The sequence below is a fragment of the Kineococcus haloalkalitolerans genome, from assembly GCF_050871905.1.
In the GTDB taxonomy this organism is placed as follows: domain Bacteria; phylum Actinomycetota; class Actinomycetes; order Actinomycetales; family Kineococcaceae; genus Kineococcus.
Window position 1 is genome coordinate 1 of the sequence record NZ_JBJLSH010000011.1, and the last position, 55,469, is coordinate 55,469.

Here is a 55,469-nt window from a genome sequence, read left to right on the forward strand (position 1 = left end):
CCCCCCCCCCCCCCCCCCCCCCCCCCCCCCCCCCCCCCCCCCCCCCCCCCCCCCCCCCCCCCCCCCCCCCCCCCCCCCCCCCCCCCCCCCCCGCCCCCCGCCCCCCCCCCCCCCCCCCCCCCCCCCCCCCCCCCGGCGCGTCCGGACACGCCGGCGCACCGGTTCGGTGATCTTCACCCGGACGGAGCAGCGGGGGTCTACGGTGTCGCTCGCGCGGTCACCGGGGGGTGCGCGCACCGACGAGTCCGGGGGGACGAGATGAAGGTGACGAAGGCTGCCGCGCTCGCGGCGGCGACGGTCCTGACGAGCACGGTGGTCGCGGCGGCGCCCGGCAGCGCGGCCGCCCCGCAGCCGAACCTCGTGGTGACGGGCGTGACGTGGGCGCCGACGGCGCCCGTGGCCGGTCAGCAGGTGCGGTTCACGGCCACGATCGAGAACCGCGGGAACGCGGCGACGCCCGCGGGTGTGGTCCACGGCGTGGGTTTCCAGGTGGACGGTGTCCTGCGCACCTGGTCCGACGACTTCCGCGGAACCCTGCAACCCGGCCAGCGCGTCACGCTGTCGGCCGTCGGCGGGCCCGCCGGCGCGACCTGGCCGGCCGTGGCCGGGCAGCGCACCGTGCGCGCGCACGTCGACGACGCGAAGCGCATCGCCGAGTCGAACGAGGGCGACAACGTGCTGGACCGCCGGCTCGACGTCGCGCCCGGCCTGTCGCTGCGGATGCGCGGCGGGGACGTGATGACCACCGTGGCGCCCAACAGCCGCACCACCGTGACGGCCACGTCGATGACCGGCAGCGTGTACGGCGGCTGCTTCACCGCCGACGGGACGCTCGTCGACGGCAGCGAGCGGTACCTGCAGGATTTCACCGTCGGCAACGACCGCTTCGCCCCGGGCGCCGGGTCCTTCAGCTACGACGGCCTGGCCGAGGTGCCGGTCTCGCGGACCGCCACCCCGGTGCGCACGCACCTCGGGTTCGGGTCGCTGCTGCGCAGCTACCAGGGCCGCTTCCCGTTCACCTGCGCCGCGGGCAGCGCGCCGGACTTCAGCCGCTTCCAGGCCCACAGCGTGCGCACCACGCAGTGGTACGGGTCGATGGGCGGCGGTGCCGGTGCCCAGGTGGCCACCGCCACCGCGCCCGTCGACGTGGACCTCGACGTCGCGGTCTGACGGCCGCGTCCCGTCCGCCGGGGAACCGGCGGACGGGACGCGCCAGGGGCTTCCGACCCGTCGCCCCGCGGGCTGCGCGGGACTACCCTCGGGAGCACCAGCGGCACCGCACGTCCGGCTCGAGGAGGAGTCGATGAGCGAGTTCGTCACCACGTCCCGCGGGGACACGGTCGCCCACGAGCGGCACGGCCACGGACCGGCCGTCGCGTTCGTCGCCGGGGCCGACGCCCACCCGACGAAGGACCCCGTCACCACCGCCACCGCGCGGGGCCTGGCCCGGCGCGGGTGGACCACCGTCGTGCACGACCGGCTCGGCCGCGGCGCGAACCGGGTCGGCGGCCGCGTCGACCTGGACCGGGAGCTGGCCGCCGTGGACGCCCTGCTGCGCGTCACCGGCGGTGGCGTCCTCGCGGGTCTGGGCGCCGGCGGCGCGGTGGCCCTCGCCGCGGCCGCGCGGGGCCTGCCCGTCGACGGGCTCGTGCTGTGGGAGCCGCCGCTGGAACCGCCCTCGCACCACCACGACGTGCAGGAGTGGGCGGAGGGCGTGGACCGGTGCGTGCGGGCCGGCGACCTGCACAGCGCGGTGTGGCACTACCTGCGGCACATGCCACCGCGGTTGCGGCAGCAGACGCCCCCGGCGCACCGCGACGTGGACCTGACCAGCCGCGCCGGCGCGTACGTCGCCGACGCCGAGGCCGTCGCGTGGGCCTCCGGCGCACCGCTGCGCGAACTCCTGGCCGCCGTGGACGTGCCCGTGCTCGTCCTCGTCGGCGAGGACGCCTCCCGCGGCACCCAGGACGCCGCGGACCTCGTGGCGCGGTTGCCCCGCGCCCACGCCGAGGCGCTGCCCCGCGGCGAGGACGGCTGGGACGTGGAGGCGGCCGTCGAACGGGTCGACCGGTTCCTGGCGGGCACACCGCGCCGTCGCGCAGGCGCCGGGGCGTCGCCGGTGGCGGCTTCTTGACGCGCCGCGCACCGGGGGTCGGGGTCCGAGGAGGACAGCACCACCCCTGACGGCCAGGCGCGGTCCGGGCGCCGGGCCGGGTCAGCGCTCGACGCGGTACGGCAGGTCCCGCTCGTCCCCGGCCCGGCCGCGGACGCCCCAGTCGTGGCGCGGGGTCTCCACCACGGTGATCTCCAGGTCGACCGGCTCGATGCCCAGGCGCTCGGCGAAGTCGGCGCACAGGCGCCGGAAGAACGCCTTCTTCGTCGCCACGGTCCGGCCGCTGAACACGAGGACCTCGACGACCGTGTAGTCCTCGCTGCGCCCCTCGGGGGTGGGGAAGTCCTCCGCGCTCATCGGGAAGAAGCGGTGGAAGCGCTCGGCGGCGGACAGGCCGAGGACGTCGACAGCGGCGCCGTGGAGGACGTCGGACAGCTGCGCGCGCAGCGGTCGCAGGACGTGGTCACGGCCGTAGACCTTGAACTGGGCCATCGCGGGTCCCTCCTACGGGGTCAGGGCGGTGCCCAGCAGCGCGAGGGCCGCGGAGCGGTCTCCGGCGACGACCAGGCGGGGGTCGTCCGGGCCGGTGCGCCGCCACAGCAGCTGCGCCAGCGCACCGGCCGGGCCGTCGACGTGGGCGACGAGGCGCGCGGGGTCGCCGAGGACCCAGGTCGCGCCGGGGGCGCGCAGCACCACGCCGGTGCGGGCGGGCGGGACGCGCCCCAGCCGGACCTGGCGCGGGTGCAGCGTGTCGACGACCTCCGCGACGCAGTCGCGGGCGACCACCTCGTCAGCGGTGCGGGGCAGCCCCAGCGTGTCCTGCAGGTCCCAGCGGTGCACCAGGACCTCGTGCAGCTGCCGACGCCTCCACCACGCGACGGTCCCGGCGCCGTCCAGGGTCCGGCACGCCCGCGCGGGGTCCCCGCCCAGCGCTGCGCGCAGCTCGTGCGCGGCGGCGGCGTAGTCGGCCACCGGGTCCACCGCCGCGGGCGGTTCCTGCTCGGGCAGCTCGGACCCGTCGGGCCCGAGCCGGCTGGTGGCCGCGGCCCAGCGGTGCACCTCGGCCAGGTGCGCCGCCAGCTCGCGCACCCGCCACGGCGCGCAGTGCGGCACGGGCGCGTCCAGGTCGGCGTGGTCGAGCAGCGCGAGGACGGCGTCCTGCTCGTTCCCCAGCGCGGCGAGGTGGTCCAGCGGCGCGTCCTCGCCGCTCGCGTCGTGCACGGGGCCGACGGTAACCGCCGGACCCCGCGGGAGAACTCGGCTGCGCCGGACCGGCCCCGGCTGGCAGGGTCCGACGGGTGACGCAGCTGCCGCTGGAGGAGCGGACCCGCATCCGCCGCAAGTCCGACCGCCAGGTCCTCGACGTCGACGCGCTCCACGCGGTGCTCGACGACGCGCTGGTCGCCCACGTCGCGCTCGTGCGCGACGGCCTGCCCGTGGTGCTGCCGGTGGCGGTCGCCCGCGACGGGGACGACCTGCTGCTGCACGGGTCCACCGGCGCCGGGCTGTTCCGCGCCGCGGCCTCGCCCGAGGGACTGGCGGTCTCGGTGGCCGTCACGCACCTCGACGGACTGGTGCTCGCCCGGTCGGTCGCGGACACCTCGATGAACTACCGCAGCGCCGTCGTCCACGGCGTCGCGCACCTGGTGCCGGTGCCCGAGCGCGAGCGGGCGCTGCGGGTGCTGACCGAGCACCTGGCGCCCGGTCGCTGGGACGAGGTGCGCGCACCGACCCGCCAGGAACTGGCCGCCACGGCGGTGCTGCGCCTGCCGCTGGCGCTCGCCAGCGTGAAGGTGCGCGCCCACGGCCCCTCCGAGGACGCCGGCGAGGACGCGGACGTGTGGGCGGGGGTGCTGCCGCTGGCGCTGGCGGCCGGGACGCCGCGGGCGTCCGCGCTGACCCGGCCCGGCACCGCGGTGCCGGGCTCCGCGCGGCGGACCGCCGGACGTCTGCGGCCCGCGCCCTGAGGGGTCAGCCGGCCCGCCCGTCGAGCAGCTGCTCGCGCAGGACGTCGGCGTGCCCGCAGTGCTGGGCCAGCTCCCGCAGCACGTGCAGGTAGACCCAGCGCAGCGGCAGCGGACCGCGCCGGTTGCCCGGCAGCACGTCGTCCAGGCCCAGACCGGCGACCGCCCGTCGCGAGTCCTCGCACGCGCGCCGGTGCGCCTCGCGCACGCCCGCGATGGTGTCGTCCTCGTGCAGGACGAAGGACTCGTCGGGACCGGCTTCGATGCCCAGCTCCGCGCGGGAGCGCCCGGTGACCGCCTCGCCGAACCAGACGCGCTCGACGAAGGCGGCGTGCTTCACCAGCCCCAGCAGCGTGGTCCGCGAGGGCACCAGGCGCACGCGGACCTGCTCCTCGCTCAGGCCGTCCAGGCAGGCGGCCAGCGCCGCGCGGTGCTCGTCGAGGAACGCCTCGAACTGCACCTCGGCTGGCTGGTCGACGACGTCGTCGGGGCGGGGGGTTCCGGGACCGGGCACGCGGGGATGCTGCCAGGCCGTGAGGCAGGTGGTGCGGGCGCGGTCGTCGTCGAGCGCCGGGCGCCCCCGCCGGCACCGCGTCCGTCCACGAGGACGGGCGGCGTGGTCCTCGAGCACGCCGTCCTCGACGTCCGACCCGGCCAGACCGACGCCTTCGAGGCGGCGTTCTCGACGGCGGGGGCGATCATCTCCGCGGCACCGGGTTTCCAGCACCTCACGCTGTCGCGCTGCGTGGAACGTCGCGGCACCTACCTGCTGCTGGTGCAGTGGGACAGCCTGGAGGACCACACCGAGGGCTTCCGCGGGTCCGCGCAGTACCAGGAGTGGAAGCGGCTGCTGCACCGCTCCTACGACCCCTTCCCCACCGTGGAGCACTACCGCGAGGTCACCACCGCCTGAGCCGGCGCCGCTCGTGACGCAGCGCGGCCCCACCGCCCCAGCGGTGCGGTCCTCCCGGTACGGGAGCCACGACGAGCGGGCTCCCGCAGCTGACAGCCAGCCTGCGGGCACGGCCAGGCGTTCGGCGTGTCGTGCGGTGCCTGCAGGCCGGCTGTCAGGATCGCGCGATGGCCGTCCACCACCCCGCGACGATCGTGCCCACGAAGCTGGAACTGCTGCGGGCCTGGGTGCCGCACCAGCAGTGGGCCGCGGACGCCGACACCTCCGTCCTCACCGAGCTCGGGTCGTTCCGCTTCGACGACCCCGACGGGGAGGTCGGGATGGAGACCCACCTGCTCGGCACCGCCGACGGGCAGGTCCTGCAGGTGCCGCTGACCTACCGGGGCGCCCCCCGGGCGGGAGCCGACGACTCGCTCGTCACGACCATGACGCACACGACGCTCGGCGACCGCTGGGTCTACGACGGCTGCCACGACCCGGTCCTCGTGACCGTCCTGGTCACCACGGTCCTCACCGGCGGCCGCGAGGCCGACCTGTACGCCGCGACCGAGCGGGGGCTGGTGCTGGAACCGTCCACCACGCACGTCCGCGGGAGCGGGAACCTTCGGGTGGACGAGGTTCCGCCGCTGACGGGACCGGTCGTGCGCCACGACGGGACGACGACCGTGGTCGACGCCGGGGTCGCGATCTTCCTGCCGCGCGTCGTCACGTCGACGAGACCCGCGACGGGGTTCGCGCTGCGCGGCACCTGGCCCGGTCAGGAGGAACCCGTCGTGCTGGCGACGGTGGAGGAGCCGTCCTGATCACCGGCCCTCGGCAGGCCGCGTCGACCGGTGGAGCCGAGGTTCCCCGCTCGCCGGGAACGACGCACGACGAGCGGAGAACCGCGCAGCCGTCGCGAGGCGCCGCTCAGACGGGGACGACCTCGACGATCTCGTCCGCCCCCTTCAGGTCGGCCGCGTCGCGGGTGCAGAGCCGGGCGTCGTGGGCGTGGGCGGTGGCGGCGGTGAGCAGGTCCGTCGTGCGAGCGCGTGGTTGCCGGCCGACGGCGACGACCGCGGCGGCCAGTCGTCCGCAGCCGGCGGCGACGGCGTCGTCCAGGGGCAGCGCGTCGAACCGCCGCTGCAGGAGGGACAGTCGCCGCAACCGTTCAGCGCGCACCGCCGGGTCGGTCGTCACGAGGACGCCGAAGTGCAGTTCTGCCAGCGTCGCGGCGCTGATGGCCAGCTCTCCGGGCAGCGGGCCGATGTCGCGGGCGACGACGACGCTGGTGTCCACGACCGCCCTCACCGCGGCTCCCAGGGGTCGCGGACCTCGGTGTCGACGAGGTCGCGGTCCTGCTCCCACGCCGCGTCGGCGGGGCCGGCGAACAGTTCTTCGACGTCGCCCCACGTGCGCCAGGACCGCGCGTTGGCGGGGACGAGGCGGGCGCTGGCCCTGCCGGCCACGGTGATGGTCACCTCCTCACCGGCTTCGACACGGCGGACGAGGTCGGAGACTCGCTGACGCAGCTCGCGGAGCCCGACGACGGTCACAGGCCGACGGTAGTACTCGTGCTCCCCGAACGACGGCTCGTCGCTCAGCGGGTGCGCGGGGACCGTGGAACACCACGCGGAGCGGTCCGGCGGAGCGACTGCGTGGTCGCTGCGCGCCGTGCGCTCCGCCGCGAACGGGAGGTGCTGTTTCAGCGGACCCGCTCCCCCGCTGGCTCCGCAGCGCGTTCGACGTGAGCCGCCCGCCGCCGCAGCAGCTGGCGCGGGCAGGGAGCCAGCACGAGGCGGGCGACCACCTCACCGGGGAACCCGGCGGGGGCGGTGACGCTCATGCGGTCGGTCATGCGGGTGCGGTGGGCCGTCACGGCCTCGAAGAGGTGCTCGTGGTGCAGGGAGCGGAACGGGCCGCGGACCTGCTCGTCGACGTCCAGCTCGAGGTCGAGGACGACGGCGGCCGGGGCGTCGACGACGGTCACGACTTCGGTCAGGACGGGCACGCGCGCAGCCCGAGGAGCCGGCTGTGCTCCCACTCCGCTCTCGGGAGTGATGACGCCTCCAGCGACTGGCTGGTCGCCATCTCGCAAGCGCCTGACCGGCCGCTCATGAGACGCCGTGTGGACACGATTCTTGAGGCAGCGTGTCGCGGCACTGGCGCCGCTCCCCCGCGGTGTCTCAGAAGCGGTGGTTTCTGGAGTGTGGTCGAGACCCAGGAGTCCCAGCCTGCCACCGACCCCCTGGCAGGTCGTGACCCCGAGCGGGACTCCGTGCTCCGCTGCACGTGAGAGGACGGGCACGGCTCGACGGCGCGCACGGCGCTGCCGACCGCCCTCCCGCTCCCACCACGACCGCGCACGGCGCCGTCCGGGAGCAGTCGCCGTCCCGCAACCGGTCGCTCCTGGGATGACCGGGCCGAGTGGCGGCTTCGCGATCGAGTCGAGTCGAGTCGATCGCCGGTGGGGGACTGGTCGTGTCAGCGTCGGTCGCCGGAGGAGCCGGGGACGGCGAGCACGAGGGCCGGCACCGCGCAGCAGCACATCACCGCGCCCATGGCCACCGCGTCGTCACCGACCAGCCCCAGGACCGCGGCGGCCAGGCCGGCGATGAGGAACTGCGTCGCGCCCTGCAGCGAGGACGCTGCCCCGGCGGTCGCGCCGTGCTCGGCCAGTGCCAGCGAGGTGGCGTTGGTCAGCACTGGTCCGAGCATCGACACGGCCAGGAACAGGAACGCCAGCAGCAGCGGCAGCGGTGTGCCGGTGAGCGCGCTCACCAGCACACCGGCACTGCCCAGGACGGCCAAAGCCGACGCGAGGACGAGCAGGCCGGCTTCAGCGCCTGCCCGCCCGACCAGCCAGCCGTTGAGCTGGCTGCAGGCCACGACGCCCAGGCCGTTCACGGCGAAGACCAGGCTGAACTGCTGGGCGCCGAGCCCGTAGCCGTCCTGCAGGACGAAGGACGATCCGGAGATGTAGGTGAAGACGGCGGCGAACATCAACGCGGACGTCAGGACCAGGCGGACGAAGCGGCGGTCGGTGCCGAGGCGGGCGAAGGTGCGGGCCAGGGCCCGCGGGTGCGCCGGCTGCCGGAGCTGGAGGGGGACGGTCTCGGGCAGGGTCGAGGCCACCGCGAGCAGCAGGAGGACACCGATGGCGGTGAGCAGGGCGAACAGCGCCCGCCAGGTGGTGATCGCGAGCAGCTGACCGCCCACGACGGGCGCGAGGACCGGCGCCAGGCCGTTGACGAGCATGAGGGTGGACAGGAAGCGGGTCATGGCCACACCGCTGAACAGGTCCCGGGCGATGGCGCGCGCCAGCACCGTGCCGGCCGCCGCCCCCAGGGACTGCAGCACCCGGGCGGCGGTGAGCCAGCCGACGTCCGGGGCCAGGGCGCAGGCCAGGGAGGCGGCGGCGTACAGCGCCAGACCGGTCAGCAGGAGGCGGCGGCGTCCCCACGCGTCGGACAGCGGGCCGATCAGGACCTGCCCGGTGGCCAAGCCGAGGACGAAGACGGTCAGCGTGGCCTGCACCGAGGCGGTGCTGGTGCCCAGGTGGCTGGCCATGCCGGGCATCGCGGGCAGGTACAGGTCGATGGTCAAGGCGCCAAAGGCGCTGAGCGAGCCCAGCACCAGCACCAGCTGCCGGCGCCGCGAGGGGGACTGCAGCGCCGTGCCCGGTGACGGTGGGGGCATGTTAGTAATGTTCACATAACTATGGTGGCATAACCCGTGCGGTAGTGTGCTGCGGTGCCCCCTGCTCCTCTCGATCCCGCAGACGATCCGCTGGCCGACCTGGCCGATCTGCTGCTCAACGTCGGCCGGCTGGTGCGGGCACGCACGCCCACCGCTGCGGAGGTGGTGGCGCTGACCGAGACCGAGCGGACGGTGATGCGGGTGGTCGATCTGCGTCCCGGGTCCGCGCCCAGCGAGATCGCCCGGCGAACGCGGTTGCAGCGCACCAACGTCAGCACCGCCCTGCAGGCGCTGGAGAGCAAGGGCATGGTCCGCAGGCGGCCCGGGCCTGGGCGTGGAGTCAGCGTGGTGCCCACCGACCTCGCCGCCACCAACCTGCGGTTGCTGAGGGCGGCCTGGTCGCGGGAGCTGGCCGGCGTCGTCGACGACCTCGACGCCGTCCGGCGCTGCAACGAAGTCCTCACCGTGCTGGAGCAGCACCTGACCAGCGGTGGCAGCGACGAGGGCTGACCCCTGGTCGCACCCCCGGGGTCCCGCGAGGGGCTGTCACCGACCCCGAGGTCGCCGCACGTCCGTGCCGGACGACCGCACGGTGATGGCGCCGTCCGCGCACGATCGCCGCCTCAGGGACGGTCACTCCCGAGACGGCCCGAGCAGACGACGACTGCACGCTCATGGCGGAAGTCGCGAGGTGGCCGACCTGCTCGACGGGGCCGTCGTCCCGCAGGCCCCGAGGTCTGTCGCCAGCGCTCTCCAGCCCGACCAGGTGCCGAGGATGTTCCACGTCACCGACGCCGGGCCGCTACCGAGCACCGCTGGGCACCCCAACTGCTGCACGCCGGCCTCGACGTGCACGAACTCGCACCGACCGGCTTCACCGTGCTCGACGAGCAGGCCGGCCACTTGGCAGCCGACCACGAAGTCCCGGTTCTCGACGTCCGCCACGTCGAGGACTGCATCAGCGCCCTGGCCGAGCACGACGTCGAGCTTCGTCTGGTGCCATCGCTGTGGCCGTACATGGACGCCGTCACCGAGCACGCACCCGAGCACAGCGGCACCCGACTGCGCAACGCTGAACCGCGGCCATCCTGACCACAGCGCGGTCACGCCGCGGACCAGCAGGTCGTCGACCGCCTGCACATGCCCGCGAGGCGCGAGATCGCGACCTGCGTCACGGGGGGCGATCCGGCCCGGTCGAGCTCACGTCGACCGTTGCCCACCGAGGACCTCCGACACGACGGCGCTGAGGAGCGGAGGGGCCCGCGCTCGGGACCTCGTCAGTGTAGCCAGCACTGGCTACGCTGACGGGCGTGAAGACCATCACCGCCCGCGAACTGCGCAACGAGTACGCGCGCATCCTGCGAGAGCTGGAAGACGCGGGCGAGGGCTACACGATCACCAACCACGGACGGCCTGTCGCCCGCATCACACCCATCGCACCCGTCCCCGACCGCCTGCGCGCCTTCAGCGGCGTTCCCCTCAGCTCCGCCGCCAGCCTCAACTCCGCCGCAGGCCCGTTCGACCACTCCGAGTTCGACCGCCGAACGGCGCAGACGCTCGACCCGATCGCGCGTGATCCCTACGCAGGACGCAACGACGAGCCGGACACGGAGGCCGTCCAGCCGAGCCAGCCCGACGACCCGAGCTCCGCTGCGGACGCCCACGCCGTCCGCGAGTGGGCGACCACTCACGGCGTCCGGGCCGCCCCTCGCGGTCCACGACTGGGCGACCTCACCCAGCAGGTCGCCCAGGAGAGGCTCGAGCAGCAGTGACCGCTGGGTACCTCCTGGACACGAACGCCCTCATCGACATCCTGCGTGCTCCGGCCGGGTCGGCGTTCAGCATCGACCCCAACCAGCCCACCTACGTCTCGCAGATGACGTTCGCAGAACTCCGCTTCGGCATCGCCGTGGCCTCAGGACCGGCTCAACAGCAGCGCCTCACCGACTTCACCATCGCGCGGCGCCTGTGGCCGAGCGCCCTACCCGTGGACGACGCCGTCGTGGACGCCTACGGACAGGTGACCGCGACCATCCTCGCGGCCGGCGGGACGAAGAAGCAGCTCCGCATCCAGGTCGTCGACGCCTACCTCGCCGCGACCGCGCACGCCTTCGACCTCGAACTGGTGACCAACGACCTGAGCGACTTCCAGGACGTGTCCGGCCTCATCGCCGTCCACCCGATCACCGTCACCGCCCCGTAGGAGACTCAGCACCGGCGATCACGCGTTCACGGTGGACCGCACGGTCATCCCGCTGTCGTGGACGTCGACGACGTCGCGGTCACGTCCAAGACCGCGTGGACGCAGTACCGCCGCCCCGGGCGGAGGTCGATGACGGGACCACGTCGGCAGTCCCGTCATCGACGGGTCATCAGCCGCCTGAGGTCAAGACCTCCGCCTCATCGTCAGCCGCCACATCCACGTGCAGGTCCTCACCCAGGACGTTCAGATCCAGCCCCGTCGTCTCCTGGCTGTGAGCGATCCGTCTCAGCTCCCCAGCACGCTGCGCGGCCCGTCCCCGTGCTGCCGCGCGATCCGCACGCGAGACCCCAGGTGCTCCCGCGACGAGCTGCCAGCGTTCACCGTCATCCCCCTTCATCGTGACCCGGGACGAGGGTGACGAAGGCGTGGGGCAGCGGACATCAGGGAGGTCCCTGGCTTCCCCTGGTCGTGACGTCCCACGGGCGACGTCGCGACCATGGCGCGATGCGCGCGGTCATCGCTGAGCGGCCACGTCCGCAACGCGGCCGTTCAGTCGAGCGCTCAGTCCAGCGTTCAGCTGAGGAGGTCCTCCACGATCGCGCGTTGGACGGCCAGCCCCGCCCACTCGTCGTCGCCGACCGCGTCGTAGACCAGGGCCAGCGGACCGCTGTACCCGGCGTCGAGGATCGAGGACAGGCTCCTGCGGTAGTCCACCTCGTCGACGTCGCTCCCGTCCCAGTGCGCTTTGGCGTGGCAGGTCTCCGCGTAGGGGGCGACCTCGGCCAGGTCGACGTACTTGCCCGGGCCGGTCCAGTTCCCCAGGTCCACCAGCAGCCCTACCGCCCCGGCGAGGGGGTCGAGGACGGCCCGCACGTCCGCGGCGTCGCGTGTCACGTCCCTCCAGTTCTCGGTGACGACGCGCAGGTCTCCGGCACGGGCGGCGATGCGCCCCAGCGCCGCGGAGCTGTCGGCTTGCGCGGTGTCGGTGCGCGTCTGGCCGGCCACCACCCGGATCCGGGTGGCTCCCAGAGCGGTGGCGTCAGCGAGGTAGGAGGAGATCCACGCCTCCTCGCGCGCAGCCTCGCTCGGATGCGTCAGGTCACCGTCGTCCACCAGCAACGCGTCCAGCACCACACCGGCCTCGGCCAGCGCCGCGCGCAGTTCGGCGAGGTAGGTGGCGTCGCGGTGCGGGAGGTGGAAGTGGCACAGCTGCACGGTGTGGTAGCCGTGGTCGCGCAGCGCCGCGGGCAGCTCCAGCAGCGGCAGTCCGGCAGGTCCGGTGGTGGTCCCGGCCCGGAACCGGCCCAGGGTGCGGTCCAGGGACCAGGCGTGGACCGCCGCGGCCCGCAGCAGGTCGTCGCCGGGGCCGGGACTGGTGTCATCGCTGACCGTCATGTCCCCAGCATCCCGCACGCGCACCTCCCCGCCCTCGGCCGGACCTCACGCCCGTGGACATCGCGGTCGTGGCGAGATGCGGACATCGCGAAGGCACTCTGGTCCCCCGCCAAGCCCGGTGGATCATGACTGGATGACTGCTCGCCTGAAGGGCCGCCGCCGCGAGACGGACCGCTTGCTAGCCGACCTGACGTCATGGGCAACCGCCCACGACGTACACGCAGCAGCAGTGGTGGGCTCCTACGCCCGCGGCGCTGAACGCATGGCCAGCGACGTGGACGTCATGCTTCTCCTGGACGACCCCGACTCCCTGCCCTCCTCGAGTAGCTGGTTCCGGCAGCTGCGTCACCGCGCCCGCCTGGTGCGGGTGGCTCGCTGGGGCCCGGTGCGCGAACAGCGCTACCGGCTCTCCTCAGGACTGCTGGTCGAGATCGACCTGGCACCGGTCTCCTGGGCCGACGTCCCCTTGGACGGCGGCACACGGCGGGTGCTGGGAGACGGACACCGCATCCTGCACGACCCTCACGGCACCCTCGCCCAGGCCGCTGGGGCTCTGTAGGCCGTCCGCGTCTCGCGGTCGTGCCGCCCTCCCGGGCGACGCCGCGGTCATGCGCAGGGCGACGCTGTGGGACCGGACCACCGCTCAGCTCTCGGCGAGCTCAGGACGCACCGCCAAGATGCCCTCGGTCTCGGCGCGCATCCGCCCGTGGTCGAAGGCGGGTGGAGTCAGCTGGTCGGCCAGGCGGGTCGCCAGTCGCGCGAACAGCGCCACGCTGGCCCGCAGTGCCGCCGCGGTGTCCACCGCATCGAAGTGTCCCCAGCAGTCGTCGAGGGCGTCTTGGACGTCCTGATCCATCCACTGCCGCATCCGAGTGCCCAGGTAGCGGACGTCGACCTCCGTGCCACAGCGAGAGCGGTGGTCCCACTCGATCAGCAGCAGCGACTGCGCCTCGAGGTTCTCGTCTCGGATCTCGGCCATCCACAGCTCACCGCGCACCGCTGCCTCGGCGCACATCAACGCCGCCGCGCAACCCCGGTGCAGCGCCTGCTCGAAGTCATCAGCGCTGGGCAGGGGTGACGTCGAGGGGGTCAGGGACAGGGCCTGCGCGCGTGCGTCCTTGTCGATCAGGACCCGGGAGGGACGGTCCCGCGGGATGGAGGTGATCTGCTCGGCGGGGATGACGGTGAGGTCGAGCTTGCCGCCGGCGTAGTGGACGACCCGGGAAGGAAACCAGCCCGCAGCGTCCAGGCGTTCCACGACGAGGACCTGCCCGAGCTGGTCCCACCAGGAGTCATCGTTCAGCAGCGGCGCTGGGTCCTGGACGTAGACCTCCAGGTCGCGATCGGACAGCGGGTGCGTCTGCCCGTTGGCGGCCGACCCGGTCAACAGCAGGGCACGGACGTCGTCCTGCTGCTGGCTCCAGGAGGTCGAGGTGTCGATCACGGCGTCGTGGTCCACGGCCCTGGACGGTGGCAGAGCCTGCAACAGCGCCGCGAGATCGAGCCTTGGCCGACGTCACGGTCATCCCGCCCGTCCGGGCGCAGCCGCTGCCTCACAGACGGTCGCATTCGCGATGGCTCACAGGGTGCGGCAGGTGCGCCTCCCCCGATGTCGACGGGGTGGGCCCTCGTGGAGCACGGTCAGACGGACAGCGACACCGCTCGGGTGACGGCCCCTCCCCCAGCGCGGCAGCCACGCCGTCCGTCAAGGGATCCGCCGAGGTCCTCCACCGTGGCCGCGGACCTCAGCGTCCAGGCGCGCGGGCCTGCCCGGCAACAGTGCCGCGGCGGTGCTGACGCCCCTCCACCACCGCCACGACGACCGCGTTGACCAGCACCAGGTAGCCCGCGGCCAGCCCAGCGCCAGACCGAGGCAGGCACTGGCGGCCGTCCACACCGGTACCGCGGCGCTGGTGCGCTCCGGGGCGGCGAACAGGTACCCGCTGAGCGCACCCAGCAGCGTCACCGCCACCGTCCAGGCCGCAGCGCGTCCGGACCGGCGGGAGCTGCTGGAGCCGCGGGGCGCCGGCCGGTCGGCACCCGCGGAGAACGAGGTCACCGCCCCACCCTGCCTGCTGCCGCGGCCACTGGCCCTCACTCGCCCCCGAGGTGCCCGGACGGCCGACTCCCGCACCCGCAGCGCACACGGCCGCGCACCGGAGGTGACGGCGTGTCCTGTTCCGCTGGGCAGCCACCGTCCGCAGGCACCGCAGCCCGACTCCGTCTCGCCACCGGCGACGGGCCGCTGGTCCCGGGTCGGGTGGTCTCCCCGAGTCGGCCGGTGTCGTGCTCCCGCACGCCAGGCGACGTCTGTCGAGCCGGCTACCGGGGCAGAGCCGCTCCGCGCTGGTGCGGACCGCGTCGGCGTGCTCCCGGCGGCCGCTCGCGCCGGCGAAGGCGAGGTCCTCCAGAGCCGCGCAGCGCGCGGAGGACTCGGTGCGCGCCACCGCAGCAGCACCGGGCGGTGGCAGGCGGTAGGCGTCGAGGACCTCGCGCAGGAAGCGGGGCCCGAAGTCGCGGTACAGCCGGGCGAAGTCCACGGCCGGATCGGTGACGGCGGCGTCGGACCAGTCCAGGACACCGGTCAGGGCGCCGCCGTCCTCCAGCAGGTGCTCGGCCCCCAGGTCCGCGTGGGCCAGCACGTGCCGGTCCCCCGGCGCCGGCACCTGCGCGTGGACCACGGCGAGCAGCTGCTCGGGGCCGGACAGGTCCGCCAGCCACTCGCGCGGATCGGCGGGCTCCTCCTCGACGAGGTCGGCGACCGCCGACGGCTCGACGGAGTGCAGCTCGGTGAGGAAGGCACCCAGCCGCCCGGCCGCACCGGCCGGGGGCGTGCGGCCCAGCAACGGCCTCCCGAGCAGCAGCGGGTGGGCCAGCACGCCGAGCTCCTCGTCGGCGAGGAGCGGAGCGGGCACCGGGACGGACGACCGGGGCCCCAGCACGGTGAGCGGCTGCGCCTCGCGCCGAGCGCTGCGTGCGCCGGCCACCCGGACGACGACGTCACCGCAGCGGAAGGCCGTGTGGTCCACACCCGACCCGAGCGGGGTGACGTCCCCCTGCTGCAGGTGCGGTGCGTGGACCTCGAGGGCCCGGACCGCTGCCTCCCGGGCGGTGAGCGGCACGCCCACCACCGTCGCAGGCGGGGTCACCGGCCGTCCACGGCCCGACGGTCGTCGAGGCCCGCTCGGAGGAGACGCGCTCACGGCACCCCCGTGCCGAGACCGGCGTCGGGCCGCAGCGCGGCGGCGTGGAACAGATCGACCTCCTGCGCTGGTTGTCGCCGTCGCCGCGTGGACGAGGAGCCGTGGGCTTCCTGTGCCCGGCCGACCCAGCCCCGCGACGGAAGACCCGACATGACCTCAGACGCGCACCTCGCGCCCACGACCGGTACCACCTCCCCGGAGCGCTCGCCCCGCAGCACGGGACGCACCGTCCTCGTGCTCGGCGGTTTCGTCGCCGTCGGGCCGCTGACGATCGACATGTACCTGCCGGCCCTGCCGACGATCGTCACCGATCTGGAGACCACCGAGGCCGCGGTGCAGCTGACCCTCACCGGCACCCTCGTCGGGCTGGCGCTGGGGCAGCTGGTGATCGGCCCGCTCTCCGACGCCCTCGGCCGGCGCCGACCGCTGCTGGCCGGGACCGCCCTGCACGTGCTCGCCTCGCTGCTCGTGGTGCTGGCCCCGAACATCGCCGTCCTCGGCGCGCTGCGCGTGCTGCAGGGCGTGGGCACCGCGGCCGGCGCCGTCATCGCCCTGGCGATCGTGCGCGACCTCTACACCGGCCGCGCTGCGGCGACCATGCTCTCCCGGTTGTTCCTGGTGATCGGCGCCGCGCCCGTGCTCGCCCCGACCATCGGCGGCGAGGTGCTGCGGTTCACCTCCTGGCGCGGGATCTTCGTCCTGCTCGCCGTCTACGGGGTGCTCCTGCTGGCCGTGGGCGGGCGGGCGCTGCGCGAGACCCTGCCGCCGGAGGCCCGCTCCCCGCTGCGCCTGGGCGCCACCCTCACGACCTACCGCGGCCTGCTGCGCGACCGCACCTACCTGGGACTGGTCCTGGTGGCGGGGCTGTCGATGGCGGCCCTGTTCAGCTACGTGGCCGGCGCCCCCTTCGTCTACCAGGGCCAGTTCGGCCTGGACCAGCAGCAGTTCGGGCTCCTCTTCGGCGCCGGGGCCGTCTGGCTGATCGGGGCCACCCAGCTCAACCCGCTGGTCCTGCGCCGCTCCACCCCCGCCCAGGTGCTGCTGGCCAGCGTCCTCACGGGCCTGCTCGCCGGGGTGGTGCTCCTGGTGCTCGCCGTCACGAGCACCGGCGGGCTGCTCGGGGTGGCGCTGCCGCTGTGGGCGGTCCTGTTCTCCGCCGGCCTGGCCCTGCCGAACGCACCGGCGCTGGCCCTCTCGCGCCACGGTGAGGCGGCCGGTTCGGCCGCGGCGCTGCTGGGGGCGGTCCAGTTCGGCGTCGGCGCGCTGGTCTCCCCCCTGGTGGGTGTGCTCGGCAACGACGCGCGCGCCATGGGCGTGGTCGTCGTCGCGGCCCTCGCGCTGGGCGCCGCCGTGCTGGTGCTGCTCGTGCGGCCGTGGCGGCTGGTGGAGGACGGCGGGTCCGCGGCGTCCACCGCTGTCGTCGCCGCCCACTGAGGGGCGTCACCGGTGTCGAGCACGTCGATCACGGGTGCGGAGAGGTGCGCGCCGGTGCCACCCTCGCACCCGTGGGCACCGAGGCGCTGGACGAGCTGATCCGTGACGTGCACCTGTCCGAGGGGGACATCAGCCGGTTGCTGGGCCTGCGCTCCCGCACGGCCATCTCCACCTGGCGCGAGGAGGACGACGTCCCCCACGGGGAGGAGGACCGCCTGCGGCGCTGGCGGGCGCACTTTCTGCGCCGCTGGCCCGACGCCACCCCGGCCGAACGTCGAGCGGCCCTGGTGGACCTCGACGCGCCGGGGCCCACGCTGCTGGAGCAGCTGAGCCCGGCCGACCCCGATGCCGACCTGCCCGTGGGGCCACCGGGGACCTGCGGCACCCGGGCGGTCGTGCCGCCGGATCAGGACTGAGCGGGCGAGCGGTGCGGGCACTGGTGTGCGCCGCGGTGGTGCTGAGCGCAGCTGCCTGCGGCCGGGGCGAGCAGGTGCCCCTCGTCACCGACCGCGCCGGCGGCGACACCGCCCCGGCGAACATCTCCACGATCACCCTGGTCGTCCCGGACGCACCCGCCCCGGCGCACTGCCTGCTGTCGGAGGACATGCTCGTCGTCTGGCCCGAGGGCGTCACCCACCACCCAGCGGCCGGTGAGGTCCACGACGGCCGCGGACGCCTGCTGGCGCGGGTGGGCGAGACCGTCGTCGGCGGTGGCGCGCTGCCGGAGCCCTCCTCCCAAGCCACCCTGGACGAGGTCGACTGGGCCGGCTGCGAGCCCACCGCTACCGTCCTGCACCAGTACTGAGGACCCCACCGGTTCCGTCAGCACCTGCGCACGACCAGCGTCAGCACCACCTCGCCCCGGTGGACGCTGCCGCCGGCGCTCCACTCCAGCGGCGCCGGCACGGTGAAGATCGTCTCCCGACCGAAGTCCCCGGTCAGGTCCGGTCACACCCACCACCCGTCGAAGGGCCAGCGCATCCCCCAGTCGTCCGGGTCCCGACGCAGCACCTCCAGTCGTGGTGTCCACGGCGGACCGCCCGAGGCGTTGTCCAGCAGCAGAGCCGCACCCCGCGAGAACACCCGCTGCGAGAGCGTGCGGGCCACCGCGCAACGGCTCTGCCCCGAGGGCCCGACGAAGTCCAGGCTCACCGGCAGGGGCCACTCGGCCACGTCGTCCAGCTCGTCGTGGTCGCGCGGCAGCAGGTGCTCGGGAGCTGCGACGAGCCCCACCCGCGCCGCGGGCAGGTCCGGGCCGGCGCCCCGCACGCGCACGGACGCCACGACCGAGAAACCCGTCCCGCTCACACCGTTCCCGCCCGCGCCGTCCGGCGACCTCGCAGCTTCGCGACGCCGACAGCGGCGGCCGTCGTCACCCCCATCCACGCGGCCTGCACGAACGGGAAGAAGAACAAGGCCAGGACCGCGGTGGACGACTCCGAGGTCAGCACGTCCCACGACATCCACACGCTCATCGCCACCAGGAGCACGGTCCCCGCCAGCGATACGGCCATCCCCCCGCGCCAGTACCGGTGCACGCTCACGCCCACCACGACCGCCGTGGCGAAGGGCAGCAACGCCCACACGGTGGTCACGAGGACGAACACCAGCCCCCCGACGCTCTCGGTCACCACCTCCCAGCCGGTCAGGTGCACCAGCAGCGCCAGCGTCACCACCGCCCCCACCACGGTCAGCCCCACCACGGTCAGCGCGGCGGGATCGCGGCGCCACGACGGACGCTCCAGGGCGGTGTTCACCTGCCCACGGTGCCAGGCGCCCGCCGCCCGCGCGGGCGGTCCGACCCGCAGCACTCCGGCGCACCGGGCCGTGCACCCGGCGTGGGTGCTCGTAGCGCACAGCGGAGACGGTGATGGCGAGACGACTGGTCCTCTCCGAGAGGGCGGCTGCTGGTACTGCGGCATCCGGGTGGTGCCACGACCTCCACGACCTCCACGCCCTCCCGCCTACCCGTCCCTGAGAAGGTGCTGCCGTGGAGGGCCAGCGCGACAGCGGTGCCCCTGACCTGAGCGGGTTGCGGTCGCACTACCCCCTGCGAGCCGCCCGCGGCCTGCGGAGGGTGCTCCTGGTCCTCATCAGCCTGCAGGTGGCACTGGCCGTCTCCCGGCTCCTCGGCGACCCCGACACCTTCGACGTCGTGGTCTCGGTCGTCGTGCTGCTGGCCTTCCTGCACGGGGCCGCACTGTGCTGCCGACACGGCGCACGCCTCGGGAACGGACGCTCCTCGGACGGCCGGGGCGTGCACCTGGAGCCACGCCCGGATCCGCTCCCACGGCGCCTGCACCGGTCCGCTGGAGTCAGCAGGGTCGCCGGGTTCGCGCCGCGGTGCGCGACTGTCCCAGCCCCGCGTCACAGAGCCAGGTGCAGTCGCAAGGCCTCGTCGAGGGCACCCATCGCTCCCGCCGGCAGCCGCCCCAGCGCCGGCCCGAGGCGGTCCACCGAGACAGCGCGCACCTGCTCGGCCTGAGCCTTGGACTCGACGTGCAGACCGGTGTCCTCAGCGGCCAGCAGCACCTGGAAGGGGAACACCCTGGCCGTGTTGCTGGTCACCGGCACCACGGTGACCACGCCCCGGCCCAGGCGTTCGGCGACCGCGTTGGCCTGGTCGTTGCTGACCACGACCGCGGGGCGGCGCTTGTTCGCCTCGCTGCCGCGGACCGGGTCCAGGTCGACCAGGCGGACCTCCCCGCGCCGCATCAGCGCAGGCCGTCCGCTGCGGCGCCTTCCCAGACCTCGCGGTCCTCGGACCCCTCCCAGTCCTCCCACGCCGCGGCGTAGTCCTGCTCCAACCGCTGGCGGGTCAGGGCACGGACGGCCTGCTGCACCGCCGCCGAGCGGGACGGCAGGCCCGCTTCGCGCACGTGCTCGTCGAGAGCGGCGACGTCGGCCTCGGAGAGGCTGATGCTGAGCTTCACGAGACAATACTACCCGGGTAGCAACATCGGTACTACCAGGAGTTCTCGTGCATTGCGGACGACGGTGGCTGCACCAGGACCAGCCACCTGTCAGGAGATCGACCACCCGCGAAGCACCGCACCGTCCCGACCGGTGGTCCACCGCCAGCACCGGTCCGTCGGTACCGGGACGAACTGCGTGCGCGACGACCGGACCGCGCCTGGCGGGTGGTCGTTCCTCGTGCGTCCGGCCCGGCCGGGTCAGTCCTCGATGACGTCGAGGCCCTGCTCGCGCAGGCGAGAGAGCCCGTCGAGCATCGCGGCGAGGGCCTCAGGCTCGTGCCCCTGCCAGTCCTGCACCTCGGCCACGACGCGCAGCGGGTGGCGGGAGCGGTAGGACGCCGTGGGGTTGCCCGGGAACCTCTTGTCCGTGACGTTCGGGTCGTCCTCGAAGGGCCCCGTGGGTTCCACCCGGTGCACGTGGCCGCGCCGTTCCCCACCCTCCCCCGCGGGACCGGCCAGCGCCACCGCCAGCTCCGCCCCCCACACCGCGGTCTCCAGCAGCGCGGTGAAGTACACGTCGTTCATCACGCGCCCGGGGTGGAAGTCCGGGGGCGCCCGGGCACCACCTCGTCACCGGCCCGCAGCACGGCGCGGGTGCTGTGGAAGTACGGCCCGCCGGGACCCCGCTGGCCGTCCGGGACCACCGCCGCGGAACTCGCCGCGTCCGCCGTGCCCGTGGCTGCCACGGCTGGTGCTCCCGTCGTCGGAGCGGGGTCGGCGCTGACCTCGAAGACGACCTCCCAGCCGTCCTCCTCGTCCCACTGCTCACCGACCGGGGTGAAGCCGTACTGGACCACCAGGTCCCGGGAGGCGGTGTTGCCGGGGGCGATGCTCGCCCGGACGGTGCGCACGGCCGGTTCGTCGCGGGCGCGCCGCAGCAGCGCCTCCAGGGCCGCGCGGGCGAATCCGCGGCGGCGCTGGCGGGGTCCCGGCGAACCTGCTCGCCGCGCATCCGCCACACGCCGCGCCACTCGGGACCGGCGAAGACGGGCGTCAGCGGGACGGGGCCGGCGGCGTTCGCGGCGACCAGGTCACCGGCCGCCAGGGCGTCGAAGACCGGGCCGGTCAGGTGGACGACGCGCACCCGCGGGCGCGCCGCCCGGGTGGTCGTCGGGACCTCGTGAGGGGGCACCGGAGGACTCTCGCAGGACCGCGCGGCCGCGTGACGGTGCTGCGGCGTCCGGGTGGTGCGCGCCGACGAGCGCTCAAGCGCCTCCGGGCGGAGGACGAACCCTGCGTGTCGGTCCACGGGGACCCGGTGCCGCTGCACCGGACCCGCTCGAGGTGGTCGCGCACGACGGGCGGGCGAGGAGGGGTGATGAGCAGAGGGCACCTGCGTGCTGCGCCGGCGTCGCCGCTGCGCCGGCTGGGGTCGAGGCTCGCGCGCCCCACGACCACGGTGGAGAGCATGCGCTGGCTCTTCGCGGTGACGGCGGTCGCCTCGCTGCTGCTGGTCCTGCCCGCACCGGCGTCCGTGCGTGTTCCCGGAGCCGCCGCGCTGACGGCGGTCGGCACGACGGTGCTGATCGGCTCCTGGCTGACGGGGTACTTCCTGCGCCGCGGCCCGGTCTGGCTGGACGTGCTCGACGCCGTCGGCCTGGCGTGCGTGGGGGCCACCTGCCCGGAACCGACCGCCGTGTTCTCCTTCGCCTTCCCCGGCCTGTGGTTCCGGGCCCTGTACGGCTCCACGACCCAGGCGGCGCTGCGCTGCGCGGTCTACGGCACCGGCATCTGCGCCGGCGCGCTGTGGTGGCCGTCCGTCGCCGGGCAGGGCGCTCCCGCCGCGATCGGCCCCGTCCTCGGCACCATGCCGGTGGTGTTCCTGGTCGTCATCACCGGCCGCCTGCTGGCCGCGTGCCTGTTCTCCCGCGAGGAGGCCGCCGGGCGCGACGCCGCACTGGCCTCGGCGGGAGAGGTGATGCTCTCCCTCGACGACCCGGAGCGGATCGTGGCGCAGGCCGGTGCCACCAGCACGCAGATCTGCGCGGCGACCCCCGGCCTGCGGATGCTGGCGGTGCTGCCGCGCCCGGACGGCACGCTGCTCGTGCAGGGCACCGCCGGCCCGTTCGCCGGTGCCCCGGCGGAGCTGCCCGACGTGCTGCCCGGCGCGGTGGTGGGCCCCACGGCCGGCCACGACAGCGCCACGGGCGACACCGCCCCGCTGGACGCGCTGGTGGGGCGGCGCTGCGCCTGGCTGGCGGTGCCGATGCCCGCGCACCCCGAGGGCGGCTGGATGCTCGTGGGCGCTCCCGGGCGGGTGCCCGAGGAGGCGGTGCTGGCCGTCCGGTCCCTGGTGAACCAGGTCGCCCTGGCGCTGCGCAACAGCGACACCCGCCGCGCCCTGGCGCGCCGGGCGCACACCGACGGGCTGACCGGGCTCCTGAACCGCACCGCCTTCGCCGAGGCCCTCGAGGAGGCCCTGCTGGAGGAGCGCGGCACGCTCTCGCTGCTCTTCGTCGACCTGGACGACTTCAAACCCGTCAACGACGAGCACGGCCACGCCGCCGGTGACGCCCTGCTGGTCGAGGTCGCGGCGCGCCTGAGCCGGCTGGTCCCGGCGGGCAGCACCTGCGCCCGCCTCGGCGGCGACGAGTTCGCCGTCCTCCTGCGCGGCCTCGACCGCGAGGACAGCGCCCGGACGGGCCGGGACCTCGTCCGCGCGCTGCGCCGGCCGGTGCTCCTGGAGGACGCCGTCGTGCGCATCGGCGCCAGCGTCGGCATCGCCGCCACCGGAGCCGGCGGCGTGGACGGCACCTCCGCTCGGCTGAGCGCGGCCCAGCTCACGCGCGCGGCCGACGCCGCGATGTACCGGGCCAAGAGCACCGGCAAGGACGCGGTGGCCACCGCCTGGGAGCACGACGACCCCGCACCGGGAGCACCGGCCGCTGCGCTCGGGGGGCGGGTCCGGCTCTCCCGCTGACGGGTGACCGCCGGGGCGGCGCGGGCGGAACCCCTAGATCTTCTCCACCGGCGCGTAGCGCAGCAGCAGCCGCTTGGTCCCCTCGCGGAAGTCGATGTGGGCGACGGTCTTGTCCCCCTCCCCCTCCACGCGCACCACGGTGCCCATGCCGAAGGAGTCGTGGGTGACGCGGTCGCCCGGCGACAGGCTGATCACCGGCCGGTTGCCGGGCGAGCGGACCCCGGGCCGCTGCGCGATCCGCGAGACCGCCGGCGGGGTGGTCACCCCGAACCCCGTCGAGGCGCCGCGCTTCCAGTGCACGAGCGCGGGCGGGACGTCGTCGAGGAACCGGCTGGCCGGGTACTGCTGCGGGGCGCCCCACGCGCTGCGCACCGCCGAGCGCGACAGGTACAGCCGCTCGCGCGCGCGGGTCAGGCCCACGTACGCCAGGCGGCGCTCCTCGGCCAGCTGGTCCGGGTCGGCCAGCGAGCGCATGTGCGGGAACGTGCCGTCCTCCAGGCCGGTGAGGAAGACGACGGGGAACTCCAGGCCCTTGGCGGTGTGCAGGGTCATCAGCGTCACCACGCCCTGACCGTCGGCGTCGGGGATCTGGTCGGCGTCGGCGACCAGCGACACCTTCTCCAGGAAGTCCGCCAGCGTGCCCTCCGGCTGCTCGTCGGCGAACTCCTCGGCCACGGCCACCAGCTCGGCGAGGTTCTCCACGCGGCTCTCGTCCTGCGGGTCGCCGCTGGCGCGCAGCTCGGCCAGGTAGCCGGTCTGCTCCAGCACGGCCTCCAGGACGGTGGCCGGCGCGGCGCCCGACTCGGCCAGCGTGCGCAGGTCCGCGACCAGCTGGGCGAAGCCCTGCACGGCCTTCAGCGAGCGCGCGGCCAGCCCGACGGCCTCGTCGGCGCGCTCCAGCGCCTGCCCGAAGGTGATGCGCTCGCGCTCGGCCAGCACCGCCAGCGCCGCCTCGGCGCGCTCGCCGATCCCGCGCTTGGGCACGTTCAGCACCCGGCGCAGGTTCACCAGGTCGTCGGGGTTGTCCAGCAGCCGCAGGTAGGCGATGGCGTCCTTGACCTCGCGGCGCTCGTAGAAGCGGGTGCCGCCGACGACCTTGTAGGGCAGGCCGGTGCGGACGAACACCTCCTCCAGGGCGCGCGACTGCGCGTTCGTCCGGTAGAACACCGCGACGTCGGAGTGCCGCACACCCTCCTCGTCGGCGAGGCGGTCGACCTCCTCGGCGACGAACGAGGCCTCGTCGTGCTCGTCGTCGGCGACGTAGCCGACGATCCGCTCCCCCTGCCCCGAGGCCGTCCACAGGTTCTTCGGCCGGCGGTCCTCGTTGACGGCGATGACCTCGTTGGCCGCCGACAGGATCGTCTGCGTGGAGCGGTAGTTCTGCTCCAGCAGGACCGTGCGGGCGTCCGGGTAGTCCTCCTCGAACTCCGTGATGTTGCGGATCGTCGCGCCGCGGAAGGCGTAGATCGACTGGTCCGCGTCGCCCACCACGGTCAGCTCCGCGCGCGGGACGGGGCCCTCGCCGGTGCCCGTCAGCTCGCGCACCAGGACGTACTGGGCGTGGTTGGTGTCCTGGTACTCGTCGACCAGGACGTGCCGGAAGCGGCGGTGGTAGTGCTCGGCGACGTCGGGGAACGCCTGCAGCAGGTGCACCGTCGTCATGATCAGGTCGTCGAAGTCCAGGGCGTTGGCCTGCCGCAGCCGCTGCTGGTAGGCGCGGTAGGCGGCGGCCAGCTTGCGCTCGACGTCGTTGCCGTTCTCGCCCGAGGCGCGCTCGGCGTACGTCTCCTCGTCGACCAGCTCGTTCTTCAGGTTCGAGACCATCGCCGAGAACGAGCGCGGCGCGTACCGCTTGGGGTCGTAGTCCAGCTCCCGGCACACCATCGCCATGAGCCGCTGGGAGTCGGCCGCGTCGTAGATCGAGAAGCTCGTGCGCATCCCGAGGTGGTGCGCCTCGCGGCGCAGGATCCGCACGCACGCGGAGTGGAACGTGGACACCCACATGCTGCGCGCGCCCATCCCGACGACGTCGCCCACCAGGGCGGCGACGCGCTCGCGCATCTCGGCGGCGGCCTTGTTCGTGAAGGTGATCGCCAGGACCTGCCCGGGGGTGACGCCGCGCTCGGCGAGCAGGTGCGCGATGCGGTGCGTCAGCACGCGGGTCTTGCCCGAGCCGGCGCCCGCGACGATGAGCAGCGGGGACCCGCTGTGCACGACGGCCTCGCGCTGCTGGGGGTTCAGGCCGGCCAGCAGGGCCGCGGGGTCGGCACCGGGACGGCGGCGCTCACCCGGGCCGTCACGCCCGTCGGCGGGGGTCGGGCCGGTGGAGCCGCCGGCTCCCGGGCCGCCGAGGGGCAGGTCGTCGAAGAGTGTGCTCATCGTGGGACCAGCGTAGGTCGCTGCTCCGACAGGTCGACCCCGGACCGTTCCGGTCCATCATGGACCGGAACGGTCCTGTAGCCTCCGGACGTGGTCCGACCCACCCGCCAGGAGATCGACGACGAGATCGTCGACCGCGCCGCCGAGCTGTTCGCCCGGCACGGCGTCGACCAGACGTCCGTGCAGCGCATCGCCGACGCCGTCGGCTACTCCAAGACCGGTCTGCTGCACCGCTTCCCCACCAAGGAGGCGCTGCGCGCCGCCGTCGTCGACCGCTGCACCGCCCAGGTGGTGCAGGTGCGCGACGCGGTGGCGGACACCCCGCCCGGCCCCGCGCGCGACCGCGCCGCGCTGGACCTGCTCGCCCGCACGGCCCTGGACCGGCCCGGGTTCATCGCCCTGCTGCTGGCCTCGCTCAGCGCCGAGGGCGAGGGCCCGCCCCCGCACCCCCTCGACGACGTCGCCGGGGTGCTCGGGCAGGTGTTCGGCACCGACCTCGACCCGCCCGGCGGCGGTGCGCCCGACGAGCGCGCCGTGCGCCTGGTCGCCGCCCTCGGCGGGCTCGCGGTCGCCGCGCTGGCCTGCCGCGGCGCGGGCGGTGGGGTGCGCCCCGCGCTCGTGCGCGCCGCCTGCGGAGCGCTCGGCCACCCCGAGCCCACCCCCCACGACCACCACCAGAACCCCGCGCACCGCTGAGGAGACCCGTGGCCACCTTCCTGCACCGGCTGGGCCTGGGGGCGTTCCGCCACCGGGTCGCCGTCGTCGCCGTCTGGCTGATCGCCCTGCTCGGCGTCGGCGTCGGCGCCGCGACCCTGTCCGGCGAGACCGTCAACACCTTCGAGATCCCCGGGCAGGAGTCGACGACCGCGCTGCGGCTCATCGACGAGCGCTTCGGCGACACCTCCGGCGGCGCCAGCGCCCAGGTGGTCGTGCAGGCCCCCGACGGCGCCGAGGTCACCGACCCCGCCGTGGCCGGGCCCCTCACCGAGCTCGTCACCGCGCTGGGCCAGCTGCCCGGCGTCGTCAGCGCCACGAACCCGCTGGACCCGCAGAACCCCACCGTCTCCCCCGACCTGCGCGCCGCCTACAGCACCGTCACCTACGGCGTGAGCGGCCCGGAGATCACCGAGGAGCAGCAGGACGCGCTGCGCGCGGCCGTGGACACCGCCCGCGACGCCGGGCTGACCGTGGAGACCACCGGCGAGGCGACCGTCGAGCCGTTCCACCTCGGCGGCACCGCCGAGGCCGTCGGCGTCGTCGCCGCCTTCGTCGTCCTCGGCCTGACCTACGGCTCCCTCGTCGCGGCCGGCATGAACCTGCTGACGGCCGTCGTCGGCGTGGCCATCGGCGCGCTCGGCATCACCACCCTCACCGGGTTCACCGACCTGCAGTCGACCACCCCGATCCTCGCCGTCATGCTCGGCCTGGCCGTCGGCATCGACTACGCCCTGTTCATCTTCACGCGGTTCCGGCACGAGCTGCGGGACGGGCGCAGCGTCCGCGACGCCGTCGCGGTCGCCACCGGCACCGCCGGCTCCGCCGTCCTGACCGCCGGCACCACCGTCGTCATCGCCCTGGCCGGGCTCACCGTCGCCGGCATCCCCTTCCTCACCGAGATGGGCCTGGCGGCCGCCGCGACCATCGTCGTCGCCGTCCTCGTGGCGCTCACCCTCGTGCCCGCCGTGCTGAGCCTCGTCGGCCTGCGCGCGCTGCCCGGCCGCGTCCGCCGCGCCCTGACCCACGAGGGCGGCCGGCACGTCGAGGTCGCCGACCAGGACGGGACCGGCCGCGGCGTCTACGCCGGCTGGGTGCGCACCACCACCACGCGGCGCTGGGCCAGCCTGGTCGCGGTCGTCGTCGTCCTCGGGATCGTCTCCCTGCCCGTCGCCTCGCTGCGCACCACGCTGAACCAGCTGCCCGCCGACGACAGCACCCAGGCGCGGGCGCAGCAGATCCTGTCCGAGCGCTTCGGCGCCGGCGTCACCGGCCCGCTGGTCCTGCTCGTCGACGGCGAGGGCGCCCCCGAGCGCGCCGCGGCCGTCAGCGCCGAGGCCGCCGAGCTGCCCGGGGTGGCGCTGGCCACCCCGCCGCAGCCCAACGCCGACGCCACCGCCGCGCTCGTCACCGTCATCCCCACGACGGGGCCGGACACCGAGGAGACCGCCGACCTCGTGCAGGCGCTGCGCGACCGGCTGGCCGCCGACGAGGCCGCCGGGACCGCGGGCGCCACCGAGTCGTACGTCACCGGCACCACCGCCGTCAGCGTCGACGTCTCGCAGACGCTGAACCGGGCGCTGCCCGTCTACCTCGTCCTCGTCGTCGGGCTGGCGTTCGTGCTGCTCGTGCTGGTCTTCCGCTCGATCCTCGTGCCCGTCGTCGGCGTCCTGGGGTTCCTGCTGACCATCGGCACGACGCTCGGCGCCACCACCGCGGTGTTCCAGTGGGGCTGGCTCGACTTCCTCGGCCTGGCCGAGACGACCGGGCCGCTGCTCAGCCTGGCGCCGATCATCGTGGTCGGGATCCTGTTCGGGCTGGCGATGGACTACCAGATCTTCCTGGTCTCGCGCATGCACGAGGCGCACGCCCACGGCGCGGACCCGCTGCGGGCCATCACGACCGGGTTCCGCCAGGCCGCGCCCGTCGTGGTCGCCGCCGCCGCGATCATGTTCTCGGTGTTCGCCGGGTTCGTGCCCGAGGGCGACGCGACGATCCGGCCCATCGCGTTCGCGCTGGCCGTCGGCATCTTCGCCGACGCGATCGTCGTGCGGATGGTGTTCGTGCCCGCGGCCCTGGCGCTGCTGGGCCGGCGGGCCTGGTGGCTGCCGCGCTGGCTGGGCTGGCTGCCCGTGCTCGACGTGGAGGGCAGCGCCCTGGAGCGCGAGCGCCCCGCGCCGGCGGTGGAACCCGCCCGCTGAGGGGTCTCCTCAGCGCACGCCGGCCGCCCGCAGCTCGCGCGCGAGGCGGCCGGCGTGGCGCTGCACGATCCCGGCGACCCGCTCCACCTCCGCCTCGGTGGCCAGCTCCGCGGGCAGGCTGCAGCTGATCGCGTCCGTGGCGGGGATCCGGTACTCCACCCGCACCCCCACGCACACCGTGCCGGGCAGGTTCTGCCCGCGCTCCAGCGCCCAGCCGCGCTCGCGCACCTCCTCCAGCTCGCGCTCCAGGTCGGCGCGGGTGCGCACCGTCGCCTCCGTCAGCGGCGGCAGGTCCTCGCCCGGCAGCAGGGCGTCCAGCTCCGCGGCCGTGCGCTCGGACAGCAGCGCCTTGCCCAGCGACGTCGCGTACGCGGGCAGGTAGCGGCCCACGCGCGAGGCCGAGCGGTGCCGGTCCGGCGCCTCGCGGGTCGCCAGGTACACGACGTTCCCGCCGTCCAGGCGCGCCACGTGCGTCGTGCAGCCCGCCTCGTCGCGGATCGCCTCGATGGCCGCCGTCGCCCGCGGCAGCGCGGGGTCGCGGTCCAGGTAGGCGGTGCCCGTCAGCAGGGCCTGCGCGCCGATGCCGTACCCGCCGCCCGGTGTGGGCGGCTCGATCCAGTGCAGGTCCACCAGGGTGCGCAGCAGCGCGTGCAGGCTGGAGCGCGGGTAGCCCGTCGTCTCCTGCAGCTGCGCCACCGTGAACGTGTACGGCGGGCGGGCCAGCGCCTCCAGGATGCGCACCGTCCGCTCCGCCGACTTCACCGGCCCGCGCCCCTGCGCGTCGTCCTCCAGCGCGCCGTCGAGCCCCTCGGGGGCGCGGGTGTCCGCCTCGCGCCCGCGCGTCGTCGTCCCAGCCACGGTCGGAGTGTAGACAACGAGCGGCGGCCGGGGCCCCGTCCAGCGACGTGGACCCCGGCCAGCGCAGGTCGGCGGCGGGTCAGCGGGCGGTCAGCGCGTCCCCGGCCGCCGGCGCGCCGCGACGAGCAGCCCGCCGCCCACCAGCACCAGCGCACCGCCCGCCGCGAGCGCCGGCCACGCGTCCGCGCCCGTGCGCGGCAGCGCCGTGCGCTGCGTCCCCGCGCTGCGCGAGGTCCCGCCCGCGCGCACCGGGGCCGCGCTGCGCACCGGCGCGGGCACCTTCGCGGTCGGCGACGGCGCGGGCGCCGGCACCACCGGCGCGGGGGTCGTCGGCGCGGGCGCCGGGGTCGTCGGCGACGGCGCGGGCGCCGGCGCGGCGGCCGCCACCGACGAGCGCGGCGCCGTGTCCGGCGTCAGCGGCTGGTTCTCCGGCAGGCCCAGGTAGGTGGTGAGGACCTCCAGGTCCGTCTGCCCCAGCTCCACCCGGTCCGTCCCCTCGGCCAGCGTGGAGAAGTTGTCCCCGCCCGCGGCCAGGAAGCTGTTCACCGTGACCCGGTACGTGGCCGCCGGGTCCAGCTCCACCCCGTCCAGCGTCGCCGAGACCACCCGCTGCCCCACCGGCGCCTGAAGGTCGTAGGTGAAGGCGAACCCGCGCGAGACGCCCAGCGCCAGGAACGGTCGCGAGGACCCCTCCGGCTGCCACTGCTCCTCCAGCACCCGCCGCACCTGCGCGCCCGTCAGCGTCATCGTCACCACGGAGTTCGCGAACGGCTGCACCGCCGCGGCCTCGGCGTACGTGACGACCCCGTCCTCCTCCTCGCCGCCGGCGAACAGCAGGTCGTCGCGCAGGCCGCCGGGGTTCATGAAGGCGATCTGCGCGCCCGCCCCCGACGTCAGGGCCAGCTGCGCGTCCGCCACCAGGTACCCCAGCGGGGACGGGGTGCCGCGGTCGTCCTCGGCACCGGAGAACGCCCGGGTCACGTCCGCGGTGATGCGACCCACCGGGCGCGCGCCGACCTCCCGCGACACCTCGACGGCGGCGTCGACGATCGCCTGGACCTCCGGGTCGGGCGCGAAGCCCTGCACGGGCAGCACCTCGTGGGCCTGGGCGACGACCTCGCCGGTGGCGTCGTCGACGTCCAGGACCAGGCGGTCCAGCGCCACCCCGTACGCCTCCGCCGACAGCACCGGCCGCGGCAGCTCGCGGCCGGGCACCGGCACCTCGCAGTCGTACAGCTGGTGCGTGTGCCCGGACAGCACGGCGTCCACCTGCGGCGACAGCGCCTGCAGCATCCGGCCGAAGTCGCCTTCCGTCGCCACCTCGGCGCAGTCGGTGCCCGCTGAGCCCTCGTGGGCCAGCAGCACCAGCACGTCGGCCTCCCCGTTGGCCGGGTCGCCGTCGCTGAGGGCGTCGGCGACCCGGTTGGCGGCCTGCGCCGGGTCGGTGAAGCGCAGGCCCGCGATGCCGTCCGGGGCGACCAGGCTGGGCGTGGCCGCCGTGACCACGCCGATGAACCCGACGTCGACACCGCCGACGTCGCGCACCGCGTACTCCGGCATCGCCGGCCCGCCGTCGGCCAGCTCCACGTTCGCGCCCAGGTACGGGAAGGCCGCCAGCGGCGGCGCCCCGTCCGGGCCGGGGCGGCCCTCCACGCCCACCCGCTCCACGAGGTCGTCGTAGCCGGCGTCGAACTCGTGGTTGCCCACCGCCGACAGCGCCACGCCCATCGCGTTCAGCGCCGCGATCGTCGGCGCGTCCTGCTGCACGAACGACGGGAACGTCGAGGCGCCGATGTTGTCGCCCACGGACACCACGACGGTGCCCTCCTCCTGCGCGCGCAGGGCGTCCAGCGCGCCCGCCAGCTGCGCCGCACCGCCCACCGGCTCACCGTCGTCGGTGCTCTCGGGCGCCTCCAGGCGGCCGTGGAAGTCGTTGAACGCGCCGATCTGGACGCGGGTGCGGCCCTCCTCCGGCGGGGGCAGCAGGTCCGCGACCACACCCGGCACCGGTTCCGGCGCGGGCGAGGGGGTCGTCGACGCCACGGCGCCGGCCGCGCCGGACAGGGCGGTGCCGGCGACCAGGCCGAGGGCGGCCGTCAGCGGCAGGAGGGGGTGGGCACGACGAGGGTGGGGCATGGGCTCGCTCTCGTGGGTCCGCGGGGCCGGGTGGGGCCGGAGTGACGCGGGCGGAGTCTGCCACCGGCGCGGCGCCCGGGGAACAGGTCACCGCGTGAACAGCGGGTTTCCGGTGCCCCCCGGCAGCCGCGCCCTCAGCAGCCGCGGCGGCGCAGCGCGAACTGCACGCCCCGGTGGGCCACCCCCACCAGCCCGACCGCGGGCGCCTCGTCCAGCGGCACCCAGCGGCTCAGGTCGGTGCTGCCGCCCACGTCCAGGACCTCCGGCTCGCGCACCTGCGTCGCCGTGGCGGCCACCAGCACCCGCACCGCGTGGAAGTCCTCCAGCACCCCGCGCGGCGAGCGGCCCGTGAAGTGCTCCGAGGCCACGTCGAGCAGGCCGTCGACGACGACGTCCATGCCGGTCTCCTCGTGCACCTCGCGCACGGCCGCGTCCACCGGGTGCTCGCCGTGGTCCACCCCGCCGCCCGGCAGCGTCCAGCGGCCCGGGCTCGGCGTGCGCTCCGACAGCCGCGTCAGCAGGATCCGCTGGTCCGGGCTGACGACGACCGCGTAGGCGGCCAGCCGCTGGCGCACCACCGGCACCAGCCCGTCGGCGCCCGGCGCCCCCGCCGCGGCCCCCGTCGCCCGCGCGACCTCCGCGGCCCCCACCGCGACGGCGGCGTCGGCCACCAGGGGCAGCTCGCCCGGCACCGGCGCCCAGCGCGCCGGGCGGGCCGCGTCGCGCAGCGCGTGGTCGGTGACCTCCGCGGCCAGCACGACGTGGACGCTGTGCACGTCCACGCCCCCCGCCGGGACCACGACGCCGTCAGCGGTGGTGCCGCCCGGCTCGCGGCGCACCGCGTGGCGCACCTCCAGCGGCCCGCGCGGGCGCGACGGCGGGGCGCCCACCGCCAGCAGCGCGCGCTGCACGCCCGCGGCCGGGGTCTCCCCGTGCGCCAGCACCGCCCACGGCAGCACCCCGTCGCCGTCCACGAGCAGCTGCCCGCGCGAGCGCAGGGCCGCGTGCACGACGACGCGCTGCAGCGCCGGCCGCTCGCCGGTCGTCGGGAGGCTCACCGGGCGGCGAGCTGGGCTTCGACGGCGCGGTGGTTCTCGCGCTCCGCGTAGAAGGACAGGAACGGCACGGTGCCCGCCAGGGCCGTCAGCAGCATCCGCGACCACGCCCAGCGCACCCGCGTGCCCAGGTCGAACGTCGTGATGAGCAGCAAGATGTAGAAACCGCCGTGCACCGGCCCCATGACCGTCGTGATCCCGTCGCCGGCGTGCAGGACGTACTCCTGCACCATGCCGGCGACCACGACGAGCAGGCCGATGCCCGTCACCCACGCCATGACGCGGTAGCGGGTCAGCGCGGAGCGCACGCTGGCGCGCGTGGACGTGGTGCCCGGCAGCAGCTCGCGGCCGTCGGGGCCGCCGTCGGCGCGGGGCCCGGCGTCGGCGCTCATCGGGCGGTGCTCATGTCTCGTCCTCCTGGACGCGGGTCGGTCGGGTCGGTCGGGTCGGCCGGCCCCGCGGGGCCGGCGGGCTCCGCGGCGGCGCGCAGGGCTTCGCGGTCGCGGCGGTCGTCGCGCAGGAACCGCGTCCACAGCAGCACCGCGAACCCGGCGAACACCCACCACTGGGCGGCGTAGGCCAGGTTGCGCAGGTCCAGCCGGCGGGTGGCCTGCCCCGGGTCGGGCGGCGGGACGGCCACCAGACCGGCCTGCGGAGAGGTGTCGGTGACGTAGGCGTTCGCCACCGGGTAGTCGACGCGGTTGACGAGGTCGGCGGCGCTGACCACGCGGACCTCCCCCGGGCCCAGCGCGCGGGTCGCGGGCACCGTGTCCGAGCCCTCCGGCGGCTGCACGACACCCGTGACCTCGACGGGACCGGCCGGCAGCGGCGGCGCCTGAGCGCCCTCGGGGACGAACCCGCGCACGACGGCCGTGCCGCGCTCGGAACCGTCCGGGGCGCTCGAGCGCACCAGGCCCACCACCCACGAGCCGACCGCGTCGTCCACCAGGCGCGAGGGCACCCGCAGGTCCACCGCGGGGTCGAAGGTCCCGCTGACCACGACGCGGCGGCCCACCTCGTCCTGCACGAGCACGCCCCGCCCGTCCGGGGCGCCCGCGGCCACGACCTCCTCGACGGCCACGACCGGCTGCTGCGCCGGCGGGGCGGAGACGACGACGTTGCCGCTGCGCCACTGCCACCAGCCCAGGACCACGCAGACGGCGACCGCGGTCCACGCCACGGCGGTCAGGGCGAGCGCGCGCGCCCGCCCGGGACCTGCGGCGGGACGGGACGGGCCGGGCACCCGCCCAGGGTACGTGGGGCGCGCCGGGCCCCCGGGCGCGCCCGGCGTGGGCCGCGTCACGCCCGCCGCCGACGTCCGGACCCGCGGGTAGCGCTACCGTCCGTGTCCGTGGACTCCGGTAGCAGTGTGGCGGTCGTCGTGGCGAACCTGCGCGAGCTGGCGCGCGGCCTGCCGGCCGGCGCCCGGCTGCCCAGCAGCCGCCGCCTCGTCGCCGAGCTCGGCGTCGGGCCCGTCACCGTCCAGCGCGCCGTGGACGCCCTCGTCGCCGACGGCACCGTCACCACGCGACCCGGCGCCGGCACCTACGTCGCCCGCCCCACCCGCACCAGCTCCGCCGACACCGACTGGCAGCGGGTGGCCCTCGGCGCCTCCCCCGTGCAGGCCGCCGACGTCGTCGCCGCCCTGTCCGCCCCGCCCGAGGACGTCCTCGACATGGCCCGCGGCTACCTCGACGCCGGCCTGCAGCCCACCACCCGGCTCGCCGCCGCCACCGCGCGCGCCGCCCGCCGCCCGCGGGCCTGGTCCATGCCCCCGCACGCCGGGCTGCCCGAGCTGCGCTCCTGGTTCGCCCACCAGCTCGGCGCCGACCGCGAGGACGTCCTCGTCACCCCCGGCGGGCAGGGAGCCCTGTCCACCGTGCTGCGCGCGCTCGTGCCCGCCGGCAGCCCCGTCCTCGTCGCCGTCCCCGGCTACCCCGGCGTCATCTCCCTGCTGCGCAGCGCCGGGCTCGCGCCCGTGCCGGTGCCCACCGACGCCGACGGCGTGCGCCCCGAGCTGCTCGAGCGCGCCTTCGCCACCACCGGCGCGCGCGTGCTCTACCTGCAGCCCACCTACGCCAACCCCGACGGGCACGTCCTCGCCGCCGCGCGCCGCCGGCCCGTCCTGGACGCCGCCGCGCGCGCCGGAGCCTTCGTCGTCGAGGACGACTTCGCCCGCTGGCTCGGGCACGGGCCCACCCCGCCGCCGTCGCTGCTGCGCGACGACACCGACGGGCGCGTCATCACCGTCAACTCCCTCACCAAGACCGCCGCGCCCAGCCTGCGGGTCGGCTGCGTCGTGGCCCGCGGGCCCGTCCTGCAGCGCATCACCGCGCTGCGCGTCGTCGACGACCTGTTCGTCTCCCGGCCCCTGCAGGAGGCCACCGTCGAGCTGGTCACCGGCGCCGGCTGGGGCGCGCACCTGCGCGCGCTCAGCGCGGCGCTGGCCGACCGCGTCCGCACGCTCGGCACCGCCCTGGCCGCCGAGCTGCCCGAGTGCACCTGGACGCCGCCGCGCGGCGGGTTCTCCCTGTGGCTGCGCCTGCCCCGCGGCGCCGACGACGCCGAGGTCGCCCGCCGCGCCCTCGCCGAGGGCGTCGCCGTCAATCCGGGGCGGCACTACGTCGTCGCCGAGGAGGAGGCCGCCCACCTGCGGCTGTGCGTGGCCGGCCTGGACGCCGGGCAGGTGCCCGAGGCCGTGCGCCGCCTGGCCCGCGCCGTGCGCGGGCCGGGCGGCTGAGCCGTCAGCGGCGGCTCACTCCCACTCGATGGTGCCCGGCGGCTTGCTCGTCACGTCGAGCACCACCCGGTTCACCTCGGGCACTTCGTTGGTGATGCGCGTGGAGATGCGCTGCAGCACGTCGTAGGGCAGCCGCGTCCAGTCCGCCGTCATGGCGTCCTCGGAGCTGACCGGGCGCAGCACCACCGGGTGCCCGTACGTGCGCCCGTCGCCCTGCACGCCCACCGAGCGCACGTCGGCCAGCAGCACCACCGGGCACTGCCAGATCTCGCGGTCCAGGCCCGCGGCCGTCAGCTCCGCGCGGGCGATGGCGTCCGCCGCGCGCAGCACCTCCAGCCGCTGCGGGGTCACCGCCCCGACGATGCGGATCGCCAGGCCCGGGCCGGGGAACGGCTGGCGCCACACCATCGCCTCCGGCAGGCCCAGCTGCAGGCCCACCGCGCGCACCTCGTCCTTGAACAGCGCGCGCAGCGGCTCCACCAGCTCGAACGTCAGGTCGTCCGGCAGGCCGCCGACGTTGTGGTGGCTCTTGATGGTCGCCGCGCCCTCGCCGCCGCCGGACTCGACCACGTCCGGGTACAGCGTGCCCTGCACGAGGAAGCGCACCTCGCCGCTGCCGCCCTCGGCGGCCACGACGTCGCGGGCGGCCTGCTCGAAGACGCGGATGAACTCCCGGCCGATGGTCTTGCGCTTCTGCTCCGGGTCGCTGACGCCGTCCAGGGCGTCGGCGAAGCGCTGCACCGCGTCGACCACGTGCAGCTTCACGCCCGTGGCGGCGACGAAGTCCTGCTCGACCTGCTCGGCCTCCCCGGCGCGCAGCAGGCCGTGGTCGACGAACACGCAGGTCAGCTGCTCGCCCACCGCGCGCTGCACCAGCGCGGCCGCGACCGCGGAGTCCACCCCGCCCGACAGCGCGCAGATGACCTTGCCGTCGCCGACCTGGGCGCGGATGCGCGCGACCTGCTCCTCGATGACGTTGCCGGTCGTCCAGTCCGCGTCCACGCGCGCGCCGTGGCGCAGGAAGTTGACCAGCACGTCCTGCCCGTGCGCGGAGTGCTTGACCTCCGGGTGCCACTGCACCCCGTACAGGCGCCGCTCGTCGTCCTCGAACGCGGCCACCTCGGCACCGGGCGACTGCGCCACCACGCGGAAGCCCTCCGGCGCGCGCGCCACGGAATCCCCGTGCGACATCCACACCGACTGCTCGGCCGGCTGCTCGCGCAGCAGCGTCGAGGACTCGGGGTGCACGGTGGCCGTCGTGCCGCCGTACTCGCGCGCGCCGGTGCGGGCGACCTCGCCGCCGAGGGCCTGGGCCATCGCCTGGAAGCCGTAGCAGATGCCCAGCACGGGCACCCCGGCCTCGAACAGCGCCGGGTCCACCTGCGGGGCGCCCTCGGCGTACACGCTGGCCGGGCCGCCGGACAGGATCACCGCGGCCGGGTCCTTGGCGAGCATGTCCGCCACCGGCATCGTGCTGGGCACGATCTCGGAGAAGGTGTCCGCCTCGCGCACCCGGCGGGCGATCAGCTGGGCGTACTGGGCGCCGTAGTCGACGACGAGGACGGGGCGGTGCGCGCGCTCGGCGGCGACCTCCGGCGGCTCCTGCGGGGTGGTGCCGGGGACCGGCTCGGTCGCACTGCCGACGGGCTCGCTCACGGGGGCCAGGCTATCGGCCCCGCGCCACCGTCCCGGTCCCCCGCCGCCCGCACCTCCCCGTCCCACCGCCACTCCCCCTCCGGGGGGGGGGGGGGGGGGGGGGGGGGGTGGGGGGGGGGGGGGGGGGGGGGGGGGGGGGGGGGGGGGGGGGGGGGGGGGGGGGGGGGCGGGGGGGGGGGGGGGGGGGGGGGGGGGGTGGGGGGGGGGGGGGGGGGGGGGGGGGGGGGGGGGGGGGGGGGGGCCCGCCCCCCCCCCCCCCCCCCGACGCGCCGAGCTCGTGGAGCTCGTCGAGTCCCGGCTGCGCGCCGTCTGGGCCGACGCGCTCTCGGTCGCGCCGCAGCTGCTCGAGGACCCCACGGGGATCGCGCTGGCGTGCGTGGGCTCGCTGGCCCGCCGCGACTGCGGCCCCGCCAGCGACGTCGACCTCGTCCTCCTGCACGACGGCCGGCGGCTGCGCCCGGAGGACGTGGCCGCCGTCGCCGAGCGGGTCTGGTACCCGCTGTGGGACAACGGCCTGCGGCTGGACCACTCGGTGCGCACGGCCCGCGAGTGCCGCGAGGTCGCCGCCGCCGACCTGGCCGTGGCCACCGGGATGCTCGACCTGCGCGTGGTCGCCGGCGACGGCGGGCTGGTGGCCCGCACCCGCGGGCAGGTGCTCGACGACTGGCGGGCCGGCGCGCGCCGCCGCCTGCCGCAGGTGCTGGACTCCCTGGCCGAGCGCGCCGAGCGCTTCGGGGAGCTGGCCTACCTGCTCGAACCCGACCTGAAGGAGGCCCGCGGCGGCCTGCGCGACGCGGTGACCCTGCGCGCCCTGGCCGCCAGCTGGCTCACCGACCGCCCGCACGGCGCCGTCGACGAGGCCCACCGGGTGCTGCTGGACGTGCGCGACGGCCTGCAGGCCTCCTCCGGCCGGCCCAGCGACCGCCTCGTGCTGCCCGAGCAGGACGCCGTGGCCGTCGTCTGCGGCTACGCCGACGCGGACCTGCTGCTGGCCGCCGTCGCCCAGGCCGCCCGCACCGTCTCCGCGGCCGTCGACCTGACCACCCGCCGGGCGCGCCAGTCGCTGCCGACCCGCCGCTTCCGCGCCACCGGCCGCCGCCCCCGGCTGCGCTCGCTGGGCCACGGTCTCGTCGAGCACGACGGCGAGGTCGTCCTCGGCTCCGGGGCCGTCCCCGCCGAGGACCCGGTGCTGCCGCTGCGCGCCGCGGCCACCGCGGTGCGCACCGGGCTGCCGCTGTCGCCCGTGACGCTGGAGCACCTCGTGCGCGCCTGCCCGCCGCTGCCGGACCCCTGGCCGGCACCCGCCCGCGAGGCCCTGCTGGAGCTGCTGGCCGCCGGACCCGCCCAGGTGCCGGTGTGGGAGGCGCTGGACCTCGTCGGCCTCGTCGAGCGGTGGGTGCCGGAGTGGACCGGGGTGCGCAACCGCCCCCAGCGCAACGCCGTGCACCGCTTCACCGTCGACCGGCACCTGGTGGAGACCGCCGTCCTGGCGCGCCCCTTCCTGCGCGACACCCCCCGCCCGGACCTGCTGCTGCTGGCCTCGCTGCTGCACGACATCGGCAAGCTGCCCGGCGCGCAGGACCACGCCCGCACCGGCGCCCCGCTGGCCGCGGCCGTGTGCCGCCGCATCGGCCTGGAGCCGGCCGACGTCGCCGTCGTCGAGCGGCTGGTCGCCGAGCACCTGACGCTGGTGGAGCTGGCCACCCGCCGCGACCCCGACGACCCGCAGACGGTCGAGGCGCTCGTGGCCGCCGTCGACGGGCGCGAGGACGTCCTGGCGGCGCTGCGGGCGCTGACGGAGGCCGACGCCCGCGCCGCGGGCCCGGCCGCCTGGTCGCCCTGGCGGGCCCGCCTGGTCGACGACCTCGTGGCCCGTGCGCGCGCCAGCCTCGCCGGCAGCGCCGTGCCCGGGCCCGCCCCCTTCAGCGAGGAGGAGGCCGCGCTGGCCGCCGAGGTCGCCGCGGGCGCCGGTCCGCTCGTGCGGGTGGCCGAGGTCGACGGCTTCCACGTCGTCACGGTCGTCGCGCGCGACCGCACCGGGCTGTTCGCCGACCTGGCCGGGCTGCTGGCCGGGCACCGCCTCCTCGTGCGCTCGGCGCTGGTGCGCACCCTGGACGGGGTGGCCGTGGACTCCTGGTGGGTGGAGCCGCGCACGGGCGAGGCGCCCGAGGCGGAGCTGCTGCGCACGGGCCTGGAGCGCATCGCCGCCGGCGACGTCGCCATCCTCGACCGGCTCGCGGAGCGCGACGCGCGCACGCCGCGGCCGGCGGGCGGGGTGCGCGCGCTGGTGGCCCACCCGCGCGTCGTCGTCCTGCCCGGGGCCTCGGAGCGGGCCACCGTGCTCGAGGTGCGCGCCGCCGACCGCCCGGGGCTGCTGCACGCCCTCGGCCGGGCGCTGGCGGCCGAGGGCATCGACATCCGCTCCGCGCACGTGGCCACCTACGCCGCGCAGGCCGTCGACGTGCTGTACCTGGCGGAGCCGTCGGGGCAGCGGCTGAGCCCGCCGCGGGTGGCGCGCGCCGTCGCGGCCCTGTCGGACGCCGCCGAGGTGCCCGCGCCGGCCCCGGCCCGCGGGGCGCCGGAGCGGCGGGCCGGGCTCCCGTAGGCTGGGGCCGTGTTCGCCACGCTCTCCGACCGCCTCACCGCGACGTTCAAGAACCTGCGCGGCAAGGGGCGGCTGTCGCCGGAGGACGTCGACGCGACGGTCCGCGAGATCCGGCGCGCGCTCCTCGACGCCGACGTCGCGCTGCCCGTGGTGCGCCAGTTCACCGCCACCGTGCGCGAGCGCGCGACGGGTGCGGAGGTCTCGCAGGCGCTGAACCCGGCCCAGCAGGTCGTCAAGATCGTCAACGAGGAGCTCGTCGCGGTCCTGGGCGGGGAGACCCGCCGCCTGCGGTTCGCCAAGAACCCGCCCACGGTGATCATGCTCGCGGGCCTGCAGGGCGCCGGGAAGACGACCCTGGCCGGCAAGCTCGGCCGCTGGCTGCACCAGCAGGGCCACCGCCCGCTGCTGGTGGCCTGCGACCTGCAGCGGCCCAACGCCGTCAACCAGCTGCAGATCACCGGTGAGCGCGCCGGCGTCGACGTCTTCGCCCCCGAGCCCGGCAACGGCGTCGGCGACCCGGTCTCGGTCGCCCGGCGCGGCCTGGAGCACGCCCAGCGCCAGCACTACGACGTCGTCGTCGTCGACACCGCCGGCCGCACCGGCGTGGACGCCGAGATGATGCAGCAGGCGATCGACATCCGGCACGCCGTCGAGCCCGACGAGGTCCTGTTCGTCCTCGACGCCATGATCGGCCAGGACGCCGTCGCCACGGCCGAGGCGTTCCGCGACGGCGTCGGCTTCGACGGCGTCGTGCTCACCAAGCTCGACGGCGACGCCCGCGGTGGCGCCGCCCTGTCGGTGCGCCAGGTCACCGGCCAGCCGGTCATGTTCGCCTCCACGGGCGAGAAGCTCGACGACTTCGAGCTGTTCCACCCCGACCGGATGGCCTCGCGCATCCTCGACATGGGCGACGTGCTCACCCTCATCGAGCAGGCCGAGCGCGCCTTCGACGCCGAGCAGGCGCAGGCCATGGCGGCCAAGTTCGCCGCCGACGAGGACTTCACCCTCGACGACTTCCTCCAGCAGCTGGCCGCCGTCCGCAACATGGGCAGCATCAAGAAGATGCTCGGGATGCTGCCGGGCATGGCGCAGGTGCGCGAGCAGCTCGAGGCCTTCGACGAGCGCGAGTTCGACCGCATCGAGGCGATGGTCCGCTCGATGACGCCGCTGGAGCGGCGCCAGCCGCGCATCATGAACGGCTCCCGGCGCGCCCGCGTGGCGCGCGGCTGCGGGCAGAGCGTGTCCGCGGTCAACGACATGCTGGAGCGCTTCGGGCAGGCGCAGAAGATGATGCGCCAGATGCGCAAGGGCCTCGGCGGCGGGATGCCGGGGATCCCGGGCATGCCGGGGGTGCCCGGCGGGGCGTCGAAGAAGCAGCGGGCGCGCGCGGCCGCTGCCAAGGGCAAGAAGGGCAAGTCGGGCAACCCGGCCAAGCGCGCCGAGCAGGAGCGCGCCGCGGCCGCCCGCAGCACCGCCGCCCCGGGCTCGGCGTTCGGGCTGCCCACCGGCGGTGACGGCCAGCCGCAGGTCGACCCCTCGCAGCTGCAGCTGCCCCCCGGCTTCGACAAGCTGCTCGGCGGGCGCTGAGCCGGTGCCCGCCGCCGAGGCGCTGCACCTGCCCGGGCCGGTCCTGACCGGCCCGGGCAGCGAGCGCCCCGGCGCGTGGGTCGTCGGCGGCCGCCTGACCTTCGAGCGGCCGCGCGCGGCGAGCACCACCACGCTGCCCGGCTGGGTGCTGCCCGGCCTGGTGGACGCGCACTGCCACGTGGGCATCGGCCCGACCGGCCGGGTGGAGGACGCCGTCAGCGAGGCGCAGGCCCGCACCGACCGCGACGCGGGTGCCCTGCTGCTGCGCGACGCCGGGTCCGCCTCGGAGACCCGCTGGATCGACGAGCGCGAGGACCTGCCGCGGATCGTGCGCGCCGGCCGGCACCTGGCCCGCACCCGGCGCTACCTGCGCGGGCTGGCCCACGAGATCGAGCCGGAGGACCTCGTCGAGCACGTGCGCGTCGAGGCCGCGCGCGGCGACGGGTGGGTCAAGCTCGTGGGGGACTGGATCGACCGCGAGCGCGGCGACCTGGCCCCCTGCTGGCCGGCCGACGTCCTGCGCGCCGGGGTCGCCGCCGCCCACGAGCTCGGTGCCCGCGTCACCGTCCACCAGTTCGGCGAGGAGGGCGTGGCCGAGCTCCTCGACGCCGGCGTCGACGGCATCGAGCACGGCACGGGCCTGCGCGACGACGTCCTGCGCGCCGTCGCCGAGCGCGGTGTCGCGGTCGTGCCCACGCTGGTCAACATCGCCACCTTCCCCGGCATCGCCGACCGCGGGGAGCCGAAGTTCCCCGCCTACGCCGCGCACATGAGGGCCCTGCACGAGCGCCGGTACGCGACGGTGGCGGCCCTGCACGAGGCCGGCGGGCGGGTCTTCGCCGGCACCGACGCGGGCAGCGTCCTGCCGCACGGCCTCGTCGTCGACGAGGTGCACGAGCTGGCGGCCGCGGGCCTGACGCGCACCGCGGCCCTGGACGCCGCCTGCTGGTCGGCGCGCACCTGGCTGGGCCACCCGGGCCTTCAGGAGGGTGCCCCGGCCGACCTGCTCGTCCTCGACGGCGACCCCCGCGCGGACCTGGGGGTGCTGCGCTCGCCGCGCGTGGTGCTGCGCGGGCGGCTCGTGCGCGGCTGAGGGCGGGGCTCGTCCGGGGCCGGCGGCGACCTCTGGCATGATGGACGGGCACTCGACCGTCCGCGGACCCTCTCACCGGGGCCGGTCGTGTCCTCAGAGCCCCACCGGTCGGCGTCCCCACACCGAGCGGTGACCGCTCGTCCAGACCAGAACCGGGAGACACCCCACACCGTGGCTGTCAAGATCCGCCTGAAGCGGCTCGGCAAGATCCGTTCGCCGTTCTACCGCATCGTCGTCGCCGACTCGCGCAGCAAGCGCGACGGCCGCGCCATCGAGGAGATCGGGATCTACAACCCGATGACCGACCCCTCGACCATCGAGGTGGACTCCGCGCGCGCCCAGTACTGGCTCGGCGTCGGCGCCCAGCCGACCGAGCAGGTCGCCGCGCTGTTCCGCGTGACCGGCGACTGGCAGAAGTTCAAGGGCCTGCCGGGTGCCGAGGGCACCTACCGCCAGCCCAGCCCGGCCACCCGCCCGGGTTCGGCCGCGGCCGCCCCCGCCGCCCAGGCGCCCGCCGGCGCGAGCTCCTCCGAGAGCTGAGCCGGTGCTCGCCGACGCGCTCGAGCACCTCGTCCGCGGCATCGTCGGTCACCCCGACGACGTCCGCGTGACGTCCAAGCCGGGACGGCGCGGGTCGCTGCTCGAGGTGCGCGTGCACCCCGACGACCTGGGCCGCGTCATCGGCCGCTCGGGGCGCACCGCCAAGGCGCTGCGCACCGTCGTCGGCGCCCTCGCCGGGGGCAAGCCGGTCCGCGTCGACCTCGTCGACGTCGACCGCCGCTGACCCCGGCACCCGCACCCCGCGCGCCGGGGCCACCACCGGTGGCCCCGGCGCCGCTGCGTCCGGGCCCGTCCGGCCGCACCCGGCCGGCAGGACCCGACCGGCACCCGACCAGCAGCACCCGACCAGCAGCACCCGAGAAGGACAGGGGAGGACCCGCCGGTGGAGTACGTCGTGGCCCGCGTCGGCCGCCCGCACGGCGTGCGCGGCGAGGTGACCGTCGAGCTGCGCACCGACGCCCCGGAGGAGCGCTTCACCCCCGGCGCCGTCCTGCGCACCGACCCCGCCGCCCGCGGCCCGCTGACCGTGGAGTCCGCGCGCTGGCACAGCGGCACGCTGCTCGTCGCCTTCGCCGAGGCCGCCGACCGCGCCGCGGTGGAGGAGCTGCGCGACACCCTCCTGCTCGTCGACGTCGACGAGGACGCCGCCGCGGGCGAGGACGACGCCTGGTACCCGCACCAGCTGCGCGGCCTGGCCGCCGTCGCCACCGACGGCACGCCGCTGGGGACGGTGGCCGACCTGCTGACCGGCACCGCGCAGGACCTGCTCGTGGTCACCGGCACCGACGGCGCCGAGGTCCTCGTGCCCTTCGTGGCCCGCCTCGTGCCCGAGGTCGACGTCGCCGGCGGCCGCGTCGTGCTCGACCCGCCCGGCGGGCTGTTCCCCCAGCTGCCCGGGGACGAGCCGGGCGCCGCCGGCGGGCCCGGCGCGGCGGGGGAGCGCTGACGTGCGCGTCGACGTCGTCACCATCTTCGGCGAGTACCTGCAGCCGCTGTCCCTGTCGCTCATCGGCAGGGCGCGCTCGCAGGGCCTGCTGGACCTGCGGGTGCGGGACCTGCGCGAGCACACCCACGACCGGCACCGCACCGTCGACGACACCCCGTACGGCGGCGGCGCCGGCCTGCTGATGAAGCCCGAGCCGTGGGGCGAGGCCCTGGACGCCGTCCTGGACGACCCGCCGCCCGGCGCCCGCGAGGAGGGCCCGGTCCTGCTCGTGCCCGGCCCGGCCGGGGAGGTCTTCACCCAGCGCACCGCCGTCGAGCTGGCGGCCGAGCCGTGGCTGGTGTTCGCGTGCGGGCGCTACGAGGGCATCGACGCGCGCGTCGCCGAGCACTACGCCACCCGCGTGCGGGTGCGCGAGGTGTCGCTGGGCGACTACGTCCTCAACGGCGGGGAGGTCGCCGTCCTCGTGGTCGTCGAGGCCGTCGCCCGCCTGCTGCCCGGCGTGGTCGGCAACGCCGCCAGCCTCACCGAGGAGAGCCACGCCGCCGAGCACGACGGGCTGCTGGAGCACCCCTCCTACACCAAGCCCGCCAGCTGGCGCGGGCTGGACGTGCCGCCCGTGCTGGCGGGCGGGCACCACGGGCAGGTCGCCCGCTGGCGCCGCGACCAGGCGCTGCGCCGCACCGCGCGCCGGCGCCCGGACCTGCTGGCGCGGCTGCCCGTGGAGCGCACCGACCCCGCCGACCGCGCCGTCCTCGCGGAGGAGGGGTGGGTGCCCGGCGACGACGGCCGGTTCCGCCCCACGCCCGCCGCTGTGGCAGACTGATCGGTCGAACCGACGACCCAGCCGTGACGGCGGGTGACCGCTGCCCGGTGGGCGGCGGACGGCGCACCTGCCGCAGGGGGAGCGCCGCGCCCGCACGCGCGTCACGGACCACGAACCCGCGCCGGTGTCCTGCGGCGCCTGCAGGGGAGAAGAGCGACACCATGAACGTGCTCGACACCGTCGACGCCACCAGCCTGCGCACCGACGTCCCGGAGTTCCGGGCCGGTGACACCCTGAAGGTCCACGTGCGCGTCATCGAGGGCAACCGCTCGCGCGTCCAGGTCTTCCAGGGCGCGGTCATCCGCCGCACCGGCGGCGGCGTGCGCGAGAGCTTCACCGTCCGCAAGGTCAGCTTCGGCGTGGGTGTCGAGCGCACCTTCCCGCTGCACACCCCGGTCATCGAGAAGATCGAGGTCGTCACCCGCGGTGACGTCAAGCGCGCGAAGCTGTACTACCTGCGCGACCTGCGCGGCAAGGCCGCCAAGATCAAGGAGCGTCGCGACTCCGGGACGCCGCGCGGCAACTGACGCAGCGCCCCAGCACGACCGTGGAGCCGGGTCCCCCGCGGGGGCCCGGCTCTCCGCGTCCCCGGCCCCCGGCGGGGCACCGGCCGCGCGCCGCTCCCGCCGGCCGCCGGGCGTGGCAGACTCGGCGGGGCGCCCCGCGCGGGACGCCCGCCCGCCGACCCGCCGCACGCCCGGGAGCCCCGTGACGACCAGCCCACCGGCCCCCCGGGTGCACGAGCGGTCGCGCACCGGCCCGCGGTTCCTGCTCCTCCTGGCCCTCGCCCTCGTGGTCGCGCTCCTCGTGCGCAGCTTCCTCGTGCAGACCTTCTCCATCCCGTCGGAGTCCATGAGCCCGACGCTGGAGCCCGGCGAGCGGGTGCTGGTGTGGCGCGTGGGCGCCGGGGAGGACGTGCGCCGCGGCGACGTCGTGGTCTTCGACGGCACCGGCACGTTCGCGCCCGTCCCCGCCGAGCGCACCGGGCTCGCGGCGCTGGGCGTGGCGGCCGGGCGCCTGCTCGGCTTCCGCCCGGGGGAGAGCGACTTCGTCAAGCGCGTCGTCGGACTGCCCGGTGAGCGCGTCACCTGCTGCGACGACGACGGACGGCTGCTGGTGGACGGCCGGCCGCTGGACGAGCCGTACCTGCGCGCCGGCGACGCCCCCAGCGACCAGCCGTTCGACATCGAGGTGCCCGCCGGACGGCTGTGGGTCATGGGCGACCACCGCAGCCGGTCGGCGGACTCGCGCAGCCACCTCGGCTCGCCCGGCGGTGGCACCGTGGCCCTCGGCGACGTCGTCGGCCGCGTGGTCGCCGTCACCTGGCCGCCGGGCGCGGTGGAGGTCGTGGAGCGCACCGCGCCCGCGGTGGCGGTGGCCGGCGAGGTCGAGCACGGCGGGGACGACGAGCACCGGGAGGAGCGGCCGTGAGCGCACCGGGGGAGCCGGACGTCAGCACCGGCGAGCAGGAGGGGCCCCCGCCCCGCCCGGCGCGCGCCGGCGGGGGGCTGTGGTCGGTCGTCAAGGAGACGGTGCTCGTCGTCGCCGTGGCCCTCGTCGTCTCGCTGGTCGTCAAGACCTTCCTCTTCCAGGCCTTCTACATCCCCTCGCAGTCGATGGAGGAGACGCTGCGCATCGGCGACCGGGTCGTCGTCAGCAAGCTGACCCCCGGCCCCTTCGACCTGCACCGCGGTGACGTCGTCGTGTTCGCCGACCCCGGCGGGTGGCTGACGCCGAGCCCGCCGGTCGAGCGCGGTCCGGTGGGCACCGTGGTCGCCGAGGCGCTCACCTTCGTCGGGCTGCTGCCCGAGGAGTCCGACGAGCACCTCATCAAGCGCGTGGTCGGCGTGCCGGGCGACCACGTCGTGTGCTGCGAGGCGGACGGCCGCCTCACCGTCAACGGCGAGCCGGTCGACGAGGGCGCGTACCTCGAGGCGGGCACGGCCCCCAGCGCGGAGGAGTTCGACGTCGTCGTGCCCGACGGGATGCTGTGGGTGATGGGCGACAACCGGGACGAGTCCGCGGACTCCCGCTACAACCGGGACAAGCCGTACGACGGCTTCGTGCCCGTCGACCTCGTGGTCGGCCGCGCCTACACCGTCGTGTGGCCCGTGCAGCACTGGTCGTGGCTGTCCACGCCGACGGCCTTCGACGGCGTGCCGGCCGCCGGGGACGCCCGGTGAGCACCCGGCCCGCGGCCCGGCGCACCGGCCGGGGGCCGGCGCCGTCGCTGCGCCTGGAGCGGCAGCTCCTGCGCGCCGGGCACCCCCTCGTCGCCGGGATGGACGAGGTGGGCCGCGGTGCGCTGGCCGGGCCCGTCTCGGTGGGCGTGGTCGTCGTCGGCCCCGCCACCCGCTCGGCGCCGGTGGGCCTGCGCGACTCCAAGCTGCTGACCCCCGCCGCGCGCGAGGAGCTCGCGCCGCGGGTGCGCCGCTGGGCGCTCGCCTGGGCCGTCGGCCACGCGGAGCCGGCCGAGGTGGACGCCGCGGGGATCGTCGCGGCGCTGCGGCTGGCGGGCCGGCGGGCGCTGGCGCAGCTGCCCGCCGCGCCCTCCGTCGTCGTCCTCGACGGCAGCCACGACTGGCTCGGCGACCCGGCGGAGGACCTCCTGATGGGTCTCGACGCGGCCGTGCCCGCCCTGCCGTGCGCGGCTCCCGAGGTCACCACCCGCGTCAAGGGCGACGTCACGTGCGCGGCCGTGGCCGCCGCCAGCGTCCTGGCCAAGACGACCCGCGACGCGCTGATGGTGGCGCTGGACGCCGAGCACCCCGGCTACGGGTGGGCCGGCAACAAGGGCTACAGCGCCCCCGACCACCTGGCGGCGCTGGCCGCGCGCGGGGTCTCGCAGCAGCACCGCCGCAGCTGGCGCCTGCCCGGACCGCGCGGCGCGGTGCCGACCGGGCAGCTCGCCGCGGGGGGCATGATGGGCTCGTGAGCGCCGAGGACCTGGAGAACTACGAGACCGAGATGGAGCTGCAGCTCTACCGGGAGTACCGGGACGTGGTGTCCCTCTTCTCGTACGTGGTGGAGACCGAGCGGCGCTTCTACCTCGCGAACTCCGTGGACCTGCAGGTGCGCACGGCCGACGGCGAGACCTACTTCGAGCTGCGGCTGCACGACGCGTGGGTGTGGGACGTCTACCGCCCCGCCCGCTTCGTGCGCGACGTGCGCGTGGTGACGTTCAAGGACGTCAACGTCGAGGAGCTGCAGAAGCGCGACATCGAGGTGCCCGACACCCCGGAGCTGCGCGAGCGCTGAGGACCGCCGGCGCGCCGCGGGGTCCACAGGACCGGTCGCGCGCCGCCGTCCACACCCCGGGATCCGCGACCACCGGCGGGCGTCCGCCCGCCGCGCACAGTGCTGCGCGGAGGTGGTGCCGGTGCGCGCGCAGGACGCGGTCGGGGCGTACGGGGAGAGGGTCGCGGTCCGCTGGCTGACCGGGGCCGGGATGACGGTGCTGGACCGCAACTGGCGGTGCCGGCTGGGCGAGATCGACGTCGTCGCCCGCGACGGGGACGACCTCGTCGTCTGCGAGGTCAAGACGCGGCGCGGCCTGGCGACCGGCTCCCCGCTCGAGGCCGTCACCGCGGCCAAGCTGGCGCGGCTGCGCCGGCTCGCCGCCCAGTGGCTGGCCGACCACGAGGACGTGCGCCCGCCGCACGTGCGCCTGGACGTCGTCGGCGTGACCCTCCCCGCCCGCGGGGCCGCCGTCGTCGAGCACCTGCGCGGGGTGGCGTGATGGCGCTGGCGCGCGCGCTGGCCGTGGGCCTGGTCGGCCTGGACGGGCACCTGGTGCGGGTGGAGGCCGACATCTCCGCGGGCCTGCCCGCCTTCGTCGTGGTGGGCCTGCCCGACGCCTCCCTGCACGAGGCCAAGGACCGCGTGCGCGCGGCCACGGCCAACGCGGGGTTCGGCCTGCCGCCGCGGCGCATCGTGGTCAACCTGTCCCCGGCCACGCTGCCCAAGTCCGGCTCCGGCTTCGACCTGGCGGTGGCGGTGGCGGTCCTGACCGCCGCGGGGGTCGTGCCGCCCGAGGCCGCCGAGGGGGTGGCCCACCTGGGTGAGCTGGGGCTGGACGGCAGCGTGCGCGCGGTCGACGGGGTGCTGCCGGCGGTGCTGGCCGCCGCGCGGGCCGGGGTGCGCCGCGTCGTGGTCCCGGCCGACGCCGTCGCCGAGGCCGAGCTCGTGCCCGGGGTGTCCGTGCGCGGGGTGCACCGGCTGGCCGAGCTGGTGGCGGACTACCGCGGTGACCCGCCGCCCGAGGCGCCCGACCTGCCCGATCCGCTGGAGGTGGCGGACCCGGGCGGCCCGCCGCCCGCACCGCCCGCACCGGACCTGGCCGACGTCGTCGGTCAGGTCGACGCCCGCGCGGCCCTGGAGGTCGCGGCGGCCGGTGCCCACCACCTGCTGATGACCGGCCCGCCCGGGGCGGGCAAGACGATGCTGGCGGCGCGGCTGCCCGGGTTGCTGCCCGACCTCGACGAGGAGGAGGCGCTGGAGGTGACGGCGGTGCACTCGGTGGCCGGGGCCCTGCGCGGCCGGCGCGCCGCCCTCGTGACGCGCCCGCCGTTCGAGGACCCCCACCACACCGCCTCCGTGGCCTCCGTGGTGGGCGGCGGCACCGGCGTGCCGCGCCCGGGCGCGGTCTCGCGCGCCCACCGCGGCGTCCTCTTCCTCGACGAGGCCCCCGAGTTCGACGCGCGGGTCCTGGAGTCGCTGCGCCAGCCGCTGGAGTCCGGCGAGCTGGTGCTGCACCGCGCCCGCGGCGCCGCCCGGTACCCGGCGCGCTTCCAGCTCGTGCTGGCCGCCAACCCCTGCCCGTGCGGGCGGGCCACCGGCCGCGGCCTGGACTGCACCTGCACCCCGGCCGCGCGGCGCCGCTACGCGACCCGCCTGTCCGGCCCGCTGCTGGACCGGGTCGACGTGCGCGTCGCCGTGCACGCCGTCACCCGCGCGCAGGTCGCCGACGCGCTGCCGGGCGAGTCGACGGCCGTCGTCGCCGCGCGGGTGCGCACCGCCCGCGCCGCGGCCGCCGAGCGGCTGCGCCCGCACGGGCTGCGCACCAACGGCGAGCTGCGGGGGCCGCTGTTGCGCGGACCGCTGCGGCTGCCGCCGGCCGTGACGGCCGACCTCGACCGCGCGCTGGAGCGCGGGGCGCTCAGCCTGCGCGGGCTGGACCGCGTGCTGCGGGTGGCGTGGACGGTGGCCGACCTGCGCGGCGCGGCCGCGCCCGACCGCGACGACGTGGGTCGTGCGGCCGTCCTGCGCGGCCTGGACACCCCGGCCGCGGGGAGCGCCCGGTGAGCGCCCCGGTGACCGGTGCGGCGTCCCGGGCGGTCGCGGGCCGGGCCGTCCCGCCCGGGCTGCGGCCCGCGATGGACGACGAGCGGCTCGCCCGGGCGGCGTGGAGCCGCCTGGCCGAACCGGGGGACGCGGCCGCCGCGGCGCTCGTGGGCGAGGTGGGGGCGGCCCTGGCGCTGGAGGCCGTGGTCACCGGCCGAGGGCCGGCCCGCTGGCACTCGCGGCTGGAGGACGTCGACCCCGTGGCCGACCTCGCCGCCGCCCGGGCGGTCGGGGCGCGCCTGGTCGTGCCCGGCGACGAGGAGTGGCCGGCGACCCTGGAGGACCTGGCGCACGCCGCCGCCGGCGACGGCCGCCCGCTCGGCGTGCCGGCCTGCCTGTGGGTGCGCGGGCCGCTGCGGCTGGACGCCGTCGCGGCGCGCAGCGCCGCGCTCGTCGGCTCGCGCGCGGCCACCGGCTACGGCGAGCACGTCACCGCCGAGCTGGCCGCGGGGCTGGCCGACCGCGGCTGGGCGGTCGTCAGCGGCGGCGCCTACGGGATCGACGCCGCCGCCCACCGGGCGGCGCTGGCCGTCGGGGGTGCCAGCGTGGCCGTCCTGGCCTGCGGGGTGGACCGCAGCTACCCGTCGGGCAACGCCGCGCTGCTGGCCCGGCTGGCCCGCGAGGGCGCGGTGCTGAGCGAGGTGCCGCCCGGCAGCACGCCCACGCGGTGGCGCTTCCTGGAGCGCAACCGCCTCATCGCCGCCCTGACCGGCGGCACCGTCGTCGTCGAGGCCACGTGGCGCTCGGGGGCGCTGTCCACCGCCGACCGCGCCGAGCGGCTGCTGCGCCCCGTGGGCGCGGTGCCCGGTCCGGTGACGTCGCCGGCCTCGGCCGGCTGCCACCGCCTGCTGCGCGAGCGGGGCGCGGTGTGCGTGACCGGCCCGGACGAGGTCGCGGAGCTCCTGGGGAGGGTGGGCGAGGTGCACGCGGCGCCGCCGCCGCAGGAGGTGCGGCCCTTCGACGGGCTCAGCGCGGAGGAGCTGCGCGTCGCCGAGAGCCTGCCGCTGCGCGGGACCGCCAGCACCGGGCGCCTGGTGCGCGACGCCGGCCTCGACGAGGGGTGCGTGCGGGCGGTCCTCGGCCGCCTGGAGCTGGCCGGGCTCGCGGCGCGCGACGAGGCCGGGTGGCGGCTGGCCCGGCGGCCCTGACCCGGCGGCCCTGACGCGGCGGTGCCGGCCCGACGGCCCGGCCCGCGTCGGCGCGGCAGGCGTGTCGGTGCTCGCCGCGGGGCGCGCGGGCGGGCAGCGTGCCCGGGGTGAGCGGCGGGCGTGAGCGGGAGACGGTCGAGGAGGTGCTGGACGCCTTCGCGACCCACCTGCGGGCCGAGCGCGGGCGCAGCCCGCACACCGTGCGCGCCTACCGCCGCGACGTGGCCGACCTGCTCGACCTGGTCCTGCCGGCGGTGGGGGAGGAGCCGGCCGACCTGGACGTGCTGACCCTCGCGGACCTGCGGGCGTGGCTGGCCGGGGCGGCCGGGCAGCGGGCCCGTTCCACGCTGGCCAGGCGGGCCGTGGCGGCGCGCGCCTTCACCGCCTGGGCCGCGCGCACGGGCCGCGCCCGCGAGGACGCCGGCGCGCGCCTGCAGGTGCCGCGCCGCGACCGGCCGCTGCCGCACGTGCTCGGGGCCGGGCAGGTCGGCGACCTGCTCGACGCCGCTCGCCGGGCGGCGGACGGCCCCGCGGCCGGCTCGGCGGACACGCCGCCGCGCCCGGTGGACGGCACGGCGGACGCCCCGGTGACCGGCGCCGCCGAAGGCCCCGCGGAAGGCCCCCCGGAGCCGGTCGACGAGCGGTGCGCGCCCGGGGCGGCCCGGGGGCTCCTCGCGAACGGCCGCCCGGACCCCGTGCGCTTGCGCGACGTCGCGGCGCTGGAGCTGCTGTACGCCACCGGGTGCCGCGTGGCCGAGCTCGTCGGCGCCGACGTGGGCGACGTCGACCTCGACCGGCGCACGCTGCGGGTCCTCGGCAAGGGCGGGCGCCAGCGGGTGGTGCCCTTCGGGGTCCCCGCCGCCGACGCCGTGCGCGCCTGGCTCCTCGAGGGTCGCCCGGAGCTGGCCGCGGCGGGGTCCGGGGACGCGCTGCTGCTGGGCCGGCGGGGGCGCCGGGTCGACCAGCGCCGGCTGCGGGAGGTCCTGGGCGAGCTGCTGACCGGGCTGCCCGGGACCCCGGTGACCTCCCCGCACGGCCTGCGGCACGCCGCCGCGACGCACATGCTCGACGGGGGAGCTGACCTGCGTAGCGTTCAGGAGTTGCTCGGTCACGCTACGCTGTCGTCGACGCAGATCTACACGCACGTCTCCGTAGAGCGCTTGCGGAGGTCGCACCGTCAGGCCCACCCCCGGGCCTGACGGCCTCGGGGGGAGGGGGCACCGGTGGACGCAGGAGCGGGGCGCGAGGGCGCCGCCACGACGGCACGGCGGCGGACGGCGTCCGACGTCCGCGTCGTCGACGCGCGCGCGCGGCAGGACCCCGCGGGCGGGACCGCCGCGGGTCCGGCCGCCGGGAGCCGGGAGGCCGCGACGGGAGAGACCGCGGACGCCGCGCAGCAGGTGCCCGCGCAGGAGGCGCCCGAGGAGGTGCGGCCCGCGGGCCGGCCGCAGGCCAACGCGCGCTTCTCCAGCCGCAAGGGCCCCTCGACCCCCGAGCAGGAGGCCGCCGAGGCGGCCCTGCGCCAGATGTGGGAGCACTTCAAGGCCACCGGCGACGCCGTGGTCCGCGAGAAGCTGATCCTGCACTACTCGCCCCTGGTCAAGTACGTCGCCGGACGCGTCGGCGTCGGCCTGCCCGCCAACATCGAGCAGGCCGACCTCGTCTCCTACGGGATCTTCGGCCTCATCGACGCCATCGAGAAGTTCGACATCGAGCGCGCGATCAAGTTCGAGACCTACGCCATCTCCCGCATCCGCGGCGCCATCATCGACGAGCTGCGGGCCATCGACTGGATCCCGCGCTCGGTGCGCAGCAAGGCCCGCGAGGTCGAGCGCACCTACGCGGCCCTCGAGGGCGAGCTGCACCGCACGCCCACCGAGGCGGAGGTCGCCGAGCGCATGGGCATCGCCCTGGGCGACCTGCACCAGATCTTCAGCCAGGTCTCCTACGTCAACGTCGTCGCGCTCGACGAGCTGCTCAGCGTCTCGGGGGAGAAGGGCGACAAGCTCTCCCTCGTCGACACGCTGGAGGACACCCGCGCCGAGGACCCGGTGCAGGCCTTCGAGGGCGAGGAGACGAAGTTCCTGCTCTCGCGGGCCATCAACCAGCTGCCCGAGCGCGAGAAGATCGTCGTGACCCTCTACTACTACGAGGGCCTCACCCTGGCCGAGATCGGCCGCGTGCTCGGCGTCACCGAGTCCCGCATCTGCCAGATGCACACCAAGGCGGTCCTGCAGCTGCGCGGCAAGCTCAGCGACGTCCGCTGAGACCGCCGCTGGGCCCGCCCCCGGGTGCGCCCAGCGGCAGCAGCACCGGCGGGCCGGCCGGCGCCAGCAGCGCCAGGGGGTCCAGGTAGCGCTCGCCGTCGCGGGCGCCCAGGTGCAGGCACGGCACGAGGCAGTGCGCGGACCCGGGAGCGCCGGGCGCCGGGACGTCGGCGACCCGCTGCCCCGCCCGCACCGCCGTGCCCGCCGGCACGGGCGCCGCGACCGGTTCCAGCGTGCTGCGCAGGCCGCCCGGGTGCGCCACGACGACGACGACGCGCCCCGCGACCGGGCCGGCGAACGTCACCACCCCGTCGTCCGGGGACAGCACCGCCCCGCCGGGCCGGGCGGCCAGGTCCGCGCCGCGGTGGCCCGCCTCGTAGCGGCCGACGTCCTCGAAGGCGCGCAGCACCGCCGGCGGCCCGGCCAGCGGCCACGTCCAGCGCGCGGCCACCGCGGTGGCGGGCGGGCCGGCCACCGCGGGGCCGGGGCCGAGCGCTGGTCCGGGGCCGGGACGGGGGACGGCGGCGGGCGCGAGCGCCAGCGCGGCGGCCGCCACGACCGGCAGGGCGACGCGGGAGAGGGGCACCCGGCCAGGGTGGTGGGCCGCGCACCCCGCCGCCGGGCGCGCGCCGGGCCCTGTGGAGCACCGGTCCCACGCCCGTCTGGGGACCCGCCCGCGGGTCCCGCGCCCGGCCGCGACCCCGCACGCCCCCCGGCACGCCCCCCCGGCACGCCCCCCGCGTCCGCAGCGGTCCGCCCCCGGGCCACCCCGGTCCGCCAGGATGCCGGGGTGAGCACCAGCGACCCCCTCGTCCGCACGGTCGCCGCGGCCGACGGCACGCCCCTGGCCACCTACGCGTGGGAGCCCGACGGCCCGGACGCCGGACGCTCCGGGGGCGCCCCCGTCGTCGTGGCCGTGCACGGCTTCGCCTCCAGCGCCGACGCCAACTTCGGCCGCACCGGGTGGACGCGCGACCTGACGCGCGCCGGCTTCCGGGTCGTCGCCCTGGACCAGCGCGGTCACGGCGCCAGCGGCACCCCGCACGACCCCGGCGCCTACGGCATGGACGTCCTCGTCGCCGACGTCCTGGCCGTGCTCGACGCCCACGGGGTCGAGCGCGCCCACTGGGTCGGCTACTCGCTGGGCGCCCGCGTCGGCTGGCAGGCCGCCGTCCAGGCCCCGGGCCGCGTGCTGAGCGCCGTCCTGGGCGGTATCCCCGACGGGGAGCCGCTGGAGCGCTTCCAGGTGGAGCAGGCGCGCGCCTTCGTCGAGCGCGGCGAGGAGGTCACCGACCGGATCACCGCCGCCTACCTGACGATGGCCGAGTCGGTGGCCGGCAACGACCTGCGCGCGCTGGTCGCCCTCGTGGAGGGGATGCGGGGGACCAGGCAGCCGGACGCCGCCTCCCCGCCGCGCCAGCCGGTGCTGTTCGCCACCGGCAGCGAGGACGGCATCCTCGAGCGCTCGCGGCGGCTGGCCGCCGCGGTGCCGCAGGGCTCGTTCTTCGAGGTGCCGGGACGGCACCACTTCAACGCCCCGACGTCGCGGCACTTCCGCACCGCCGCCATCGACTTCCTCACCGAGGCCCCGGAGGAGCCCGTCCCCGCGGAGGGCGGCGCCCCCGCGCACCGGCCGGTGCCGCCGGAGCTGGCCCGCTCGTGGCTGCTGGTCCCGGCGCTGGACGACCTCGAGCGCGCGGTCCGCGCGGGCGCCGACGCCCTCGTGCTCGACCTGGAGGACTCCGTCGACGCCTCCCTCAAGGACCGCGCCCGCGAGGCCGTCGTGGCGCACCTGCGCGGCGGCGGCACGGCGTGGGTGCGGGTGAACGGCCGCGGCAGCGAGCACTTCTCGCGCGACGTGGACGCCCTGCGCGGGCTGCCCGGGCTGGCGGGCGTGTGGCTGAGCAAGACCGAGTCGGGCACCCAGGTGACCGAGACGGCCGACCGCCTCGGCGGCGAGGTGCCCGTCGTCGCCCTCGTGGAGTCCGCGCTGGGCGTGGAGGCGGCCGTGGAGATCGCCCGGGCCCGCGGGTGCCTGCGGCTGGCGTTCGGCAACGCCGACTACCGGCTGGACACGGCGACGGGCGCCAGCGACGCGGCGATGGCCTACCCGCGCTCGCGGCTCGTGGTGGCCAGCCGCATCGCGGGTCTGCCCGGCCCGGTCGACGGGCCCACCACGAGCCCGGGGCGCGCCGCGCTGCGCGAGGCGTGCGAGGTGTCGGTGCAGCTGGGGCTGACCGGCAAGCTGTGCCTGGAGGCCGCCCAGGTGGAGGTGGTCGAGGAGGTGCTCAGCCCGACCCGTGCGGACGTGGCGTGGGCGCGCCGCTTCCTGGCGGACTTCGACGCCCGCGGGCGGGTGGTGCGCGACGGCGGCGACCTGCCCCGCCTGGGCCGGGCCGAGCGGATCGAGCGGCTGGCCCGGGCCTACGGCGTGGCCGCGGACTGAGCCGGCTCGCGCTCGGCGGGGCGCTCCTGCGCGTCCACCGGCCCGGCGTCGACCATCCAGGGGGTGCCGAAGCGGTCGGTGCACTGGCCGAACCAGTCGCCCCAGGGGGCCAC

58 protein-coding genes and 3 pseudogenes (1 of these 61 running past the window's edge) are annotated in these 55,469 nt (G+C 76.5%); 36 read left to right on the plus strand and 25 right to left on the minus strand.

Features of this window, described 5'->3' with window-relative positions; genetic code table 11:
- Positions 1-264 precede the first annotated feature (264 nt).
- Both ACRYMY_RS06335 and ACRYMY_RS06340 read left to right on the plus strand, forming a co-directional pair.
- On the plus strand, positions 265-1,170 hold the full coding sequence (locus ACRYMY_RS06335; protein ID WP_432546422.1) for a CARDB domain-containing protein: 906 nt from the start codon (positions 265-267) through the stop codon (positions 1,168-1,170).
- A gap of 133 nt (positions 1,171-1,303) precedes the next feature.
- Positions 1,304-2,134 carry an alpha/beta fold hydrolase gene (locus ACRYMY_RS06340; RefSeq protein ID WP_432546423.1) on the plus strand — a complete coding sequence of 277 codons (831 nt, stop codon included), beginning with the start codon at positions 1,304-1,306 and terminating at the stop codon, positions 2,132-2,134.
- Between the two features lie 81 nt (positions 2,135-2,215).
- Here the strand turns inward: ACRYMY_RS06340 and ACRYMY_RS06345 are convergent, their stop codons facing one another.
- Positions 2,216-2,605, minus strand: coding sequence for a tautomerase family protein (locus ACRYMY_RS06345; protein ID WP_432546424.1), 390 nt, complete (start codon positions 2,603-2,605; stop codon positions 2,216-2,218).
- 12 nt (positions 2,606-2,617) lie between these two features.
- On the minus strand, positions 2,618-3,334 hold the full coding sequence (locus ACRYMY_RS06350; RefSeq protein WP_432546425.1) for a maleylpyruvate isomerase family mycothiol-dependent enzyme: 717 nt from the start codon (positions 3,332-3,334) through the stop codon (positions 2,618-2,620).
- A gap of 77 nt (positions 3,335-3,411) precedes the next feature.
- Here ACRYMY_RS06350 and ACRYMY_RS06355 point away from each other — a divergent pair, with 77 nt between their 5' ends.
- On the plus strand, positions 3,412-4,080 hold the full coding sequence (locus ACRYMY_RS06355) for a pyridoxamine 5'-phosphate oxidase family protein (protein WP_432546426.1): 669 nt from the start codon (positions 3,412-3,414) through the stop codon (positions 4,078-4,080).
- Between the two features lie 4 nt (positions 4,081-4,084).
- On the opposite strand, the gene ACRYMY_RS06360 is transcribed toward ACRYMY_RS06355, so the two are convergent.
- A complete protein-coding gene (locus ACRYMY_RS06360; protein WP_432546427.1) occupies positions 4,085-4,591 on the minus strand; it encodes a DinB family protein in 507 nt (168 codons plus the stop codon).
- A 102-nt stretch (positions 4,592-4,693) separates the two neighbouring features.
- Between ACRYMY_RS06360 and ACRYMY_RS06365 the strand changes: the two genes are divergently transcribed.
- Both ACRYMY_RS06365 and ACRYMY_RS06370 read left to right on the plus strand, forming a co-directional pair.
- Positions 4,694-4,990 (plus strand): antibiotic biosynthesis monooxygenase family protein, encoded by a 297-nt coding sequence (locus tag ACRYMY_RS06365; protein ID WP_432546428.1) that lies wholly within the window; start codon positions 4,694-4,696, stop codon positions 4,988-4,990.
- Between the two features lie 167 nt (positions 4,991-5,157).
- Complete coding sequence (locus tag ACRYMY_RS06370; protein ID WP_432546429.1) at positions 5,158-5,793, plus strand: CG0192-related protein; 636 nt, start codon at positions 5,158-5,160, stop codon at positions 5,791-5,793.
- A gap of 106 nt (positions 5,794-5,899) precedes the next feature.
- On the opposite strand, the gene ACRYMY_RS06375 is transcribed toward ACRYMY_RS06370, so the two are convergent.
- From ACRYMY_RS06375 to ACRYMY_RS06390, 4 genes are all read right to left on the minus strand, one after another.
- A complete protein-coding gene (locus tag ACRYMY_RS06375; RefSeq protein WP_432546430.1) occupies positions 5,900-6,280 on the minus strand; it encodes a PIN domain-containing protein in 381 nt (126 codons plus the stop codon).
- On the minus strand, positions 6,277-6,525 hold the full coding sequence (locus tag ACRYMY_RS06380; RefSeq protein ID WP_432546431.1) for a type II toxin-antitoxin system Phd/YefM family antitoxin: 249 nt from the start codon (positions 6,523-6,525) through the stop codon (positions 6,277-6,279). Before ACRYMY_RS06380 ends, ACRYMY_RS06375 begins: the two co-directional genes overlap by 4 nt.
- Positions 6,526-6,674: 149 nt before the next feature.
- On the minus strand, positions 6,675-6,980 hold the full coding sequence (locus ACRYMY_RS06385; RefSeq protein ID WP_432546432.1) for an SRPBCC family protein: 306 nt from the start codon (positions 6,978-6,980) through the stop codon (positions 6,675-6,677).
- Between the two features lie 473 nt (positions 6,981-7,453).
- Positions 7,454-8,668, minus strand: a complete 1,215-nt coding sequence (locus tag ACRYMY_RS06390; protein WP_432546433.1) for a multidrug effflux MFS transporter — start codon at positions 8,666-8,668, stop codon at positions 7,454-7,456.
- A 54-nt stretch (positions 8,669-8,722) separates the two neighbouring features.
- On the opposite strand from ACRYMY_RS06390, the gene ACRYMY_RS06395 reads away from it, so the two are divergent.
- The 4 genes from ACRYMY_RS06395 to ACRYMY_RS06410 all read left to right on the plus strand — a co-directional run bounded on the left by ACRYMY_RS06395 (position 8,723) and on the right by ACRYMY_RS06410 (position 10,871).
- A complete protein-coding gene (locus tag ACRYMY_RS06395) occupies positions 8,723-9,178 on the plus strand; it encodes a MarR family winged helix-turn-helix transcriptional regulator (RefSeq protein WP_432546434.1) in 456 nt (151 codons plus the stop codon).
- A gap of 33 nt (positions 9,179-9,211) precedes the next feature.
- Positions 9,212-9,760 (plus strand): DUF6886 family protein, encoded by a 549-nt coding sequence (locus ACRYMY_RS06400; protein WP_432546500.1) that lies wholly within the window; start codon positions 9,212-9,214, stop codon positions 9,758-9,760.
- A 218-nt stretch (positions 9,761-9,978) separates the two neighbouring features.
- Positions 9,979-10,440 carry a type II toxin-antitoxin system Phd/YefM family antitoxin gene (locus tag ACRYMY_RS06405; RefSeq protein WP_432546435.1) on the plus strand — a complete coding sequence of 154 codons (462 nt, stop codon included), beginning with the start codon at positions 9,979-9,981 and terminating at the stop codon, positions 10,438-10,440.
- Positions 10,437-10,871, plus strand: coding sequence for a type II toxin-antitoxin system VapC family toxin (locus ACRYMY_RS06410; RefSeq protein ID WP_432546436.1), 435 nt, complete (start codon positions 10,437-10,439; stop codon positions 10,869-10,871). Before ACRYMY_RS06405 ends, ACRYMY_RS06410 begins: the two co-directional genes overlap by 4 nt.
- Positions 10,872-11,444: 573 nt before the next feature.
- Here the strand turns inward: ACRYMY_RS06410 and ACRYMY_RS06415 are convergent.
- On the minus strand, positions 11,445-12,266 hold the full coding sequence (locus ACRYMY_RS06415; RefSeq protein WP_432546437.1) for a sugar phosphate isomerase/epimerase family protein: 822 nt from the start codon (positions 12,264-12,266) through the stop codon (positions 11,445-11,447).
- Positions 12,267-12,399: 133 nt separating this feature from the next.
- Here ACRYMY_RS06415 and ACRYMY_RS06420 point away from each other — a divergent pair, with 133 nt between their 5' ends.
- Positions 12,400-12,825, plus strand: coding sequence for a nucleotidyltransferase domain-containing protein (locus ACRYMY_RS06420; RefSeq protein WP_432546438.1), 426 nt, complete (start codon positions 12,400-12,402; stop codon positions 12,823-12,825).
- 84 nt (positions 12,826-12,909) lie between these two features.
- Here the strand turns inward: ACRYMY_RS06420 and ACRYMY_RS06425 are convergent, their stop codons facing one another.
- Positions 12,910-13,725, minus strand: coding sequence for an aminoglycoside 6-adenylyltransferase (locus ACRYMY_RS06425; RefSeq protein WP_432546439.1), 816 nt, complete (start codon positions 13,723-13,725; stop codon positions 12,910-12,912).
- 286 nt (positions 13,726-14,011) lie between these two features.
- Positions 14,012-15,469, minus strand: a complete 1,458-nt coding sequence (locus ACRYMY_RS06430) for a phosphotransferase family protein (RefSeq protein ID WP_432546440.1) — start codon at positions 15,467-15,469, stop codon at positions 14,012-14,014.
- Positions 15,470-15,619: 150 nt separating this feature from the next.
- Here ACRYMY_RS06430 and ACRYMY_RS06435 point away from each other — a divergent pair, with 150 nt between their 5' ends.
- From ACRYMY_RS06435 to ACRYMY_RS06445, 3 genes are all read left to right on the plus strand, one after another.
- The gene (locus ACRYMY_RS06435) at positions 15,620-16,903 is read left to right on the plus strand and encodes a multidrug effflux MFS transporter (RefSeq protein ID WP_432546441.1); all 1,284 of its coding nucleotides are present in this window, start codon (positions 15,620-15,622) and stop codon (positions 16,901-16,903) included.
- Positions 16,904-16,974: 71 nt separating this feature from the next.
- Positions 16,975-17,319: a hypothetical protein gene (locus ACRYMY_RS06440; protein WP_432546442.1), complete on the plus strand. Its 345-nt coding sequence runs from the start codon at positions 16,975-16,977 to the stop codon at positions 17,317-17,319.
- A gap of 11 nt (positions 17,320-17,330) precedes the next feature.
- Positions 17,331-17,708 (plus strand): hypothetical protein, encoded by a 378-nt coding sequence (locus tag ACRYMY_RS06445; protein ID WP_432546443.1) that lies wholly within the window; start codon positions 17,331-17,333, stop codon positions 17,706-17,708.
- 143 nt (positions 17,709-17,851) lie between these two features.
- Here the strand turns inward: ACRYMY_RS06445 and ACRYMY_RS06450 are convergent, their stop codons facing one another.
- From ACRYMY_RS06450 to ACRYMY_RS06475, 6 genes and pseudogenes are all read right to left on the minus strand, one after another.
- The gene (locus ACRYMY_RS06450; RefSeq protein ID WP_432546444.1) at positions 17,852-18,211 is read right to left on the minus strand and encodes a hypothetical protein; all 360 of its coding nucleotides are present in this window, start codon (positions 18,209-18,211) and stop codon (positions 17,852-17,854) included.
- Positions 18,208-18,660, minus strand: coding sequence for a hypothetical protein (locus ACRYMY_RS06455; RefSeq protein ID WP_432546445.1), 453 nt, complete (start codon positions 18,658-18,660; stop codon positions 18,208-18,210). Before ACRYMY_RS06455 ends, ACRYMY_RS06450 begins: the two co-directional genes overlap by 4 nt.
- Positions 18,661-19,270: 610 nt before the next feature.
- Positions 19,271-19,621: a type II toxin-antitoxin system PemK/MazF family toxin gene (locus ACRYMY_RS06460; RefSeq protein WP_432546501.1), complete on the minus strand. Its 351-nt coding sequence runs from the start codon at positions 19,619-19,621 to the stop codon at positions 19,271-19,273.
- On the minus strand, positions 19,618-19,836 hold the full coding sequence (locus ACRYMY_RS06465) for a ribbon-helix-helix domain-containing protein (RefSeq protein WP_432546446.1): 219 nt from the start codon (positions 19,834-19,836) through the stop codon (positions 19,618-19,620). The genes ACRYMY_RS06460 and ACRYMY_RS06465 overlap by 4 nt, the downstream gene beginning before the upstream one ends.
- A 240-nt stretch (positions 19,837-20,076) precedes the next feature.
- Positions 20,077-20,522, minus strand: a pseudogene (gene arr, locus ACRYMY_RS06470) (NAD(+)--rifampin ADP-ribosyltransferase).
- A gap of 192 nt (positions 20,523-20,714) precedes the next feature.
- Positions 20,715-20,849 (minus strand): annotated as a pseudogene (locus ACRYMY_RS06475) (hypothetical protein); the annotation flags it as partial.
- Between the two features lie 347 nt (positions 20,850-21,196).
- Here ACRYMY_RS06475 and ACRYMY_RS06480 point away from each other — a divergent pair.
- Positions 21,197-22,798, plus strand: coding sequence for a diguanylate cyclase domain-containing protein (locus tag ACRYMY_RS06480; RefSeq protein WP_432546447.1), 1,602 nt, complete (start codon positions 21,197-21,199; stop codon positions 22,796-22,798).
- A gap of 33 nt (positions 22,799-22,831) precedes the next feature.
- On the opposite strand, the gene pcrA is transcribed toward ACRYMY_RS06480, so the two are convergent.
- Positions 22,832-25,177, minus strand: coding sequence for a DNA helicase PcrA (gene pcrA, locus ACRYMY_RS06485; protein WP_432546448.1), 2,346 nt, complete (start codon positions 25,175-25,177; stop codon positions 22,832-22,834).
- 90 nt (positions 25,178-25,267) lie between these two features.
- On the opposite strand from pcrA, the gene ACRYMY_RS06490 reads away from it, so the two are divergent.
- On the plus strand, positions 25,268-25,873 hold the full coding sequence (locus ACRYMY_RS06490; protein WP_432546449.1) for a TetR/AcrR family transcriptional regulator: 606 nt from the start codon (positions 25,268-25,270) through the stop codon (positions 25,871-25,873).
- An 8-nt stretch (positions 25,874-25,881) separates the two neighbouring features.
- Complete coding sequence (locus tag ACRYMY_RS06495; RefSeq protein WP_432546450.1) at positions 25,882-28,092, plus strand: MMPL family transporter; 2,211 nt, start codon at positions 25,882-25,884, stop codon at positions 28,090-28,092.
- Positions 28,093-28,101: 9 nt separating this feature from the next.
- Here ACRYMY_RS06495 and ACRYMY_RS06500 read toward each other — a convergent pair whose 3' ends face one another.
- The 5 genes from ACRYMY_RS06500 to ACRYMY_RS06520 form a co-directional block, all read right to left on the minus strand.
- On the minus strand, positions 28,102-28,950 hold the full coding sequence (locus tag ACRYMY_RS06500) for an IclR family transcriptional regulator (RefSeq protein ID WP_432546451.1): 849 nt from the start codon (positions 28,948-28,950) through the stop codon (positions 28,102-28,104).
- A gap of 90 nt (positions 28,951-29,040) precedes the next feature.
- Positions 29,041-31,086 (minus strand): bifunctional metallophosphatase/5'-nucleotidase, encoded by a 2,046-nt coding sequence (locus tag ACRYMY_RS06505; protein ID WP_432546452.1) that lies wholly within the window; start codon positions 31,084-31,086, stop codon positions 29,041-29,043.
- A gap of 134 nt (positions 31,087-31,220) precedes the next feature.
- Entirely contained in the window at positions 31,221-32,144 is a 924-nt protein-coding gene (locus ACRYMY_RS06510) for an NUDIX hydrolase (protein ID WP_432546453.1), read from the minus strand.
- Positions 32,141-32,533 carry a DUF3817 domain-containing protein gene (locus ACRYMY_RS06515; protein ID WP_432546454.1) on the minus strand — a complete coding sequence of 131 codons (393 nt, stop codon included), beginning with the start codon at positions 32,531-32,533 and terminating at the stop codon, positions 32,141-32,143. The genes ACRYMY_RS06510 and ACRYMY_RS06515 overlap by 4 nt, the downstream gene beginning before the upstream one ends.
- Positions 32,530-33,384, minus strand: coding sequence for an SURF1 family protein (locus ACRYMY_RS06520; protein WP_432546455.1), 855 nt, complete (start codon positions 33,382-33,384; stop codon positions 32,530-32,532). Before ACRYMY_RS06520 ends, ACRYMY_RS06515 begins: the two co-directional genes overlap by 4 nt.
- A gap of 108 nt (positions 33,385-33,492) precedes the next feature.
- Here ACRYMY_RS06520 and ACRYMY_RS06525 point away from each other — a divergent pair, with 108 nt between their 5' ends.
- Positions 33,493-34,881: an aminotransferase-like domain-containing protein gene (locus ACRYMY_RS06525; RefSeq protein WP_432546456.1), complete on the plus strand. Its 1,389-nt coding sequence runs from the start codon at positions 33,493-33,495 to the stop codon at positions 34,879-34,881.
- Between the two features lie 15 nt (positions 34,882-34,896).
- Here ACRYMY_RS06525 and guaA read toward each other — a convergent pair whose 3' ends face one another.
- Entirely contained in the window at positions 34,897-36,537 is a 1,641-nt protein-coding gene (guaA, locus tag ACRYMY_RS06530) for a glutamine-hydrolyzing GMP synthase (protein WP_432546457.1), read from the minus strand.
- Between guaA and ACRYMY_RS06535 the strand changes: the two genes are divergently transcribed.
- The 17 genes from ACRYMY_RS06535 to whiG all read left to right on the plus strand — a co-directional run bounded on the left by ACRYMY_RS06535 (position 36,494) and on the right by whiG (position 52,910).
- The gene (locus ACRYMY_RS06535) at positions 36,494-39,142 is read left to right on the plus strand and encodes a [protein-PII] uridylyltransferase (protein WP_432546458.1); all 2,649 of its coding nucleotides are present in this window, start codon (positions 36,494-36,496) and stop codon (positions 39,140-39,142) included. The two genes, guaA and ACRYMY_RS06535, sit on opposite strands and share 44 nt — an antisense overlap.
- Before the next feature lie 9 nt (positions 39,143-39,151).
- The gene (gene ffh, locus ACRYMY_RS06540) at positions 39,152-40,729 is read left to right on the plus strand and encodes a signal recognition particle protein (protein WP_432546459.1); all 1,578 of its coding nucleotides are present in this window, start codon (positions 39,152-39,154) and stop codon (positions 40,727-40,729) included.
- Positions 40,730-40,733: 4 nt separating this feature from the next.
- Positions 40,734-41,822, plus strand: a complete 1,089-nt coding sequence (locus ACRYMY_RS06545) for an amidohydrolase family protein (RefSeq protein ID WP_432546460.1) — start codon at positions 40,734-40,736, stop codon at positions 41,820-41,822.
- A gap of 171 nt (positions 41,823-41,993) precedes the next feature.
- Complete coding sequence (gene rpsP, locus ACRYMY_RS06550; RefSeq protein WP_369052852.1) at positions 41,994-42,362, plus strand: 30S ribosomal protein S16; 369 nt, start codon at positions 41,994-41,996, stop codon at positions 42,360-42,362.
- A 4-nt stretch (positions 42,363-42,366) separates the two neighbouring features.
- Positions 42,367-42,606 (plus strand): RNA-binding protein, encoded by a 240-nt coding sequence (locus tag ACRYMY_RS06555; RefSeq protein WP_369052853.1) that lies wholly within the window; start codon positions 42,367-42,369, stop codon positions 42,604-42,606.
- A 159-nt stretch (positions 42,607-42,765) separates the two neighbouring features.
- Complete coding sequence (gene rimM, locus ACRYMY_RS06560) at positions 42,766-43,329, plus strand: ribosome maturation factor RimM (RefSeq protein WP_432546461.1); 564 nt, start codon at positions 42,766-42,768, stop codon at positions 43,327-43,329.
- Position 43,330: 1 nt separating this feature from the next.
- Positions 43,331-44,152 carry a tRNA (guanosine(37)-N1)-methyltransferase TrmD gene (gene trmD / locus ACRYMY_RS06565; protein ID WP_432546462.1) on the plus strand — a complete coding sequence of 274 codons (822 nt, stop codon included), beginning with the start codon at positions 43,331-43,333 and terminating at the stop codon, positions 44,150-44,152.
- Positions 44,153-44,313: 161 nt separating this feature from the next.
- Positions 44,314-44,679, plus strand: a complete 366-nt coding sequence (rplS, locus tag ACRYMY_RS06570) for a 50S ribosomal protein L19 (protein WP_432546463.1) — start codon at positions 44,314-44,316, stop codon at positions 44,677-44,679.
- Between the two features lie 181 nt (positions 44,680-44,860).
- On the plus strand, positions 44,861-45,583 hold the full coding sequence (gene lepB, locus ACRYMY_RS06575; protein ID WP_432546464.1) for a signal peptidase I: 723 nt from the start codon (positions 44,861-44,863) through the stop codon (positions 45,581-45,583).
- On the plus strand, positions 45,580-46,335 hold the full coding sequence (gene lepB / locus ACRYMY_RS06580) for a signal peptidase I (protein WP_432546465.1): 756 nt from the start codon (positions 45,580-45,582) through the stop codon (positions 46,333-46,335). The genes lepB (ACRYMY_RS06575) and lepB (ACRYMY_RS06580) overlap by 4 nt, the downstream gene beginning before the upstream one ends.
- Complete coding sequence (locus ACRYMY_RS06585) at positions 46,332-47,087, plus strand: ribonuclease HII (protein ID WP_432546466.1); 756 nt, start codon at positions 46,332-46,334, stop codon at positions 47,085-47,087. The genes lepB (ACRYMY_RS06580) and ACRYMY_RS06585 overlap by 4 nt, the downstream gene beginning before the upstream one ends.
- A complete protein-coding gene (locus ACRYMY_RS06590; protein WP_432546467.1) occupies positions 47,084-47,410 on the plus strand; it encodes a DUF2469 domain-containing protein in 327 nt (108 codons plus the stop codon). Before ACRYMY_RS06585 ends, ACRYMY_RS06590 begins: the two co-directional genes overlap by 4 nt.
- Positions 47,411-47,531: 121 nt before the next feature.
- Entirely contained in the window at positions 47,532-47,891 is a 360-nt protein-coding gene (locus ACRYMY_RS06595; protein ID WP_432546468.1) for a YraN family protein, read from the plus strand.
- Entirely contained in the window at positions 47,891-49,456 is a 1,566-nt protein-coding gene (locus ACRYMY_RS06600; protein WP_432546469.1) for a YifB family Mg chelatase-like AAA ATPase, read from the plus strand. The genes ACRYMY_RS06595 and ACRYMY_RS06600 overlap by 1 nt, the downstream gene beginning before the upstream one ends.
- Positions 49,453-50,643, plus strand: coding sequence for a DNA-processing protein DprA (gene dprA, locus ACRYMY_RS06605; protein ID WP_432546470.1), 1,191 nt, complete (start codon positions 49,453-49,455; stop codon positions 50,641-50,643). Before ACRYMY_RS06600 ends, dprA begins: the two co-directional genes overlap by 4 nt.
- Before the next feature lie 107 nt (positions 50,644-50,750).
- The gene (locus tag ACRYMY_RS06610) at positions 50,751-51,842 is read left to right on the plus strand and encodes a tyrosine-type recombinase/integrase (RefSeq protein ID WP_432546471.1); all 1,092 of its coding nucleotides are present in this window, start codon (positions 50,751-50,753) and stop codon (positions 51,840-51,842) included.
- Positions 51,843-52,043: 201 nt separating this feature from the next.
- Complete coding sequence (whiG, locus tag ACRYMY_RS06615) at positions 52,044-52,910, plus strand: RNA polymerase sigma factor WhiG (protein WP_432546502.1); 867 nt, start codon at positions 52,044-52,046, stop codon at positions 52,908-52,910.
- Here the strand turns inward: whiG and ACRYMY_RS06620 are convergent.
- A complete protein-coding gene (locus ACRYMY_RS06620; protein ID WP_432546472.1) occupies positions 52,894-53,496 on the minus strand; it encodes a peptidoglycan DD-metalloendopeptidase family protein in 603 nt (200 codons plus the stop codon). The two genes, whiG and ACRYMY_RS06620, sit on opposite strands and share 17 nt — an antisense overlap.
- 324 nt (positions 53,497-53,820) lie before the next feature.
- Here ACRYMY_RS06620 and ACRYMY_RS06625 point away from each other — a divergent pair.
- Together ACRYMY_RS06625 and ACRYMY_RS06630 are read left to right on the plus strand one after the other, a co-directional pair.
- Positions 53,821-54,435 (plus strand): annotated as a pseudogene (locus ACRYMY_RS06625) (alpha/beta fold hydrolase); the annotation flags it as partial.
- A 111-nt stretch (positions 54,436-54,546) separates the two neighbouring features.
- Complete coding sequence (locus ACRYMY_RS06630) at positions 54,547-55,356, plus strand: HpcH/HpaI aldolase/citrate lyase family protein (RefSeq protein ID WP_432546503.1); 810 nt, start codon at positions 54,547-54,549, stop codon at positions 55,354-55,356.
- Here the strand turns inward: ACRYMY_RS06630 and ACRYMY_RS06635 are convergent.
- Positions 55,335-55,469: the end of a VOC family protein gene (locus ACRYMY_RS06635; RefSeq protein WP_432546473.1), read on the minus strand. Its footprint extends 342 nt past the window's final position; 135 of the gene's 477 nt are visible here — the last part of the coding sequence; its start codon lies beyond the right edge, outside the window; the stop codon is at positions 55,335-55,337. The two genes, ACRYMY_RS06630 and ACRYMY_RS06635, sit on opposite strands and share 22 nt — an antisense overlap.

Coding starts and splice junctions, on each gene's coding strand:
- ACRYMY_RS06340 (WP_432546423.1), top strand. CDS start 1,304: ATGAGCGAGTTCGTCACCACGTCCCGCGGGGACACGGTCGCCCACGAG.
- ACRYMY_RS06345 (WP_432546424.1), bottom strand. CDS start 2,605: ATGGCCCAGTTCAAGGTCTACGGCCGTGACCACGTCCTGCGACCGCTG.
- ACRYMY_RS06370 (WP_432546429.1), top strand. CDS start 5,158: ATGGCCGTCCACCACCCCGCGACGATCGTGCCCACGAAGCTGGAACTG.
- ACRYMY_RS06390 (WP_432546433.1), bottom strand. CDS start 8,668: ATGCCCCCACCGTCACCGGGCACGGCGCTGCAGTCCCCCTCGCGGCGC.
- ACRYMY_RS06415 (WP_432546437.1), bottom strand. CDS start 12,266: ATGACGGTCAGCGATGACACCAGTCCCGGCCCCGGCGACGACCTGCTG.
- ACRYMY_RS06420 (WP_432546438.1), top strand. CDS start 12,400: ATGACTGCTCGCCTGAAGGGCCGCCGCCGCGAGACGGACCGCTTGCTA.
- ACRYMY_RS06435 (WP_432546441.1), top strand. CDS start 15,620: ATGACCTCAGACGCGCACCTCGCGCCCACGACCGGTACCACCTCCCCG.
- ACRYMY_RS06480 (WP_432546447.1), top strand. CDS start 21,197: ATGAGCAGAGGGCACCTGCGTGCTGCGCCGGCGTCGCCGCTGCGCCGG.
- pcrA (WP_432546448.1), bottom strand. CDS start 25,177: ATGAGCACACTCTTCGACGACCTGCCCCTCGGCGGCCCGGGAGCCGGC.
- ACRYMY_RS06505 (WP_432546452.1), bottom strand. CDS start 31,086: ATGCCCCACCCTCGTCGTGCCCACCCCCTCCTGCCGCTGACGGCCGCC.
- ACRYMY_RS06515 (WP_432546454.1), bottom strand. CDS start 32,533: ATGAGCGCCGACGCCGGGCCCCGCGCCGACGGCGGCCCCGACGGCCGC.
- rplS (WP_432546463.1), top strand. CDS start 44,314: ATGAACGTGCTCGACACCGTCGACGCCACCAGCCTGCGCACCGACGTC.
- ACRYMY_RS06600 (WP_432546469.1), top strand. CDS start 47,891: ATGGCGCTGGCGCGCGCGCTGGCCGTGGGCCTGGTCGGCCTGGACGGG.